The following is a 53,321-nucleotide window of genomic DNA, read 5'->3' on the forward strand; positions in this document are numbered from 1 at the left end:
TCGCACCGGTGGTCGCCGCGTACGACGAGCAGTGGGCCGTGCGCGTGCGCGGCCAGCCGCAGGCTGACCGAGCCGGCCAGCAGCCCGGCGACTCCGCCGTGACCCCGCGTGCCGACGACGGTGAGTTCCGCTCCGTCGCCCTCCCGCACGAGCGCCCCTACGGCACTGCCCGTGACGGCCCTGGTCATCACCGGCAGGCGGGGGTGACGTTCTCCGACGCGCGCGGCCGCCGACGCGAGGACGGGTCCGGCCTCGTCAAGGTCCGGCACCGCGTGCACGACGCGCAGTTCGGCACCGCGGCGTACGGCCTCGGAAGAGGCCCAGTCGAGGGCTCGTACGGCATTCAGGGAACCGTCCACTCCAACGACCACATGGTGGAGAGTCATCTCCCTCTCCTTTCTGCTCCGTGCTGCCGATGCTCGTCCTTCCGCGACGTCGCGCGCAGGGGCCACGCGAACCCCGCAACATGCCGTACGACCCCTACGACAGGGCCGTTCGGCCCCGCCGCGGACGAATGCGAAAGGTCGTAGACCCGGTCAGGAGGAGAGGTCCAGCCCGTACATGCTGCGTCCGCCGACCAGTTCGCGACCGGTCACCAGCTCGGGGTCGATGCGGACGAAGACCTCGCGAGACGAGGGCACCCAGGAACACAGACCGGTGCGGGCCAAGCGCTCTTGCTCGTCCGGATCGGTGACCAAGGTGGCGGTGCCCGTGACGACGACGCTCCAGCCCGAGTGTGTGGCCGCGTCGACCTCGTCGGCCTCGAAGGCGACCACCGCGCCATCGACCGCACGCACCAGTTCGGACGTGACCGCGGTGCGCAGCAGCACGGCGCCGTCGGCGTCCAGGCAGAAGTTGACGGGCAGTACCGCGGGAAGGGCCTGGCGTGTGTGCACGATCCGGCCTACGGGCACCTTCGCCAGCAGTCGCAGGCACTCCTGCCGTTCGAGTTCGCGGAATCCGTCGTTGCGGTACATGAGTCAGTCCGTCTTTCGCCTGATGCAGCGGTGCGCTGTGAACTCCATCGTTCGCCGTACGAGGGCTGCGGGCGAGGGCCATCGGTCCCGGAGATGCCGGACAACAGCCCTTTTCACGCCGTGATCCGCCGCCCGGTGATACCAACGGGATCGATACGCACCCACCGGGCGCGCCGCCCACCCGCCCAGGGCGTGCTGTATGCCTCTTCCTCGAGCCGACGAGCGCGTCGGGGTCCGTCACGGTCCGGGCGTGTCCCCGTAGGAGCACGCTCCAGCCCTGGGCGAACGCCTCGTCGATGCGGTCGGGCTCGCAGGCGACCTGGCAGCCGGCCGCCTGCGACGGTGCCGTGCCGGGGGCGGTCCGGAACGCGATGGCACCGCCGACGACGCTGTCGTTGACGGGAACGATGACCGGCCCGGTGACGGTGGGCACAACGATGCGTCCGCCGCCGTGGGTCGACGGCAGATGGCTCGGGGCCATGCCCGCCCGGGTGGCGGTCTCCTCCGGGGAGTTGCCGAGTTCTGTGCGTCGCCGGGCGAGACGGCGTCCGAGGTCACCCACTGCTGCCGACTCGGTGGCCCTCGACGGGACCTGTTCGGTCACGGCTCGTCACTTCCTCTCGTCAGTCCGCCCGGACGGCGATCACGTCGTGCTGCTCCCCGGCGAGGACGACCTTGAGGGCGCCGGTGTCGGCGGCCCGGCCGAAGACGTCGTACGCCTCTTCCATGTGGTCGAGCGGGAAGGTGTGAGTCACCAGTGGCGCGGTGGGCAGCCGGCCGGCGGCAGCCATGCGCAGCAGGGTGGGGGTGGAGTGGGTGTCGACGAGACCGGTGGTGATGGTCACGTTCTTGATCCACAGGTCCTCAAGGTGAAGGGTTACGGGCTTGCCGTGTACGCCGACATTGGCGACGTGGCCGCCGGGCCGGACCATGCGCGTGCACATCTCGAAGCTCTCGGGCACGCCGACGGCCTCGATGGCCACGTCGGCGCCCAGCCCGTCGGTGAGGTCGGCGACAAGCTGCTCGGGGGCCTCGCGGGCGTCGGCCACGGCATCGGCACCGAACTGCCGGGCCGCCTCCAGCCGGGTGGCGGCCAGGTCCACGGCGACGATCCGCTCGGGCGCGAACAGCCGGGCCGTGGCGATCGCGGCGAGCCCGATCGGGCCGGCACCGACCACAGCAACGGTGTCGCCAGGCCGTACCTGCCCGTTGAGCACGCCCACTTCGTAGGCGGTCGGGAAGATGTCGGCCAGCAGGACGGCGTCCTTGGCGTCCAGCGTGCCGGGCAGCGCGTGCACGGAGAGGTCGGCGTGTGGCACGCGCACGTACTCGGCCTGGGTGCCGTCGATCAGGTGACCGAGGATCCAGCCTCCGCCTCCCCGGCACTGGCCGTACATGGTCTTGCGACAGTAGGAGCAGCGGCCGCAGGCGGTGATGCAGGAGACCAGGACCCGGTCCCCCGGCCGTACGGTGCGCACGTCGGCGCCAGTCTCCACGACCTCGCCGACCGCCTCGTGCCCGAGCACCGTGCCGGGACGCACCTCGGGTACGTCGCCCTTGAGGATGTGCAGGTCGGTGCCGCAGATGGTGACGGTGTCGACGCGCACGATCACGTCGGTGGGGTCCTTGAGAGCGGGGTCCGGGGCGTCCTCCCAGGAGAAGTGTCCGGGACCGTGGAAGACGAAGCCCTTCATGACGATCCTTCCCTCATCGGTTGCCCCCGGGGCCCTCATCAGTTGTCGCCGGGGCTCGGCCAGGAACACGATTGCCCGTATTGCCCCGTAGATACAGCTTGTCCCATGCCGGGGCGCGTGGCCTTGGGCCGGTCGGCCCCGATCGCCCGCCGGACGGGCCGCTGCGCGCCGTATGGTCCAGTCGGCCCCGCCATACCGGGCAAAGTTGGGCCGACCGGCCCTTCCGCCCGCCCCGCCCACGGGATTCGCTGTGCCCATGTCCGAGAACCACACCAGGTCCACGCCACCTCTCTCGGTGCGCGACGTCGCTGGTACGACCGTCGTGGAACTGCGCGGCGAGATCGACCTCCTCGCGGCGCCGGCCCTGGCGGCGCGGCTGGACGCACTGACGGCCGGCACGAGCCCCGATCTGGTGCTCGATCTGCGTGCCGTGTCCTTCATCGACTGCAGTGGGCTCGGCGTCCTGTGCCGGGCACGCAACCGCGTCCTGGCCCGGCAGGGCCGATTGCGGCTGGTCGCCCACAATGCGCGCTTCCGGCGCGTACTGCGCCTCGCCGGTCTGGCGAGCGTGTTCGAGATCCACCCCGGCTTGCCCTCGTCCCCCACCGCGGAGGTCGTGACCGTCACGGCAGGCTGACGCACCCCGGCCAGCTACCCGCTCACGCGCCCGGCCGCGAGCACCGTACGCGCCGCCCAGCGCGGAGTGACAGGGCCCTCAGGGCCGTCGGGCCACTCCATGGCGTGGCACAGGAGCGAGGCGCGCAGCCCGTGGGCTGTGGCGACCAAGAGGACGCGTTCCATGGCCTGTCCTGCGCGCAGCCAGTCGGTGCGGCGGTCGTGCTCTGTGGTCAGCAGGGCGATGACGGGGGTTGTCTCCTAGGTGCGGGCGAGGAGCTTGTCGGCGTGGCGTTGCCCGGTGAAGTCGCGCATGGGGAGCCGTTCCCTGGCGTCCTGCCCGACGAGTGCCGCCCACACGGATCCCCGTGCACCCAGAGGCGGCTCTCTGTGCCGCGGTCGGCTCGAAGCGGTTGCGCTGCTCGCCCTCCATCGTGAGCGCGAGCAGGCGTGCGGTCTCGGCGTGCTCGGGGAAACGGAGCCGTGCGCCCTCCGCGTCCGCCGCAGCGGCGAGTTCGACGCGCAAATACGGCGGGATCGGCGGGTCGGAGAACGGGAAGCGGCTGCTGTGCCTGCGCCAGACCGCACCGTACAGATCGATGTCGCCTCCACGGGAACGGCCGGGGGTGGGCCCGGTCGGGCGGACGGATGCGAGCAGGTCCGGTTCTCCAGGGCGGGGCAGGAGGCGGATGACCGGGTCCCAGCCGAAGTGGGCCATCGCGATACGGAGGTTGAGCACGGCGGCTCCCACCGAGAGATGCAGGGCCCGGCCTTCCGGGTCCGTGTGCCGCAGGCTCGCGACGCGGGCGGCACACACGTGAAGTCCTCTCTCAACGGGAAGTGATCGGCTTGCGGCCCGCCGTAGGCGTCAGGGGCGCTCGCTGAAGGTGAGCGTGCTCACCGTTACGCGGCGGCGGCCGCCATAGCCTCGCGGTGAGAGGGACGAGCAGACCGAGCGGGAAGGGTATGGGCATGACGTGGGTCAGGAGACTGATGGTCGCGAGGGCAGCGGCGGGCGGTGCGGCAGCGGGATATCTGGGGCTGGTCTCCGGCGCCCTGCCGCTCGATCTCGGAGTGGGACGGCGAACCCGTCCCCTGGGGCCGCAGACCGTCGACATCGCGGCGCCCCGCGAAACTGTCTTCGAGGTGATCGCCCAGCCCTATCTGGGGCGGCCGACCCGGGCGATGCGGGAGAAGGTGAGCGTGCTGGAGCAGGGCAGCGACATGGTGCTCGCCGCGCACCGCACTCCCGTCGCGGGCGGGCGACTGACGGCCACAACCGTGGAGACCGTGAGGTTCACCCGCCCGGAGCGGGTCGACTTTCGCCTGGTGCGCGGACCTGTCCCGGCGGTCACCGAGTCGTTCGAGCTCAGCGAGCACGGGCCGGGCACCCGGCTGACGTACACCGGCGAGCTGGGTACCGATCTGTGGGCAGCCGACCGGTGGTGGGGCGGCGTGATCGCCCCGCGCTGGGAGGCGACTGTCGCGGCCACGCTGGCGGCGGTCAAGCATGAGGCGGAGCGGCGCGCGGCCCTCGCGTGACCCGCCGGATCATCGGGCGGCCGACCCTCTGGATGGGACCGACAGCCGCGCCTGTGTAGCGATGCCCGTTCGGTGAGCGCGCTTACAGTTCCCGGTTCCGTTGCGGCAGTGGCGCTGGTCTCCGTGAATCAAGGTTCTCTCCCCAGCGGCCGATGAGTCGGGAGGAGCACCCGGGGTCTGTATGGGTAGGGGCCTGGTGCATGGCCCCGCGACCGTCAACTCCGGGAACCTGGAGGGATCATGACAGTCCAGGAAGCCGTGGACGCTTACTACGCGGCGTGGGCCAGCGGTACGGGCGACTTCAGCGGGGTGCCTTTGGCGGACGACTTCGTGTTCCGGGGGCCCGTGGCCGATTTCGAGTCGGGCGACCGGTACCGGCCGATGGCCGCACAGGCCGGCCCGCTGGTCACACGCTTCGCGGTCCGACACCAGTTCGTGGACGGCACGCGAGTGTGCTCGGTCATCGACTGGGAGATGAACCTGCCGGTGCCGCCGATGACCTCCGCGGAGATCCTCGAGATCGGGGACGGGATGATCGTCCGCGGCGAGTTGATCTACGACGCCGAGCCGCTCCGTTCCGCGATGGCCCAGGGCGGCCGGCCTGAGGCGTAGCTTGACCGGGTGGACGCTGTGAGACGCGAGCCGCCGTCCAGGGGCACCCCGTCCGAGGACGGGGTGCTGGTGGCGGCCCGCGCGGGTGACGAGGACGCCCTCCGCGTCCTGGTCGGCCCCTACCTGCGAGAACTGCACGTGCGCTGCTACCGGATGCTCGGCTCGGTGCAGGACGCGACGGAGGATGTCATGCAGGAGGTTCTGCTGCGCGCGTGGCGCCATCTGGACGCCTTCCAGGGACGCTCGTCGGTGTGCGGATGGCTATACCGCATCGCCACCAACCGGTGCCTTACCGCCCGCATCCGGGCCGAAATGCTGCCCCTCGCGCAGCCGCAGGACGTGCCGCCCTCCAACGCCGACGACGTGGAGGTCTCGGCCCTGGAACCCTGCCCCGACGAGCTACTCGCCCCGCTCGACGACCGCCATGACCCATCAGCGCGCTATGAGCTGCGCGAGAGCGTCCAGCTGGCCTTCCTCGCCGCCCTTCAGCTCCTTCCGGCGCGACAGCGCGCGGTCCTGCTGCTGCGCGATGTGCTCGGCTTCTCCGCCGCCGAGACCAGCGGGTTGCTGGACACGAGCGTCGCTGCGGTGAACAGCGCGCTGCAGCGGGCCCGTGCGACGCTCCAGCAGGCCCAGATGCAGGACGGTGAGAGACCAGCTGATGACCACCCACCTCTTGGCTCCGGTGCCTCGGGCGGACCTGAACAGCAATCCGTGCAGGACGCCGGCCTGCACAAGCGCATCCGGATGCCGGGCCGCCTGTCGCATCGACCGGTGAGCGGCCAGATACAGGAAACGCCCGACGGCGCCCGGCCTCCACCGGCCGCCCCGCAGCACCTCCAGCAAAGCGTCGGTCGCCGCGCGGCTTCGGTGAGCTCGCATACGGGTACGGACACGGCCGGTGGTCCTTCCTCGTACCTGATGTGTGCTGCACTCACCGTAAGCGGCCAGGCCGGTGGGGAACGCGAGCGCGCTCACCGATCAGCGCACCGGCGGCCGTGGCGTCGTTTCCGATCACGACGCGACGGTGCAGGTAGCGAGTGAGGACACGGCGATGACTCCGGGCGTTGGCGTCACGGTGTGGCGCCGAGCGCTCCGCTCCCGCCGCTAGTGCCAGTCGCTGATCCGGACATCGTCGGGCGCCGGCCTGCCGTGTCCGGTCTCCACGAACTCCTTGAGGCTCATCAGGAAGATCGCCCACTTCGTGCTGCAGTGGTGCATGAACTCGACCGGCTCGCGCCAGCCGTCGTGCTTGAACAGCACGATCGTGTACTCGTCGTGCCGGCTGAGGCTCCAGTCGATCTCGGTCCCGATCCACTCCGCCGGTCCGTCCGTGACGCGCCACCGCACCCGGCCGGCGGGGTCGAGCTCCAGGATCTCCATGTCGAAGCCGCCGAGGTCGCCGAACCGGAACGCCAGCTGACCGCCGACCTCGCTCTTGCCGGTGGTGTCGGTCGTCCACCAGCCGGCGATGCCCTCGGGCGTTGCGATGGCCCGGTAGACGTCGTCCAGGGGCGCGACGGCGCCGATCCGATGCAGGATGTCGACCATTTTCATGCTCCTTCGGTGTTGGTGCGGCTGCGTTCGATCGCCTCCGCGATGCGCTTGATGCGGCGCAGTCGGGCGTCCCAGGTGGCGCCGACCGCGGCCAGTTGCGCGGCCGCGCGGGCGAGCTGCGCCTCGTCGACGCGGTAGCGCCGCTCGCGGCCTGCCGGCTCGGCGCGGACCAGCCCGACGCGGTCGAGGACGGCGAGATGTTTCGACACGGCCTGCCGCGTGAGCGGAAGGTCCGCGCTGAGTGAGGTGGCCGTGCCGGGGCCGGACGCGAGAAGGAGGTCGATCAGCGTGCGCCGGGTGGGGTCGCCGATCGCCGACCACAACTCGTCGTCGACGGGTGTGCTCATGGCGTGGACACCAGCCGTGCGACGTACGTGCCCAGCCGGGGGATGTAGTGGTCCCAGGCGCTCGCGTGCTCGCGATACTGCTCCTCCAGGACGGCGATCTCCCAGCCCATCTCGCGGAACCCGGTTTCGGTCATCCGCACCCGGGTCCCCTGCGGCGTCGGCTCCAGGTCGAAGGCGACCAGCAACGAGTCCCCGCCGCTTTTTTCGGCGTCGGTGTAGCACCACCGGAACGAGAACCGCGACGGCGGATCGACCTCTACGACGGTGAGTGCGACGGTCACGGTCTCGCCGGTCGCCTCGTCACGCCAGAACAACTCACCCTGCGTCCCCTCCACGGGCTCGAACCGGGCGTCGTCCGGCCACCACTCCCGCATGTGCTCCGGCCTGCTGATGACCTCGAAGACGACCTCGGGTGATGCGTCGACGTGGATGTTGCGCTCGATGCTGCCGTGCTCCATACCCGAACCCTTTCGCAACCTTTGGTTGCATGTCAGCGTAGGACGGGCGCCGTAAATGCGCAACCATTAGTTGCGGATTGATGGGGCCGTCCAGTCCAGCCCCTTGCCCTCAACCAAGGCCGAGGCCGGAAGACCGGACGATCGCCGCTGACGCCCGGCAGGCTCGGTGAGCGCGCTGACCATCGTCATCGCCAACCCGGCCAGCTGGGCCGCAGCCCGCAAGGACGACTCCATCGGCGGCGTCACGATCACCTCCGACGCCTTCGAGACGGTCCTGCCCTGGTTCCCGTACATCCTCACCGTCGCGGTGATGCTGTTCGCCATCTCCACAGTGCTGACCTGGGGCTACTACGGCCTCAAGGCGTGGACGGACCTCTTCGGCCGCAGTAAGGCCAGCGAGCTGACGTACAAGGTCGTCTACACCCTGTTCGCCATCACCGGTTCGCTGCTGACCCTGCAGACCCTCATCGACATGGCCGACGCGGTGCTCTGCTCGCCGTCATCAACATCATCGGCCTACCTCCTCGCCCCCGTCGTCAAGCGCGAGCTCAACTCCTTCCCGGAGTTCGTCCGTGCCCGCAACGCCGGTGAGATCAGCGACGGAGACGAAGGCAAGGAGTCGGTGACGACCACCGTCTGCCCGCCCCGGCGGCCCGGCTCCTGAGCGGGTCCGTGCACACCTCGCGCCTTAGTGTGTACGGACCGCTCGTTGTGCATTGCGGCAGGTGAAAGACCATCTGGTGTGATCACGTGCAGGCGGTTAGGGTGTTAAGAACGCGTTAGCGGCCCACCCGGAGCGGGCGTCGCACGCGGGGAGTGCCGGGAAGTCTGGTCGGCGTCGTAGGGGCGTATGCCCTCATGCCGATGCCCCGGAGGCTTTTTCTGATGGCTGCTGCCCCGCGCGAGCGTTCCACCTTCCTCGGTCTTCTGCCGTGGCCGGAGCGGACGGCGGTGGCGCGGGCCCTGCGGACGGAGACAGTCGGCGGACTGGTCCTGCTGGCGGCGGCCGTGGTGGCGCTGGTGTGGGCGAACACCCCATGGAGCGGCGCCTACGAGGCGATCCGCGACTTCCACTTCGGCATACCCGCACTCGGCCTCGATCTGTCAGTGGAGCACTGGACCGCCGACGGACTGCTGGCCATCTTCTTCCTGGTCGCGGGCATTGAGCTGAAACGCGAGCTGGTCGTGGGTTCGCTGCGCACGCCCGCCACGGCCGCGCTGCCCGTTGTCGCCGCGCTGTGCGGCATGGTGGTGCCTGCTGCCGTATACGCCGCCACCGCCAGCTTCGGCGGGGGCAGCCTGGAGGGCTGGGCTGTGCCCATGGCCACCGACATCGCGTTCGCCCTAGCGGTCCTGGCCGTCCTCAGCACCCACCTTCCCTCCGCGCTCCGCGCCTTCCTGCTCACCCTCGCCGTCGTCGACGACCTCGGCGCGATCCTCATCATCGCGATCTTCTTCACCAGTGATCTGAACTTCCTTGCCCTGGGCGGAGCCCTCGCCGGCCTGGTCGTCTTCTATGTACTCCAGCGCTGCCGCGTGTGCGGCTGGTGGTGGTACGTACCGCTTGGCATCACCATCTGGGCGCTGATGTACAACGGTGGCGTCCACGCCACCGTGGCCGGGGTGGCGATGGGCCTGATCCTGCGCACGACCCGTGACAAGGGTGAGGACGCCTCCCCTGCCGAGCGGACCTCGCATCTGCTGCACCCGGTCTCGGCAGGAGTGGCCGTACCGCTCTTCGCACTCTTTGCCGCAGGCGTCGCGGTCTCCGCAGCGTCGCTGGGTGAGGTGTTCACCCAGCCAGAGCCGCTGGGGGTGGTGCTGGGCCTGGTCGCCGGCAAGACTCTGGGCATATTCGCGGGCACCTACCTCGCCGCGCGCTTCACGCGGGCCCGCCTCAACCCGGACCTGGCCTGGGCCGATGTGTTCGCCCTGGCGGTACTTGCAGGGATCGGTTTCACCGTGGCCCTGCTGATCGGCGAACTCGCCTTCCCCGACCCGGCCGATGCCGAGCACATCAAGGCCGCCGTGCTCTTCGGCTCCCTGATCGCCGCGGCCCTTGCGGCGCTGCTGATCAAGCGCCGCAACGGGATCTACCGCCGCCTGTGGGAGGAAGAGACGCGGGACGAGGACGCCGATGGCATCCCCGACATCTACCAGCGGACCAGTCCCGGGCGCGGCAGCGCCACGGGCGAGGGCTGAGGAGGACGCCATGCGCGCACGGGATCTCGCCGAGCCCTATACCTTCGTGACCACGGACGACGACGCCATCGACGCTGCCAGGATGCTGGCGGAACAGTCTCTACCGGCGTTGCTCGTCCTCGACTCCGACGGGCAGCCCTACGCCATCGTGCCCGGCTCGCAGATCATCCGGCAGTTCATCCCCGCCTACATTGCCGAGGACCCGCTGCTCGCCGGTGTCGTCGACGAACGAAACGACGCCGAGGTAGCGGAGCGTCTGACCGGGCTCACCGTCGCCGAGTGGGTACCACGCCAACGGTATCTGCCGCCGGTGGTGGGGCCGGACGCGCGTCCGATGGAGGTCGCGGCACTGAATGCCCGCTCGCACTGCCCTCTGGTCGCCGTGGTCGAACGCGACGGCACCCAGGTGGCACTGCTCGGTACGGTCACCGCCGCCCGCTTCATGCAGCACTTCGTCGGCGCCCCGTGAACGGCGCCGGGTCTCTGCTGCCAGTGGTCATCGTGGTCGCCGCGCTGGTGATCAGGACCGCGATCGTCGAGCTGCGCCGGCCGGGCAGCGCTCGGGAGCAGTGGGCGTTCGCGACCAGGGGCCGCGCCGTGGCCGCCGGGGTGGTGGCGGCCACGGCCGTCGCTGTGCTGGGCTGGCCACAGGCCGGGGCGGCGGCATTGGCATGGGCTGTGCTGGCCGGCGCGCTCGTCGCCTTCCTTACGGGACGGCCCACGAACAGGCCCTGACACGCCTGACCCCGCCGGAGAGTCCGCCCGTGCTGAGTGACGCACTGGGGTCAGCCGGGTCGACATCGGTCGGCAGCGGATGGTTCTGTCGCCCTGGAGCCCGCCCAGGCTGACTTACCTGCCGTCGAAGACATCCCACCCGGCCTTGCTCTGGACGACCGGTTCGTCGGTGCGCCTCTCAGAAGGTTTTTGTCGGCCAGTCCAGCAGCCGGGCCCCGATCACCGCGGTCTGCAGCGTGTAGCGGTGCACCGGTTCCGACGGATCGGCGCCGGTGAGCTTGTGGATGCGCTCCAGCCGGTAGGTGAAGGCCCTGACACTCAGCGACAGCCGCCGGGCCGCCTCCGCGGACACGCAGCCGGAATCGAAGTACGCGGTGAGGGTGTCCAGGAGCGGTTGGGCACCGCCGCGGGCCTGGCGCAGCGGGCCGAGGGCGCTTTGCACCAGGTCGGCCATGGCCTGCCGGTCGCGGGTGAGGACGGGGTAGACGAGGAGGTCGGCGGCGCGCAGCACGGGCTCGTCGAGTTCCAGGCGTTCGGCCAGGTCGAGGGCGTTCAGAGCCTCCTCGTACGAGTGGACGACACCGGCCGCGCCGGGCTGCGGGCGGCCGATCGCCACCTGTCCTCCGCCGGTGGCGGCGAACGCCTGTTTGGCGAAATACGCGAGGACCTCGTCCTGGTCGCCCGGAGCGATGCACACGAGCCGCCCATCCTTCGTGGTGAGCAGGATGCTGCGGTCGCCGAACCGGCCGATCAACGCATGCTCCACCTAGCGCAGAACTGGGTCTCCCTCGTCGTAGGCGGTCTTGCCGCGTGCCACGGCGACCGCGTGCTCGTACGACAGACGCAGCCCGTAGCGCTCCGCACGCTGGGCCAGCCGGCCCAGGTCGCTGCGACCATAGAGCAGGTCGTCGATGAACTCCCGGCGGGCGGCTTCCTCCTGACGTACGGCGTGCCGCTGGGCCCGCTCGTAGCCCTCGGCGAAAGCGTCCATGGCCTGGGCCGCGGCGCCGAGCACACTGTCCACGGAAACGCCGTTCCCGGTCGGCCAGTTCGCCCGGGTGGCGGCCATGTGAGCAGCGACCAGTGCGCGCAACCCGAGACCGGCCTCCGCGGCCTGGCCACCCAGGCTGCGGCGCGACTCCAGTTCCTCCCGCGTCAGTCGGCGGCCCGTCGCGGGGGCATCCGCAAGAAGGCCGGCATACCCGTCCAGGTACTCCGCGTACTCCTTGGACACGTCTTGCCCCGTCATATAGGCCCCCGAATGAATGCGCCCTTGACGCCTTTCTAACGCATCGACCGGGGGCGGGGCCTGGCGGGGCAGAGGTTCGCTGCCTGGCTCCGGCAATCCTCGGAGGCAATGAGGGGCCGACCAAGAGTGCCGACGTGCCCACCTGTGACCAGCAACGGAAGAACATGCGCGGAAGGCGCTTGTGTCCTTACGCCGATACGCTGGTACGTAGGTGTGCCGGGAAGCCTGGTCGGCGGACATGTCCGCCTGCCCTGGGGGCTCTGGTGCACCTCTTCCGTTTCCGTCATCGTCGGCGGTCCTCGCCTCCGCCCCCACCTGGGCATGAGGTGGTCCGTCTGCACGGCGATCTCGGGCTCCGTAACGCCGACGCGACGGGCTTGCGCCTCGTGCGGGTGATCGACACAGGACCGGATGTCCTGGAGGTGGACCTGACGGAGGTGAATTACCTGAGCCCGGACGGTTGCGGAGCGTTCTTCACAGCTCTTCGGGCTGCCCGGGCAAGCGGTGTGCGGCTGGTCATCACACACGCCAACGAAAGGGCCCAGGCAGTTCTGTGGCAGATGGGACTGACCCGCGCTCTGACGGACGGGGACGCGGGTGCCCGGTAGAGCACGTAGCGCAAAGCGCACGATGCCGGATTCCCGCAATGTCGAGGATGACAGAGTGCATGTCAAGTATCTGTCAGTGCCGCGTAAAGAACGAGTAGGGTTCCCACCGGTGTGCCGGGAAGCCGGTCGGCGATTTGAGGACAAGTCTCTTCGCTGATCGGAGGTTGTGGTCATGGTGCTCATCGTGGTCTTCGGGGTGGCGCTGCTTGACGCGGTGCTGCTGTCGGGGCTTGCCGCCCGGACCGTCCTGTCCACCTCCTTCCTCTTCCTGGTCGGCGGAGCACTGGTCAGTGACGGCTTCCTCGCGCTGATCCACATCACGCCGGACAGCGAGATCGTGTCCGTCACGGCCGATCTGGCGCTGTTCGCGGTGCTGTTCACCGACGGCACGCACGTCTCCTTCCCCAAACTGCGCGCCAACTGGCGCAACCCGGCACGCGCGCTCGGGCTCGGCATGCCGCTCGCGTTTCGTCGGCATGGCACTGATCACGCACTACCTGGTGGGCCTGGACTGGACGACGTCCTTCCTGGTCGGCGCCGTCCTCGCGCCGACCGACCCGGTGTTCGCCTCCGCGATCGTCGGGCGCAAGGAAGTCCCCGCGAAGCTGCGGCAGTTGCTGAACGTGGAGAGCGGCATCAACGACGGGCTCGCCCTGCCGGTCGTCCTCATCCTGATCGCCGCGGCCGGCCCGACCTCCGGGCACGCGGAGGCGTCCCTGGGGAAGATCGCGCTTGAGCTGGTCCTGGGCCTGGCCTTCGGTGTCGCGCTGCCGATCGCGGTGATCGGCCTCGCACGGTTCCGGCTGCTGGGCGCCGAGCCCAAGCTCCAGCCACTGCTGCCGCTGGCGATCGGCGTGATCCTCTACGCGACGTGCCACCTCACCCACGCCAATCCCTACCTCGCCGCGTTCTCCGCGGGTGCCGTGCTCACCGCCCGGTCCATCGAGGCCAAGGAGGCGTTCGAGCCACTCGGTGAGGCGCTGGCGGAGCTGGCCAAGTTCGCGGCGCTGCTGGTATTCGGCGCGCTGCTGACGCCGCAGCTGTTCGGTGACTTGTCCTTCGGCGGGTACCTCGCCGTCATCCTCGCCATCGTGCTGATCCGCCCGGCCTCGCTGCTGCTCTCCCTGCTCGGCACCCGCTTCACCCGCCAGGAGAAGCTCGTCGCAGCCTGGTTCGGCCCGAAGGGCTTCGCATCGGTGGTGTACGGGCTGCTGGTGCTGCAGGCCGGGATCCCGCAGGGCGAGGAGGCGTTCACGCTCATTGCCGTGTGCATCGCCTTCTCGATCATCGCGCACAGCTCCACCGACGTACCGATCGCCCGCATGTTCCACGTCGACGACCTCGCCGGAATCCCGGCCGGACGCAAGGACAGCGACGCCCAGTCCGAGGAGGCCCCCGCGCATGCACGCGCGTGAACGCCCGCCGACGCTGACTGGTCCGCAACCGAGACGAGTGCAGCCCGAAGTCGCAGATGACGCACGGGCATGGCATGCCTCTTTGCCCGCTCCGCTGGCGCAGCACTGTAACGCCGCACCAGACCTCGGCGCCGCCCCAAGACGGACCGCTGAGGGCGCCGGGCGACGTGGCCGGGAGGCGTTGGGAGCATGACGCCCGAGCCTGGCCAAGCCTGCGCAGCGGGCAGAGACAGCGGGAGGGCTACCCACGATGACCTGGTTCTGGAACATCGGCGGCCCCGATGAGTCGGTACAGCTGAGCTACGGCGCCACTTCCGCTTCGGGCGGTCCGACCGAACTCGTCCTGCTCGACCCATGCAACCGCGTCATCGGGCAGCCAGGGGTTGCCCGATCCTTGGCAGCAACCGGCATTCGGACCGCAGTGAACACTGCCGGAACTGGCAGTGCACCCGCTCCGGCTGCGCGGGCAGGTGAGAGGCGGGGAGTCCTGGGGATGGTCCCGGTGTTGTGCACCGTATCTCCCGGCCCCCTTTCCACCCTCGGCACGCATCAGCTGGTCCGGCGGCGCACGGCCCCTGCGGTCCCAGTGCGAACACCTGCCGGTGCCGGGCAATGGAACCAACGGCCGTGGCCCCCTGCGAGCCAGGCTGCCCCACCGGATCCCACCCGCGCATTGCCGGTTTCCGGCAGTGTTCATCAATGCCTGCATGCCGGTGACCGCTAAGAAGCTCGCCGAGCGCACCGAGCGCTTCGGCCTGCGCCTGTCCCACGCACACGCGGTCGCCGTCGCGCAGGGCCCCACCGCCTCCGCCGAGGGCGATCCGACGCCCGGCAGGTGGAACGGGCGCCCATCCCCCGCTTCGGCGACCTCAACGTCCTACTCACAGGACGGCCGGGTGCTGTGCATCGCCTCCGGCCGCCAGGACGACGTACTCGCTTACCTCGCCAAGCAGGCACACGCCGCCACCGACGACGACCGGGCCGCCATCGGCCGTACCCAGCCCGGCCCCGGCGGCGTCGTCCAGTCCTACGAAGCAGCCCTCAACGCCCTCCAGCCGGCCGAGCGCCTCGGCCTCGGCGACCCAGTGCTGCGCGCTGCCGACCTGCTGGTCCACCCCGTCCTCACCCGCGACCGCCGGGCCAGGGCCGACCTCATCCTAGACACCCTCACCCCATACTCCGACCTCAGCTCCACTCCGCCGCAGGTCAGGACCCTCCTGATCACCCCCGAACCCCCAGGCGAACATTTGGAAAGCGTGTTGGGGGCAACCCCTCACGAGTTCGAATCTCGTATCCTCCGCTAGTGCCTCACCGGGCACGATGTCGAAGGGCCCCACCGTTCGCGGTGGGGCCCTTCGACGTGCGTGGTTGCAGTTTTGGTTGCAGTTGCCGCGATCGGCTCCCCGGGAACCCGTGTGAACGGTTCATGGGGACGCCCCGAGCATCACCTGGCGGATTCCGGAGCATGTGGCGTCCACTACTCTTGAAGAGTTCTTCAATTCACTAGTTGCCGTCGAGTGCGGCCGTCGGGGAGGAGGCCGGATGGGCGGGTCTGTGTTCGCCGAGGCACTGCTGGAGCGGGTGAGCCAGGCACGAGCGTCTCTGGAGACGGCGCTGGAGGCCGAGGACGCCTACGCCGTGGCAGTGGCCCAGGACGAGCTGGACGACGCGGTGCGGGTAGCGCGGCGGCACGGAGTCGATGTCGGCGCCGTCGGTGCGGAAACGGAAGGGGAGTGATCCGGATGCCGGTTCCCCTGTATGAAGCGAAGGCCGAGTTCTTCCGGATGCTCGGGCATCCGGTCCGTATCCGGGTGCTGGAGTTGCTGCAGGACGGGCCGATGCCGGTGCGCGACCTGTTGACGGCCATCGAGGTCGAGCCGTCGAACCTGTCGGCACAGCTGGCCGTGTTGCGTCGGTCCGGGATCGTGACCGCGACGCGGACCGGCTCGACAGTGGTGTACGAGCTGGCCGGCGGCGATGTGGCGGAGCTGCTGGCCGCGGCCCGGCGGATCCTGTCCGTGCAACTGGCCAGGCGCCAGGATCTGCTCACCGAATTGCGCGGAACGGAGCCGGCCCTGTGACGGGCGGCGCCCGCCGGTTCCGGATGCCGTGGCACCGGGGCAGGCCCGTAGGGGCCGTCGAGCACGTTCGACCGCCGGTGCGGCGGCACGTCGCCTCGGTGCGGGTGGGGCCCGATGCTGTGAGGGAGGCGCGGGAGGCGGTGGCCGGGCACTTCGCCGAGACGGGCATCGCCCCTGAGTCCGCTTTCGCGGACTCGGTGTTGCTCGTGGTGAGCGAGCTGGTCACCAACGTGCTGCGACACGCCCCGCACTCGCCGCTGACGGACGTGGGGATAGCGGTCGCAGGCGACCAGTTGGTCGTCAGCGTCACGGATACCGAACCGCGTCTTCCGGATCTCACGCTTGAGGGCATGGGCGCCGGACTCCGGATGGTCGCCGAACTGGCCGCTGACTACGACGGGGAGCTGAGCGCCGAACCGGCCGTCGAGGACGACGGCAAGGTCGTCCTCGCCCGGTTCGAGATCCCCTCGTACACACGACAGGATGAATGACGGGAGTTGAAGCAGTGAGCACGGCCAAGGACGGCAAACCCCGGGACGCGGAAAGTCAGAAGGAGCGTGGCGTCGCGCTGCGTGCCTTCTTCTACATCTTCGGCACACACCTGATCGCGGGGTTCGTGATGCTGTTGTTCTATCTGGGAGAGCACGCCAACAAGTAGCGGGGTCTTCCGGCAGGGCCGTTCGGCCCTGAGCGCAGTCGTGGCACGGGCGGCTGCCCTGAGCTTGATTGAAGACTTCTTCAATTGGCTAGTTGTCGGGATATGCATGTGTGGAGAGAGGGTCACCGGAAGTGATCGCTGTTGTGGGACACCCCGATCTCGCCGCGCCCACGTTGGCGATGCTGGAGGAGGAGCTGTACTGGCGGCTGGCCGAGTTCGTACGGGCGGGCAGCGCAGGGCTGGTGCGGGCCGGGCATGGCCTGCCTGTCGCCTTCGGGAGGGCGGCGCGTGCTGCCGGGCTTGCTCTGGTGACCGTCCTGCCTTCGAAGAACGGCGTGCCTGCGGTGCTGGACACGTGTGACCGCAGGGCCGCCGGGGAGTTGCTGCTGCTGTCGGAGCAGGTACGGCTGCTGGAGTACGACCCGGCCGACCGCAGCGCCTGCACAGGCGCGGACGAGAACCTGCTGCGCACCTGCGGCCGCCTGCTGGCGGTATGGGACGGCTCGCCAGCAACCAGTCGGGACGCAACGGCCCACCTGGTGGCCTATGCCCGCGGGTGCGGCATCGACGTCGAAGTACTCTGGCCCGCCGACGCCAGACGCATGGCCGTAGAGGAAGAGCTGTCGTGAATCCCGCGTCCTGCGAACCCGTCCCCGTCGCGCGTATGGTCGAGCTGAGCCGCGACGAAGCCCTCAAGCTGCTGGGCACCGTGCCGTTGGGACGGGTTGCCTTCACGGACCAGGCGCTGCCCACGATCAGGCCGGTCAATCACCTCGTGATCGAGGGCGACATCATCGTCCGCACCCACGACGGGTCGGCGTTGCTGGGGCGTGCGCTGCTCTCCGAGGTGGTGGCGTACGAGGCCGATGAGATCGATCCGGCGACGCGGACCGGGTGGAGCGTCGTGGTCACCGGCACGGCGACTCGCGTGGCCGATGCCGCCGAACTGGCTCACTACCAGCGGCTGCTCACGCCGTGGGTCGACGCGGAGGTGGGGCAGGTGGTGCGTATCCGGCCGGAGATCGTCAGTGGTTACCGGCTGGTGCGGAATCGGCTTTCGAGCGCACCGAGCACCTGACAGCATGCCCTGATGATCTCCTCCTCGCCCATACCTCCCGTCGTACCCGCGGGCCGCATGGCCAGGATTCCGCAGCCTGTGCTCGGCCTCGCCGGTGGGCTGGAACTGCGTCCCTGGGAATTGCGGGACGCCGATGCCCTCATCGCCGCGGGTCAGGATCCCGGCATTCGGCTGTGGAACCGACTGGTCGTGGAGTCGCCCGAGCACGCGCGCCAGAGGATAGAGCGCATGCACCGGCGCTGGCAGGCCGAGCAGGCCGCGATCTGGGCCATTGCAAGTGGGGACGGCGGGGAAGCCCTGGGCCTGATCGGATGGGGGGACATCAACCTGGAGGACGGCGACGCCGAGATCGTCTACTGGCTTCTGCCCGCCGCACGAGGCGGCGGTGTCGTCGTCGAGGCGGTCAAGCGCGTCAGCCGGTGGGCCCTGGAGGAGCTGGGTCTGCACCGCCTGCGGCTGTGCCACTCGACCGCGAACCCGGCGTCCTGCCGGGTGGCGGAGAAGGCAGGCTACTCCTTCGAAGGCACCATGCGCAGTGCGCTCCTGCACGAGGACGGGTGGCACGACGAGCACCTGCACTCCCTCGTCGAGGGCGACTTGTAAGGGGCGTCGGCGCGGCCCTCACCGTCACAGGTCGTTGCCCGCGTACGACAGGTTGAAGCTTTTGTTGGTCAGCGGGAAGTCCGGAACGATCGTGTCCGTCAACGCGACCGGTAGGGCTGGCCAGTTGAAGAAGGACGGGTCGACCAGCTTGACTCGGGACAGGGTGCCGTCGGGAGCGAGTTCGACCCGGGTGGCGATGGTGCCGCGCCAGCCCTCCACGAGGCCCACCCCTGTGCGAGGGCCCGTTCCGGTCGCCGGCGACGGGCCCAGTACGGCGCCCGAGGTGAGTCCGTGGGTGAACTGCTCGATGAGCGCGAGGGAGATCTCGATTTCCTCGGCGCGGACCAGGAAGCGGGCCAGGACGTCGCCGCTGTCGTGGACGGAGGCGGCGAGCCCGGTGTCGTACTGTGTGAAGGGGTGCGCGAGGCGGGCGTCGCCGGGGAGGCCGCTGGCGCGGGCGACGTAGCCGAGGCAGCCGATCTCCCGGGCGGCGGCGGTCTTCAGGATGGCGGTGCCGGTGAAGCGGTCGCGGACGGTGGAGTGGCCGAGGGCCAGGTCGGTGATCTCGCGGATGTCCGCGCCGATGGCCTTGAGCCGGGTGGGGTCGGGCAGGGTGCGCAGGGCCGCGCCACCGGGGATCACGCCGCCGCGCAGGAGGCGGTGGCCGGTGATCTCCCGGTTGAGGCGCAGGAGTTGTTCGCGGACGCGCTGGGCGTGGGCGTTGAGGATGCCGTGGCCGACGTCGTTGCAGAGCATGCCGAGGTCGGCGACGTGGTTGTGGACGCGTTCCAGTTCGAGGAGCAGTGCGCGGGCGTATCCGGCCTCGGCGGGGACTTCGGTTCCGGTGGCCTCCTCGACGGCGAGGCAGTAGGCGAGGGCGTGGCCGACGGCCGTGTCGCCGCTGATGCGTTCGGCGAGCGGCAGGCCGGCGGCGATCGAGCGGCCCTGGAACAGCTTTTCCACGCCCTTGTGGACGAACCACAGGCGGGCCTTGAGTTTCAGGATGGTCTCGCCGACGACGGAGAAGCGGAAGTGGCCGGGCTCGATCAGACCGGCGTGCACCGGGCCGACCGGGATCTCGTATACCCCGTCGCCCTCTGCCTCCAGGAACGGGTAGGGCCCCTCCTGTTCGCCGAACGCCGGTGGTGGCCCGGCGTCTGGGCGCATCGGGTACCAGCCGCGTGGCCAGTGGAAGTGGCGTACGAGGCGGCGCGGGAGGGGGTGGTCGAGAGGGGTGATGCCGAACAGGTCGCGCATCTCGCGCTCGAACCGGCCTGCGGGGAAGGAGAGATGGGCGAGGGTGGGTACCTCGGGGCGGTCGGGGTCGAGGCGGACGTGGAGTTCGGTGCGGGTGTCCGGCGGGCCGGACACGAACAGGTACACCACGCGGATGCCATGGTCGTCGTGGTGGGCGGCGACCAGGGCGAGCCGACGTCCGTCATCCAGCAATTCCGCTGCTCGCTGGGGTAGTTCGGTGACGCCGATGTCGTGTGTGGTGTGCATCGCTTCAGCCTCCGATCGTCTGGGCGGCGGCGTGTAGCAGGTCGGTGAGCGGTCCGGTGGCGATGCCCAGGGCGGCGCAGGCGGCCAGGCCCACCGCGAGCGGCCACAGCATGTACGGGCTTTCGCCGGTCGGTTCCCCGGGGCCCAGCAGCATGCGTGCTGTGCGGGCGGCGAGTGCGGCGAAGGCGATGAGGACGAGGAGCAGGGCTGCGGCTGTGGCCCAGGCCAGGGCGTCTGAGGCGGCGAAGCCGGCCCGGGCGATGCCCAGTTCGGAGGCGAAGAGGCTGAAGGGCGGGAACGCCATCAGCGCCACCACCGCGAGCCCGAACGCCCCTGCCGACACGGGTGCTTGGGCGAACAGGCCGCGGATGCGGCCGATCCGCGTGGTGCCGGTCAGGTGCAGGATGCGTCCGGAGGCGCAGAACGCGACGGATTTGGCGAGCCCGTGTCCGGCGATGTGCAGCAGGGCGGCGGACAGTGCGAGCGGGCTGCCGATCGCCGCGGCCAGGGCGATCAGGCTCATGTGCTCCATGCTGGAGTAGGCCAGCATCCGCTTGTAGTCGCGCTGGGCGAGCAGCAGCCCGGCCGCGAGGGCGAGGGTGAGCAGCGCGATGCCGGTCAGCAGGACGCGGGTGAAGTCCGGGCCGAGGGCGGCGTCGGCGATGACCCGGTAGCGCAGGATCGCGGCGAAGGCGACCGACAGCAGCACGCCGGACATCAGCGCGGAGACCGGTGCGGGTGCCTGGCTGTGGGCGTCGGGGAGCCAGGCGTGCAGTGGGACCAGGCCGGCCTTGGCACCGAAGCCGAGGATGATCAGGGTGATGCCGAGCCGGGTGACCGCCGGATCGAGGCGGTCGGCGCGGGCGACCAGGGTGGGCCAGTCCAGCGCCCATGCCTCGGCGATGCCGGCCTGCCGGGCCGCGTAGTAGATCAGCACGGTGCCGAGAAAGGCGAGCGCGATCCCGGCCGAGCAGATCACCACGTACTTCCAGGCCGCCTCCACAGAGGTGCGGGTGCGGCGGTGGCCGACGAGGAAGGCGGTGACGATGGTGGTGGCCTCGATGGCGACCCACAGCACACCGAGGTTCGCCGTCACCACGGCCAGGCACATGGCGGCCAGGAACGCCTGGACCAGGGCGTGGTAGCGCCATTCGGTCCCGTGGTGTGCCCGGCCGGCGGCCCGCTCACCCGCCAGGTACGCCGGGGCCGAGCCGCAGGCGACCACGGCAACGGCGCCGATGACCAGCAGCATCCAGGCGGTCAGCGCGTCGCCGCGCAGGAGCCCGGAGTACGCAGCCTGCGGGCCGTCGTCGATGACGGCCGCCGCCAGCAGAATCCCGCACAGCAGGACCACGACCGGGGCAAGGAGAGCGGCCCAGTCCGCCGGATGGTCCTTGTTCGGGGCTTGCACGGGGGCGGGTGACTCGGCGATCACGACCGGTCCCTGTGCGGACACCCGCTGCCGGGTCTCGGTGAGCGTCACGGCGAACTCTGCGGCGGGTGGGCGGGCGCGCAGGCCGGTCAGCGCATACACCGCGGCCACCGCCACAGGTGCGACGGCGGGCGTAGCGAGGAGCAGGGCGGAAGCGGTAGTGCTCATCAGTCGTGCAGCTCCCGCAGGTCGTCGATGTCGGTCGTGCCGAACGCCTCCCGCACCCGGGTGGTCAGGATCTGCAGCACCAGCACTGCCAGCAACACGTCGAAGGAGACGCCGAGTTCGACGATCAGCGGCACCCCGGAGGTGGCCAGGAACGCGGTGGCGGTGATCCCGTTGTCCAGCAGCAGAAAGCCCACGACCTGCGCCAGCGCCCGTCTGCGGGTGACCAGGACGAAGAAGCCGATCAGGACCACCGCCAGACCGACCGGGAGGGCACGGGTGGCGGGGGTCGGGTTCAGCTCGGTCAGGGGGCGGCTCACCGCGTAGGCCAGCAGGGTCAGCAGGGCGGCGGTCAGCAGCGAAGCGGTGATGTTGACCAGTGGCTGGGTCTCGCGTACCTCCTCGCTGTGTGCCCGGTCGGCGGTGAGCGCGGTCAGGGCCCGGCGGATCAGGTATGGCAGGACACCGGCCCGCAGCACCCCGATGCCGATCCCCACCGCCACCAGGTCCCAGCGTTCCTCGTGCGCGCCGAGCAGGACGGCGATCGCGGCGAGCGCGATGCCCTGCAGAGCGAAGACCCGCACGATCGCGGACAGCTCGCGCCGCCACAGCACGACCACGGCCGCCAGCAGGAAGGCGCCGCAGGCCAGGTCGAGCAGCTGGGTGAACAGTCCCTCGCTCATGACGCCCCGCTCAGGAAGTAGGAAGCGGTCACGGCAAGCAGCGCCAGCAGGAAGGAGCCGGCGAGCAGTTCGGGCACGCGGAACAGCCGCACCTTCGCCCAGAACACCTCGGCCGCCGCCAATACCGCGCCCAGCAGCAGGATCTTCCCGGCGAACACCACCAGGGCCGCCACGAGCGCCGCCCAGGAGGCGCTGGTGGCGATGCCCCACGGCACGAACAGCGAGGACAGCAGCCCGAGCAGCAGCGTCAGCCGCATCTGGGCGCCGAGTTCGACCAGTGCCAGGTCCGGGCCCGCGTACTCCAGCACCATCGCCTCGTGGATCATGGTCAGTTCGAGGTGGGTGGAGGGGTTGTCCACCGGGATCCGCCCGGTCTCCGCCAGCACCGCGACCGCGAGCGCGGCCGTGGCCAGCAGGCCGGCCGGGGAGGCGAGGCGGGCCGGTTCCTCCACGGCTCCGGTGACGATGGCCGGGATGTTGGTCGTCCCTGCCGGTATCGACAGGGCGAACACCGACAGCAGGATGGTCGGCTCCACCAGCGCGGCCACCATCATCTCCCGGGAGGCACCCATCCCGCCGAACGCGGTGCCGGTGTCCAGCCCGGCGAGCGCCAGCGCCAGCGTGCCGAGCGCGATCAACGCCACCACCAGGATCAGGTCGGCGTGGCCGCTGACCGGGGTGTCGGTGGACAGCAGGGGTACGAGTGCGGCGGCGACCACTGTGGTGGCGACCAGCAGCGCCGGCGCGGTCCGGAAGGCGGGCCCGGTGCCGACGGGGGTGATCGGTTCCTTGCGCAGCAGCTTGGCCGTGTCCCGCCAGGGTTGCAGGACTCCGGCCCCGGCACGGCCCTCCAGGCGGGCCCGTACCTGCCGCATCCATCCGGTCAGCAGTGGCGCACCGGCCACGACGACCACGATCTGGCCCGCCACCGCCACGTATCCGACCCTGTTCATCACCAGCCCACCGCCAACACCAACAGCAGGACGACCAGGCCGACGAAGCCGTAGCCGAGATACAGATGCACGCTGCCGCCCGCCAGCCGCCGCGCCGCCTGCCCCGCACCGGTGAGGAAGCCGATCACCGGTTCGTACAGCCGGTGCTCGATCCGGTCGGGCACCCGGTGCTGGAAGCGCACCCGTTCCACCAGGTACGCCGACTCGCGCACCGGGGTGACGTCCACGTCCTGCTCGGGCGCGAGGACATCGTCGAAGACCCGCTGCAGCGGTTCGGCGAACGAGGTCGCCGTATAGGCCATGCGCGGGGTCGGTGCCCCGCCGCCGCAGTCCCACAGCCGGGCGTTCGTACGACGCCGACGGCGCCCGTACAGCCTGGGGAGTCCCACGGCGAGCGCGAGCACCACGGTGAGGGCGGCCACCACCCACAGCGGCGACAGCGACGCCGAGATGTCCGCGAGCTGCACCTTCAGCCCGCCGCCCGAGACCGCCCCGCTGCCGGGCAGGCCGGTCGCGCTCACGGCCCGGTCCAAGCCGTCGCCCAGCAGGCCCGGCACCAAGGCCAGCGCCGCACACACGGCCGCGAGCAGGCCCATCCCGGCGAGCATCAGCGGGGGTGACTCCCTGGCCTCGGTGGCCTGCCGACTCCGGGGTCTGGCGAAGAAGCCCACTCCCAGCGCCTTGACGAACACGGCCGCGGCGATGCCCGCCGACAGGGCGATCAACGCCACCGACAACGGCAGCACGACCGCGACCGCCACACCGGACACCTGCAGTCCGTGGATCAGGGACTGCAGCAGCAGCCACTCGCTGATGAACCCGTTGCCGGGCGGCAACGCCACCGCACCGAGCGCGGCGACGGCGAACAGGCCCGCCGTGACCGGCATCCGCCCGCGCAGTCCGCCGAGCAGATCCAGGTTCCGCTCCCCCGTGGCCCGCAGCACCGAGCCCGCCGCGCAGAACAACAGCGCCTTGAACGCCGCGTGGTTGATCACGTGCAGCAGTCCGGCAGCCAGCGCCAGTGCGGCCAGCGGCCGGTCACCGTAGGCCGCGAACAGCCCGGACGCCCCGACTCCGACCAGGACCAGGCCCATGTTCTCGCTCGTCGAGTACGCCAGCAGCCGCTTCAGGTCGGAGGCCATCGCCGCCTGCAGGATCCCGTACACCGCGCTGGCCCCGCCGACCGTCATCAGCCCCAGCCACCACCACGCCGGCCCGCCGCCGAGCAGATCGAAGGCAACGCGCACCAGTCCGTAGACGCCGAGGTTGACCATGGCGGCACTCATCAACGCCGAGACAGGGCTGGGCGCTTCGGGATGCGCCCGGGGCAGCCAGGCGTGCAACGGCACTGCGCCCGCTTTCGACGCGAACGCCGATGCGGTGAGGACGAACACGAGCCCGCGCACAGTCGGCGACACGTTGTGCGCACCCGCCCGCAGCGCGGGGAAGGTCTCCCCGCCCGCCTGCGCGGCGAACACCGCGAACCCAGCCAGCAGCAGGACCAGGCCGAGGTGGGTCATGACCGCGTACCACGCGCCCGCCTGCCGCACGGACGCCCGCTCGCGATGCTCGGCCAGCACCAGCAGCAGCGACGTGAGCGCCATCAGCTCCCACAGCACCAGGAACGTGGACACCGACGCCGCCACGGGTACCAGGACGAGGCTGAGGGCGAACAGCGGCAGCACCGCCTGCGCCGTACGCGAACCCAGCCCGTGCGTTCCGTGCCCGGCCGCGTAGCCGATGCCGTACACCGCCACCGCGGCCACGACCACTCCCGCCACCGCCATGAACAGCCCCGCCAGCGCGTCCACCGCCACGTGCGCCCCCGCCAGCGGCAGCACCTGGGGGTAGGCCGCCGACCAGCGGCTTCCGCCAAGGGCAGCCACACCCGCCGCACCACCTGCCACCCCCGCGCCCGCGGTCAGCAGTCCGACGACCGGGACGCGCAGCCGGTACGGCAGCACCGCCCCGGCCAGTGAGCCCGCGCCGCCCAGAGCGCTGGCCGTCGCGAGGGCGGCCGGGACCACGGTCATCTGCCGGTCACCCGCCGCAGCGCGGCCACGATGTCGTCCGGCTCCGGCGGGCACCCGGGTACGGCCAGATCCACGTCTACGACATCTGAGACGGCGCCCTCGACGCCGTAGCCGCCGGCGAACTCACCGCAGTTGATCGCGCAGTCCCCGACCGCCACCACCAGCCGCGGCTCGCCCATCGCGGCCACCGTGCGCCGCAGCGGCTCCGCCATGTTCCGTGTCACCGGCCCGGTCACCAGCGCCACATCCGCATGCCGGGGCGAGGCCACCAGCCGGGCGCCGTACCGCTCGGCGTCGTACACCGGGTTGAACGCCGCCGCGATCTCGATCTCGCAGCCGTTGCAGGACCCGGCGTCCACGCACCGCACCTGCACCGACCCGCGCAGCTCCCGCGCCTTCTCCGGCACCTCGCCCTCCGGGCGAGACGGAGCCGGCTCGGCCACCCTCCCGGTGGTGCGGATCTTGCGCAACAGGCTCATGAACCCTCCCTGCGACGGTGAGGACTGTCCGCAGGTGACCAACCGGCCATCCCACGAGTAGAGTTACGGCGCTTTCCCGATGCTTTGCCCGGCTTTACCTATAAGTGAAGGCGGCCGCCTCCCGCCACCGGAGAGCGCTGTCAAACTCCCCGGGAGACGGCCGCCGATCGAGGGCCATCGCTACGACGGCGGCTTCGCCTCCCCCTGCGCGGCCTGCAGGTCGGCGAGCAGTTCCGCTTGCCCGGAGAGCACGCCGGACAGGATCGTGCGCGCCACCCGGAGCAGCTCGGCCACGTGCGGGCTGGTCAGCGAGTAGTAGACGTTCGAGCCTTCCTTGCGGGTCACGACCAGGTTGGCCCTGCGCAGTACGGCGAGTTGCTGGGACAGGTGCGCGGGCTCGATGCCCACCTCGGGCAGCATCTCCGCGACCGCGTGTTCGCGCTCGCTGAGCAGCTCCAGGACCCGGATACGTGCCGGATGGCCGAGCGTCTTGAAGAACTCGGCCTTCAATTGGTACAGCGGCGTACTCATCGTGCCGTCTCCTCCCCGACACAACAGCACGGCCCCACCGGCCGGGCCTCGGAGCATCGCATCCACCCACTCGTCACAAACATGCGGCCCATCCTCGCCTGCGGGACCAACGGCACCGAACCCGAGTACGAGGAACCGTGCCGCCGAATCCAGCGGTGATGACCTCAGGAATTGCTAACATTAGCAATTCCTGAGGTCGTGTGAGGAGGATCGCGTGAGGATCACCCCGCTGCGCGGCACCGGCGTCACCTGGCTCAAGTGCCCCGGCTGCCGCCTCAAGTGCCGCCCCACCGCCGTCGAGGCGGACGGCCGCTGCCCGCGCTGCGACCACCATGGCCTGCTGAAGCTGACCTTCGGGGGCCGTGCCGTACAGCCCGTCTCGGAGACCAAGCAGGGCTGACGCACAAGGGGGGTGGGTGATGGGTGGTTGGCCTACGCAGTCCGGCACCGGGGTCCGCTTCGAGTGGGGGCCCGCCGGAGCCGACCGTCTCGCTCGGGAGACGGCCTGTCTGGTCGTGGTCGACGTGCTGTCGTTCACCACGGCGGTGAGCGTCGCCGTCGGGAAGGGAACGCGGGTCCTTCCCTTCCGGTGGCCGCAGCGAGACCCCACCGCCGTCGAGCGAGCCGGTGTCGAGAAGGCCGCCACGGCCTACGCTCACCAGTGCGGCGCGCGGCTGGCTGTCCACCGTGCCGACGTCACACCCGCCACGCCATGGTCGCTCTCGCCCGATCACCTGCGTCAGGCGCCCTTCGCCTCCCGACTCGTTCTGCCCTCACCCAACGGCGCCGCCATCTGCGCCGCGGCACCACGCGATGTACGCCTGGTCGCCGCCTGTCTTCGCAATGTCACCGCCGTCGGCGGCTGGCTCACCGCCCATGGTTACGGCACCTCCGAGCATCCTGTTGTCGTGATCGCGGCGGGCGAGCGGTGGCCGGACGGGAGCCTGCGCCCGGCCCTGGAGGATCTGCTCGGCGCGGGCGCACTCGTGTCAGAGCTGAGTTCCCAGGGTGCGGGCCCGATCTCTCCGGAGGCGGCCGCTGCGAAAGCGGCCTACGAAGGCACCGCCGACGTCGCTCACGCGGTCGCCGCCGGCTCCTCCGGCCGTCAGTTGGCTGCGATGGGGTTTGTCGAGGACGTGGCGATCGCCGCCGAGGAGGACACCTGCTCGGTCGTGCCTGTACGGGACGGCGACGGTGCATTCGTCCCCGGATGATCGTGGGGCCGTCTCTCCCACAGACCTCGCGGACCCAACGGACCGGGCACGACGCCCTATTGCACGACGCCCTGTGGCATGCCCATGGGAAGCTGTCGTCGTAGCCGCTTCACGCACAGAAAGCCGACCCTCTTGCCTGCCACACCCCCTGCCAGCGCGAATCCGGCCTTCAGCATCCGCGTCCACATCCCCCCACAGGCCCGCGCCGCTGTGGAAGCGATCGCTGCGGACGCACCGGGCGCCGTCAGCACCCAGAACTGTCCGCCGGATGCCACGGGCGCGCACCGGATGCTGCTGGACGCCGACAGCGGCTCGACATTGGCATGGCTCACCGGCGCTCTGCGGGACCGCTTGGGAGCAGACCTCCTCCTGTGCGAGGACCTGGTGTTCGCCACCGCCTCTACCGGCAAGCTCAGCCAGAGCATCCGCGCCTCGACAGCCAGCGACCACGACGTCGCGCTGCTGGACGCGGACGCCGACCGCCGGGTGATCAGGCACCTGGTCGACCACCCCGAACACGTGAACCGGTACACCGGCCGGGCCCACCGGGTGGCGCTCATGTCCGACGCGAGCGCGGTCCTGGACTTCGACCACCTGCCCGCCTCCGCCGCCCTACCCGCGGTGGAATCCCAGGCGGTCCACCTGCGCCGCACCACGGGCCTGGACATCCTGCCGCTGCCCGTCGCCGCCGACAGTGCCGGGGACCTGGCCGCCGCCGTGCGCCTGCTCGCCCCCGGCGTCGTCGCGGCCGTCCTCATCCACACCCGCCTCGACCACGTCCATGCCGCTCGGGCCGCCCTCACCGACTGCCCCGTCCTGCTGCTGGACTCCATCAACGACGGGCTGGCCATCGCAACGGCCGCCGCGGCGTACACCACGCTGCGCCGACACGACATCGACGTGCGGCAGGCCCGTGTGGTCTGTGTGTCCCCCAACCGCGGCGGTGATCTGAGCGGCCTCCTCATCGCCGGTGGCATCACCGACCTCACGCTCTACGATCCCCTCGCCCAGGGAATCCAGCCCCTCCACCAGCTCGCCGACCGGACGGACCTGATCGTCGACCTGTTCGGCCTGCTCGCCCCTCCGGCCGGCATACCCGTCCTCCACGCGCGCCCGGAAACACCCCCGCCCTTCGCCGCGGCCACCACAGGCCCCCGGCCCCTGCACGCCCTTCCCGGCCTGCTGGCCGCCGCGGTCGCCACCGGCAAGCCCATCACCGCCCACGCCCGCATCGCTGCCGTCCGCGCCCTCATCGAACAGACGCAACCAGGCCAGACCCTGCCCCCACTCGATCACCCCGGCCTGACACCCGCCGTCACCTCAGCCGCCGTCACTGCCCTCATGCGGGATTCGGGCGAGAACTGAGCCCGCGGCACCACCCTGACCACGAGCGGCTCCAACGAGCCGCGCGAAAAGCAAGCCCGGCGCCGCCAGGATCAACCGTGCAGGTCCACACCGGGCAAAGCGTCGGTGCCAGCCAGAGACGGCAGCCTCCAGGGCCGGCTCCGTCGAACTGGCCGACGTGAACTCGATCCCAGCCGGGATGCCGACCACCGAAACGGTCCGCCGCCGCTGAGCGGACCGGTGCCGAGGGCGGGTGCCGGGACCGTCACTCGCCGTCCTGACCTCCGGCCGGCCATCCCGTGGTGCGCCACTCGTGGCGCCCCTCCGCCTGCTCCCCACGCCCGGCGTTGTGCGCGGCGAGCGCGGCTGCCAGGTCGGGGTGGACCGGGATGGGCGGGCAGTCCCCGGCGGGGACGAGGGAGCCGTCGGCGGGGATGGCGGCCAGCTCCAGGCTGCGGCCGGCTTCCGCGAGGCGGCGGGCTGCCTCGGTGATGGCCAGCTGGCCCTCGGTCGACCAGCTGCGCAGTTCGGTCAGGTCGACGATGACCGGTCCGGTGCCGCGGGCCAGGGCCCAGCCGACCGCGCCGGTGAAGCGATGGACGGCGTCCGGGCCGAGGTATCCGGCGACGGAGAGGATGCCGAGGTGCTCCTCAACGGTGTAGCGCCAGTCGATGGTCATGGGGCTGAACTTCCTTGTGCGGGTGGCCGGTCGGAGGCTGCGGTCCGGTCAGAGGGGGAGGGTGATCCAGATGCTCTTGCCCCGGCCGTCGGCGTCCGCGCGCACGACCGCGGTACCGCTGAGGCCGAGGACGAGCTCCATGACGGTGCCGATCCCGCCCGCACCGGTGCCGGTGGCCGAGCCGTACAGCGGGGGCTGGTAGGGGTGGCGGTCGTGGACGGCGAAGGCCAGGCAGTCCGGGCCCGCCGCGTAGATCACCGTGAGCTGCGGGGAGAGGACCGCGGCGTGCCGGACGCTGTTGGTGACCAGCTCGCTCAGGATCAGCAGCGCCGGGCCGACGGCCGAGTGGCGCAGGCCGATTCCCCATTTGATCAGGGCCTGCTCGGCGGTCTCGCGGGCGAGGCGGACGGCGGACGGTTCGCTGGGCAGCGTGACCACGTGCCGGTGGGGCAGGGTTTCGAGCTGTGTGGACATCACGCCTCCGCGCGGGCGAGGCGGAAGCCGACGACGGTCTTGGGCTGCAGGCGCAGCAGAGTGTCGTGCGGTCCGTGGCTCCAGCCGGCCAGGGTGCGCCGGTAGTGGGCGGCCTCGTCGGGGTCGGTGATCACTTCGGCGGGGCCCGAGACCGTGAGCGTCCAGCCGGTGCCGGCCACGGCGCGGATCTCGTCCACCTGGTACGTCGCCGTCGCGGGCACCGCCGCGGCCGGGGCCGGCGTACGGACGACCAGGCGGCCGTACTCCCACACATGGCGGGCGGGCCGCACCACGGTCTGGTCGCGCTGCGTGTACACCAGCCGTCCCAGGCTGCTGCCTTCCAGCAGCCACAGGGCCTCCGCTCCGGAGACCTCGACCATACGGAGGGCTGCGGGTGGAGTGCTCATCGGAGGGCCTCCTCGTTGGAGGTGCTGGGAGTTCGGTGCTTCTGGGTGGGGAGGACGGGCAGGATCCCGACGGACTGCAGGTACTCCCGGGCGCCTCGGATCGCCTCGGGGGTCGTGGCGTACTCCTGGCCCTCGTGCCGCAGCAGCTCCAGCGCGCCGACGGAGTCGAGCACCTGGCGCTGACCAGTGCGAATCCCGGAGGCCAGGACGCGGATGCCGCGCCGCGTCAGCTTCTCCGCCGCGTCCTTGAGGACCAGGGCGCCGGTGGCGTCCATGGTGGACACGCGCGACATGCGCAGGATCACGACGCGTACGTCGGCGACCTCGGTCAGCTCCAGCAGGAAGCGGTGGGCGGCGGCGAAGAACAGCGGCCCGTCGATGCGGTACGCGACGATGTGCTCGGCCAGCAGCGCGTGCTCCTCGGCGCTGTGGTCGCCCCGGTCCAGGGGCACCTGGTCGAGACGGGCCTGCTTGGCCACGGCGCGCAGGGCGAGGGCTCCCGCGACGACGAGGCCGATGATGACGGCGTACACGAGGTCGAGGGCCAGGGTCGCGACCGCGGTCAGGACGAGGATCAGCGCGTCCGAGCGGGTGGCCTTCGCCATGGCCCGCAGCGAGCCGACCTCGACCATGCGAATCGCGGTGGCCAGCAGCACGCCGGCGAGGGCGGCGAGCGGGATCTTCGAGACGAGGGGTGCCGCCGCGAAGACGATCACGGCGAGGATCGCGGCGTGGGTGAGGGCGGCCAGCCGCGAGCTCGCCCCGGTGCGGACGTTGACCGCGGTGCGCGCGATCGCGCCGGTCGCCGGCACCCCGCCGAACAGGGGTGCGGCGATGTTCGCCAGCCCTTGGCCGAACAGCTCGCGGTCAGGGTCGTGCTTCTGGCCAACCGTCATGCCGTCGGCGACCGAGGCGGACAGCAGGGACTCCAGCGCGGCCAGCGCGGCGACCGCCACTGCGGGGGCGAGCAGGGTGCCCAGCGAGCCGAGGTCGAGGAAGGACAGCGACGGCGCGGGCAGTCCGGACGGCAGGTCGCCGATCGGCTTCGCCGCGTCCAGCCCGGCGGCCTGGGCCACGACGGTGGCGGCGATCACCGCCACGATCGAGAACGGTACGGTCGGCCGCCACCGGGCACCCACCAGCATGACCACGGCCACCGCGACCGCGAAGCCGACAGCCGTCCAGTTGGGAGCGTGCACGAACTCCTCCACCGCCCGCCAGGTGACGACGAGCACCCGGTCACCCTCCGGCTTGGACACGCCGAGGGCATTCGGCACCTGCTGCAGCCCGATCACGCAGGCGATGCCGAGAGTGAAGCCCTCCACGACCGGCGCGGGCACGTACTGCATGTACTTCCCGGCCCGCAGCGCGGCGAGGACGACCAGCATCACGCCGGCCATCAGACCGACCGTGAGGACGCCGCCCGGCCCGTACTGGCCGACGATCGGGACGAGGACGACGGTCATGGCGCCGGTCGGGCCCGATACCTGAAGGTTCGAACCGCCGAACAGTGCGGCCAGCGCGCCCGCGACCACGGCGGTCGCCAGGCCGGCCTCCGCGCCGAGCCCGGAGGAGACCCCGAAACCGAGTGCGAGCGGAAGGGCCACGATCGCCACGGTCAGTCCGGCCAGCAGGTCCCGCCGGGGATCACGCCCCATTTCCGCCAAGTCGGCGCGGGCGGCCAGCAGCGAGGCGATCCGGGACCAGACCCGGCAGATCTGCGAGATCATCGCGCGGCGACCTCGGCTTCCCGCAGTTCGGCCAACAGCTCGTTCCGACCTGCCAGCATCTCGGTGAGGATCCGGCGTGCGGCCTTCATCAGGTCGGCGACGTCCCCGCCGGCCAGCTCGTAGGCGACGGTCGATCCCTCCCGGGTCGAGGTGACGATCCCGGAGCGCCGGAGTACCGCCAGCTGCTGGGACAGGCTGGAGGGCTCCACCTCGATCTCCGCGAGCAGTTCCCGTACCGGTCGCGGTCCTTCCTGCAGCAGCTCCAGCACCCGTATCCGTACGGGATGCCCGAGCATCCGGAAGAACTCGGCCTTGGCCTGGTACAGCGGAACGGACACGGCCCCTCGGCTTCCCCTACAAGCCCCACCGGGGCCAGATACGAATGGCTGTGCCCGCGGCTACCGGATTGCGGGCACAGCCAACCCAGCATCTAACCAATTGCGAACTTTTGCAATTCAGCATCAGTCTGCTGCCCTGGTCTTCCCGCCAGGGAGGGGAGGGCGGGATCAGGCTTTCTTGACCACGCTGGACTTGAGCTGCATCGCCCCGAAACCGTCGATCTTGCAGTCGATGTCGTGGCCGTCGACTCCGTCGACTAGACGGATGCCACGCACCTTGGTGCCGGCCTTGATCCCGGAAGGACTGCCCTTCACCTTGAGCGCCTTGACAACGACCACAGAGTCGCCGTCCTGCAGCACGTTGCCGACAGAATCCTTGACCACCCGTTCGCCCGTGACGTTCCCGCCGTCGCCACCGCTGTCGGCGGGAACCCATTCATGGCTGCACTCCGGGCACACCACCAAGGCGTTCATCTCGTAGGTGTACTCGCAGGAGCACTTCGGACAGGGAGGAGGATTCTCGATCATCCTGTCAGGGTATCCGGCCCCGTCTCCCGGCCGACGTGCCGCCGTCGGCAGGCACGCGCACCACGATCACGTGTTCCTCACCGAAGGCGCCGACCTGCGGGTTACCCAGGCCGTCAATGACCAAGGGATCGTCTGACTGAACCAGGCAGGCTGGTACATGTCTGCTGCGCTCGGCACGCCCCGACGGCCGCCGTCCCCCGAATCGGCGGCGGCCGTCCCAGTCCGTTCGGAAACCTTCGACCACCTGCTCGTTCGGGTTTCAGTCCGTCCTCCTGCCTCAGCCACCTCAGATCGATACATCCCCTGCACAGCCCACTGCTCATCTCCCTGGATCCTCTGCCGCCGCTCATCCATGACGCCGCCCCCGGGACGACCTTCTGGGATGGCAGGCATGGGCGGAACCCGTGCCGGGAGCGCAGTACATGTGGTGCGTCAGCTTCACCACCACCCTCTACCAGAGCTGCACGCGCTGCTGCGGTACAGGTAGATCGTGAACCGGCGAGGTTCAGGTCAGACACCCCATGTCGTTTGAGGTCAAGCGGCAGGGGTGTGGGCGTGGTGTGACCAGGCGGTCGCTTCGTCGTAGAGGGTGCGGGTCTTGAGGCAGCCGTGGAGGATGCCGACGAGGCGGTTGCCGAGCTGGCGGAGGGCGGGGTTGTATCCGGCTTCGCGGGCGCTCCAACGGCGTGCAGTCCTCCACCACCGACGGCAGGCCGTTGGTGGCGATGTCCTCGAAGACGGCGGCGAACTGGTCCGTCCTCTCGCGGGCCTGCGGCCGGGCGTGGTCGGCGGTGGCCGGCTGTTCGCTCATCGAGGGCTCCCGGGGGCAGAACTGGCGTCTGCCCCCCGGTATCGGCCGCCCCGGGCCCTGGGGACCACTCCGGACGAACCGGCTCGTACATGGGTGCGGGACCCAGGCCCCAGGTGGACCCAGCCACCGGCCCGTTCCACAGCCACCGGGGAAAGCACCGGTCTCGGGACACAGGGACCCTGGTTTGGGGCGCTGCTGGGTCCTGGTCCCTGGCCGCACAGATCACGCGAACTCGCGTGATCATGCGTGACTCCTTCCATCGAGCTGATCCGCACACCATGCCCACGCCGAGCAACCTCTCCGCAACCACCAGATCCCTGGTGAAGGATTTCAAGACGGCCCGACAGGCAGCGCTGAAGCGCGCGGAGACGGGCGGCTTCGCAGACAGGCCCTCCGTCTCACCATCGGCGTGACACATGCCGTGCGAGTTCAACGCACCGAACCCGTCACGACGCGCCGTGTTCCGGACACCCTTCGCATCTCCACGGCGAAATCCGGCCGAATTCCTGGCAAGTTTGGGCAAGTTCCTGGTTTGAGGGCTCGGACGGGGGCAGGCTCTGGCACAGGGATCCAGCGTCCGCGCGGAGCCCGCGCGCACCGCGTTGTCCCGAGGGGACGGCTAGCGCCTGCGGGGCAAGCCCCATCGTTCAGGGCGAACTGCTATGTCTGCCCTCATTGCTTGCTGCGTTGGATCCGTCACGCCCCAGGAGTGTGGCGGCGGATGCTCGGCGTACAGCCCGCATGCGTCGCCATTTGCTTGTTGGTCCGGGCACCATCTGAGCGTGATGAACCGGTGGCCGGTCTCCGTCCACAGGAACCAGACGGCTTCATCGGGGTTGGCACAGTCCCAGAGGTGATCCGCGTGTTCTCCCGCGTGGCCATCGCCGAGCTCGCACACGACGTACCCGCTGGCGAACCGAGCGGGATGCGCGGGCGGGTCGTCGGCGGCGATTATCTGCGCGATCGTTTCGCGGGCGGGCAGCCGACGCACGGCCGTGCACTGCAACATGGCGTTCCTTGGGTGTGAAGGCAGGGAAGCCCCCGGCACACGGCATGTGGGGCCGCCCGCCCACCGCAAGAGGCAGACGGGCGGCCGATGCGCCGGACGCTGACGATGGGAGCGTCTGCGCCCGGGGTCCCGCCCCTTGCCCAAGAGGCAAGAACCTTGGGCAGTCGGCTAAAGAGCGGTGATGTCGTCGGCGGTCTTGGCCAGGAGCGCGCTGTTCGCATCGGTGTCGTGAGTGAGCATGAGTGACCGGTGCGGCAGCTGGCCGAGCTGCTCGACCAGGTCGGCAGTGTTGTCCGGTGCGGTGGCCGGGATGAGGCGGAAGATGTCCGGGTAGCGGTCCTCGGTGGTCGTGCTGAACACGTCGCCCTCGGTCAGGGCGCGGTCGTCTTCGAGGATGGCGGGGGACGCTTCGGGGTTCACCGTGGGGAAAAGCAGCCCGGCCGCGGTGGCTTCGGTGACCAGGGTGAGGCCGAGCCATGTTCCGAGCTGGTCGGGGAAGAACTGGGGCTTCAGCTCCTTGCGGTCGCCGTTCTCGCGCCAGATCGGTTCGCGGCGGCCGTCGTTGAGGGCTTGGGTCACGGTCGGGTGCTGGGTGGGGTGGAGCTGTTCGCCGGCGAGCACCCTTTCTCGTACCTGGTGGTACAGGCCCGTGGCTTCGAGGAGGCCGAGGCCGATGGCGGCGGCCGACGGCCACGGCAGCACCCTCACCGTCCCGTCTTCCTCGGCGCGCGCGAACACGCGGTCGTTGGCGAGCAGCCCCCAACCCTGGCGGGCCAGCAAGAGAGCCGTGGTGGTCTTGCCGGCGCCCTTGTCGCCGAGGGTGAGCACCGTTCGGCCGTCCTTGACGGCGGCGGAGGCGTGGAGGACGGTCCAGCCGTCGGCGAGGAGTTGGGCGCGTACGAGTTCGCGGGCAAGGCGGGCTGCGGCGACGGCGACGGGTTCGGGGTGCTCGCCGACGATGACGAGGCGGCGCCCATCGGCCTGGTAAGCGAGGCGCTCGTCAGGCTGCACGGCGTACGTGACGCCGTCCTGCCGGGAAACGAGGGTGCGGGCGTTCGCGTAAACGGTCTCATCGAACCCGTAGTCGCGGACGAGGGTGTGCACGTCGTCCACCCGGCCAGGGTCGAGGTCGGCGAGGACGAGGCCGCCGCCGTCCCCGGCGATGCCACCCTCGGTGGGGGTCTTCGCAGTGGTGGCGTTCCACCAGTCGCCGAAGTAGCGGCGGGACCACTCGGCGATCTCCTCCATCTGGGAGGCGACCGTCACCGTGGCGGTATCGGCGGCGATGCGGGTAGCGGTCAGCGGCACGAGGTTGCTCCTTCGCGGTTGATCGTGCGGTAAGCCGCGCCGAGCTTGGCGCGGGCGGCGATGAACTGGGCGGTCTCCCGCTCGTTCAGGTTCAGGGGGGTGACGGTGGGCTGACCGGCGGTGATCTGCAACCGGATTCCGAGCCACACGCCGCCGCGGTTGACGGACAGCACATCCGTGCCGTCCTCCACAGCCAGCAGCTTGCGTAGGGCGGACACCACGGCGGCGCTGGGACCGTTGCGCACGCGTCCGATCCCGGCGTTGATCCGGCGTGGCCGGTCGCGGAGTTCAGCCGTCACGAGGTCGAGCGGCACCGTGGCGGGCCGGCCGTTGATGGTGGTGGAGGACGCGCAGATGACCGCGCTGTCGCCGTGCTCGCCGATCACGTATCCGTCCACGGTGTCGACCGGCACGCGGTGATGCTGGGCGAGGGCGAGTCGGTAGCGGGCTGTGTCCGTGGCGGAGCCGATCCCGAACACCCTGCGTGCGCCGCACAGATCGGCGAAGTAGCGGGCGAAGATGTCCACCGGGTTGGTGACCATCACGACCACGCCCGGGTAGCCGGTCAGGGTTCGGGCCCACTCGGCGATGACGGGGCCGTTCGCGGCGAGTCCGGTCATGCGCACATCCGCCGTCGCGGTGTTGGTGAACGACGCACGAGGGCACACCACCAGCGCATCGGCATCGCCCATGTCGGCGCGGACGGCCGTGAACGCGCGGGCACCTCCCGTCAGTTGCCGGGCGTCCTCCAGGTCGGTCACCAGGCCGCGCGCGGCCTCGGACGTGCGGGAGGCGACCAGCAGCCGGGAGCACCACGGTTCGACGGCCAGGAGCGCGGCGACCGTCTGGCCAACCGCGCCGGCGCCGATGACGCCGACCGTGTAGCCGCCGGTCATCGGGTGGCCGCCCGGGTCACGGAGGCCAGGGCCAGGCGCCATGCCGTCTCGGGCTCGGTCCCGGCGGTCAGAGTGGCGCTGACGGAGTCCAGGACCGTGCACAGGGCAGGGGTGGAGTCGACGACCGCGCGCGCGTGATCCGGAAGGGGCAGTGCGGCCGGTGCTGCGAGGTAGGTCGACAGGATGTTCACGCTGTCCATCAGCCACGTGACCATCAGCCGGCGCAGCCACATCGCCCGCTCGGTGCGGCTGATGCCCCGGCCCTGCCCCTGAGTGAAGGCATCGATGCCCTCCACCACCGACACGGTGCCCTCGGCCGGCGGAGCCGCGAGTACGGCGAGGAGCGCGCGAGAGGCGAGTTTCGCGGCGTCCTGGTGGGCGCCCCCACGGGACAGGCCAGGGTCGATGAACACCGGCTGCTCGTCCGGGCCGTCCGGGAACAGGACGTGTTCGGGCTTCAGGTCCCCGTACACGACCAGGCGAGGGCCCGGGGCAGGAGTGAGGCGGAGTTTCAGCAGCCGGGACACCACCACGCCGAGCACGGCCGCCGTGCCCCGGCGGGTGCGCTCGTCGAGCTGGTCGGCGCCGAGCCGGTCGACGTAGGCGCGACCGGAGATGCCGTTGAACTTCCGGCGGAACGTGGTGTCGATACCGCGCTCGGCGATCGGTGCCCCGTCGGCCACAGCCGCGACCGCCGGGGACTGAAGCCCTTCGAGGGAGCGCACGGCCCCGGTCATCCAGTCGGCGGCCCGGGCGGGATCCTTGGTGATCAGGTCGAGCAGGCTCGGGCCAGCGACGACCTCGGTGAACAGCACCCCGTGCCGGTAGCCGGCGCAGCGGGCGACCCGGATTCCGGCGGTGTCCAGGGCGCGGAGCTGGGCGGCCTCCCGCGCCAGCAGCGACGTGGGCGACGTGGCGTAGGCGGCCTGTGCCGCGCGGACTTGGTCCCCGTCCCCGGCGACGCCGCGTAACACGGACACGAGGGAGTGGCCGAGCAGGGAGTCCTTCGCGAAGACCTCCCGCCCGCCGTGGTGCACCCGGCGGACGTAGCCGGTTACCGACGGGACGTGGGCGCCGAGCGTCACCGGTTCGCCGGGCCACTGCTCGGCCGCCACACGGCGTATCCGGTCGGCGGCCAGTTCGAACACTGCTCCCGGTTCGGGCAGGGCGGCGTGCGGCATGTAGAGCCTCCTCAACAAGGGGAGCGGGACAGGACCGTGCACCGTCCCGCCCACGTGGCCGGGCATGGGAGTGGGCCACGGGGCGGGACGGAGTGGTGACCGGCGGCCGGGCGCGGCCTTCCTGCACGGCGCCCGGCCGCCGGAGATCACGCCGGGACTCCGACAGTGAGCACTGCGTTGGTGCGTCGTTCGCGCTGGAGCCGTCGCCGCGCGGTTGCGAGGCCCTGCTCGTGGGCCGCGTAGTAGGGGCGGATGAGCCGCTGGCGGGCGTGCCGTGGGCGTCCGGGCTGCTCGGCGGGGTGGGGCAGACCGCCGCCTGGGCGCGGCCGTGCCCGGCGCGCGTAGGCGGGCGCGGGCGGAATCACGTGACGAGCGGGCGGCAGCGGGGGCGAGCAGAACCAGCTCCGGGCGTGCCGGCAGAGGGTGCGGGCGGTGCGGATCGTGCGTACGGGGCGGCGGGGGCGGAGGCTTAACGCCGCGTACAGGCAAGCGATAAGGTCGCGCATGCGTTATCAGGTCCCTTGGGTTTGGTGCCGGTGACGTACTGCCTCGGCGGCCGGGCCAACGGCTGCCGGGGCTTCTTTGTGCGCGGTCGTGGGGTGGCGCACGGGATGCGGCGGGCATAGGGCATCCTTCAGTCGGCGTTGGCGCGGATAGCTCCGGCAGCGTCGAGCGGCGTCCGGCTGTCTTGAGCTGCATGGGCGATGCGGGGCGTGGTGACCGTCCGTCGTATCGGCATGGCAATGCGCCGGGGCATGGCAACGCGTGTGACCTCGATCGCCGTGGAGCGCGGCAGGAAGTAGACGTTGCCGTCCTGGAACTGGAGCCGCTTGCAGTGCGGGCTGACATCGCGCATGTCGGCGACAGCGTGCGGGATACCGCCCACGCTGATCACATCGTCGATGCGTATGCAGTCCCCTGTGATGATGCGGGTCGTCGTCAGAATCGTTGCTGGCATAGCAATTCCTGTTCGCTGCGAGATGGTTGGGATCGGTGGAGCCCCGCCCCCTGCCAGGAGTCGTGGCTGCGTGGAGGAATGCCGCGCCACGCCTCGACCGGAGCAGGGAGCGGGGGCTAGGGGGACATGCGCGCCGTGAACGGCAGGGCGAGCAGGAACCCGACAGCGGCATAAACGCCGAGGCGTAGCAACGAGCCTGTGCAGTGGCGAGCGGCGCCGGCGCGGTGCGTACGGCGGTTCACCTGGCTCTCCTTGCTCTGGGTGAGCGAGGGAAGGCGGCGGTGCCGCACGTGGCGTGGTGCGTGTCGGGGCGCGGTCCGTACATCGCGTCGGCGGCCTGCGGGTCCTGGTCGAGGCGGCAGAGAAGATCTTGGTACAGCCAGTACCACACCTCATCTGCCCGACCGAGCACATGGAGCAGCGGCGCGCGTAAGAGGGCAGGAATCACTGTGCCGCACCCAACGCGGCCAGGGGTTCCCACGTGTACTGGACGGTGACGCCGTACTCGGCGAGGGCCTCCGCCTCGCGGAACCTCAACTCATGGTGGGACTCCGGGGCGAGCGCGGCGGGCCAGCGGGTGATGACGTCGGTGATCTCGCGCTGCGCGGCCATCTGGCACACGCGTTGCCAGCCCTCACGGTTACGGGGGTCCGGCTCCCCGTACGGGTCGGTGATCGTCTCCACCAGGCGCAGACCGCGCCCGTCCGCGAACGCGAGCCCTTCCTCGATCGCCCGCTCTTCGGGCAGCTTCGAGGCCGGTCGTGCCCGATCGACGCACACGTAAAGCACAGCGGTACGGGTGTTCATCGGGCGGCCTCTCCCCGATGGTCGGGACATCCGCACGGCGGCCACCTGTGGGACTTGGGGATCTTCGCTACCGGTCTAACCGGCGCCGCACGGCGGATCGTCGTTTGGGTGCCGTCCGAGTGGAGGCGGTACACGCCCAGCGTCATACGGTGGGTGCGAGGCTGATCCTTAGCTGATGCCGTCATCGTCACGCCTTGGTCAGGGGGCGGGGGGGGAGAGGGCCGCTGCCTACGGAGGACGAGGGGGCCCGCCATCGCACACGCGCCCAAACTCCCTGTGTGGGGGCGGGCGTTGCACTGATAGACAGTCAACGATCACCAACAGTCATGCGACCATCACTCATGCGGCACCCGCATGCAGATATGCGCTGAGCGGGTACGGGTAGGAGCCCGATGCCGCAGGGACTCTTAGCGTGGGGGGTGCGCCGTGGATTTCCAGACGGGGCCGGTCCGGGAAGCATCCAGGGCCGGGGACTACGGGCGAGTGATCGAACTCGTCCGCGTCGAACGGCGGATGACGCAAACAGCCTTGGGCCAAGCCCTCGGCATGAGCCAGTCCGCTGTGTCCCGTCTGGAGAAGAAGGGCACGAGCGCGTACAGCACGGACACCCTGGCGGCGGCAGCGGCGCACCTGGAGATCCCGCCGGCACTGGTGGGACTAGCCGGCAGTCGACCGTCAGGGCCACAGAACGACGGTGACGACGTGAACCGACGACGATTCATCGGCGGAGCGGTGGCCACAGCCGCGACCCCCGCCCTGGCCGTTCTTCCTGATTCAACAGACGCGACCGGAGGGCAGGCTGCAGCCCTCCGGCTGTCTACCACGGCGTATCGCAGACTCGACGGCACTACGCCCAGCCGGGACTTGTCGGAGGCCGTGCGCGGGCACATGCGCCTGATCCAGACCATCACGCAAACCGCAACCGGCGACACGGACCGGGGCCGCTTGGCTGCCGTGGGCAGCGAGGCCGCGAGCTTCGCGGGATGGCTTGCCTGGGACACGGGCGACAACGGATCCGCCCGCTCCTGGTACGGAGCGGCGGTCAAGGCGGCGCGGTCAGCCGGTGACCCCTTGCTGACCGCCTACCAGACCGGGAGCCTTGCCCAGTTCGAGGCGCACGTCGGGAATGGGGTGGAGGCCCTGAACCTCACCCGTCGGGCTCGGCGTGTACTCGGGTCCTTCTGTCCCGCAGTGGCGGATGCGTGGCTGTCGTCCGTCGAAGCTCTCGCGCACGCGGTGGCCGGTGACCGGCGCTCCGCCGACACAGCGCTTGCAACAGCTCGCACCGGTGCCGAGAACCTGCCCGAGGAGGCTCCTCCGTGGCCGTGGGTATTCACCTTCACCCCGGCCAAGGTCGCCGCTGCGAGGGTGGCCTGTGGGGCCCGACTCGGCCTTGCGGAGTGGGTTCTGTCTGAGGACACTGAGGCACTCGCGACTGGCCACGACAAACAACGCGCGCTCCTGGTGCTCGACATCGCGGCCGGACACCTAGCCACCGGGCGTGTTGACGCGGCGCTCGCCCTTGCTTCCCGCGCAGTCGAAATCGGACTCCGCTACCGTTCCGGCCGGATCGTGGAACGAGCGCGTGCCGTGCGCAGGACGCTGACCACCAGCTCACCGCCAAGGGTGGTGCGCGAGTTCGACGACCGGTTGCACGGCGTCTATCTGTAGGAGGACAGACATGCGGGTGGGGATCACCGGTCACCGGGGCCTGAACACAGAGGTTGAAGAGCGCGTGCGGGCGCTCTTGGCCGATGCGGTGAGCGGGTACGACGTGGCGGAGTTGGTTGCAGTCTCATGCATCGCCGACGGCCCCGATACATTGTTCGCCGAGGCCGTACTGTCCGTCGGCGGACGCCTTGAGGTCGTCATCCCGGCCACCGAGTACCGCGACAGCTTGCCGGAGTGGCACCACTCCACGTACGACGCGCTGATGTCCCGCGCAAGCGACGTTCACGAGACCGGCATGACCGCGTCCGATCCCCAGGCGCACATGACAGGCTCTGAAATCCTCGTAGGGCTTGCCGACGAGCTGTTCGCCGTATGGGACGGAAAACCGGCATGGGGGTACGGCGGCACGGCGGACGTCGTGGCTTACGCCGAGCGGACCGGCGTGCCCGTCAGGGTGCTGTGGCCGGAAGGCGCCTCCCGCTAACTGGTGCCAGAAATACAAAGCGCCCCCCGTACGGCCATTCATGGCCGTACGGGGGGTTGCTTATGAGCGGGTGGCGGATCCACCAGGCGGACAGGCCGAGGGCGGCGACACTTGGCAGGGGGCACCGTGAGTGTTCGAGGCTGCCGAGCTGTGAGCACACGGGGTGGCCAGCTCTGGCAGATCACTCAAGCCCTCACGACGCGTCGCTGTCTTTGCAGCCGTGCATGCGTCATGGTCGTCGGTGTGTTGCGGTGCCGGAAGTGCGGCCCGTCTATGCGGCTTGGGTGAGTTCGGCGCGACCGAACAGCAGCGCGTAGCCGGAGGGGAGCTGACGCAGGATGCGGGTGATGAGGTCGGGTCCGGCATAGGCCGCGACGGCGGAGAAGACGGATCCGGTATCCCAGCGGGTGGTGGCCAGGGAGACGCCGGTGCGGGCGGCGAGGTCCTTGACGAAGGCCCAGCCACCCAGCGGCTGGGTGTCGGGGATCTGGGCGGTGAGGATGCGCGCGGCCTCAACGGGCAGGCAGGCCGCCAGTTCGACGCGTTCATCGCCGGTCAGCTGGCGTCCCAGTCCGGCGAGGACTAGGCGGACGGCTTCCTCTGCCTTCTCCCGGGTTGGGTAAGCGCCGTCGTAGCGGACCTTTTCCAGCATCTGCTCATACGCCCTCCCGTAGGACTGGAGCGGTGCACCGTGGTCGGACATCATTGCGGTGGTTGCCTTTCTGTCACCAGGTCGTGGTGGCCGGTGTGTGGTCACCGGGTCACCGGGGGTGGATGGTCAGGTGGGCTGGGGGCGGCCGAAGAGGAGGTCGTAGCCCGCGGGGAGCTGGAGCAGGATCTGGTTGAGGACGTCGTCGCCGGTGACGTCGGCGACCGTGGACAGGACGGCGCTGACATCCCAGGCCGCGGTCTGTTCGGTCGCACCCTCGATCCAGGCCGCGGTCGCGCGCACGAACCGCTCCGGGGGCAGCGGCTCGGCGCTCTGCAGCGGGTTGAGCAGAATGAGGGCGAAGTCCTCCGGCAGACGCGCCGCCAGCTGGGCGCGTACCTCGCCGACCAGGTGTGCGCCCAGCAGGGCGAGCACCACGCGGGCCGCACGGTCGGCTTCCTGCAGGGTTTCGTACTCGCCGCGTTCCTTCACATGGTCGAGGAACGCATCCCGTCGCACAGTCACGTCGGCCGTCATCCCTTCCTCGGTCCACGGGGGCGCGGAGGACAGGCCCGGGGGGAGATCAGATACCCGTCCTCCGCCGCTGTTCAGCCCTCGTCCGTCCGGCTCAGCCGGAAATCTCCTTGCGCCCCGATCCGACGCCGATGGCGATCTTGCGGGGCTTGGCGCGCTCGGCGATCGGGATACGCAGGGTGAGCACGCCCGCGTCGTAGTCGGCCTGGATGTGCTCGGTGTCCAGCGTGTCGGCGAGCACGATCTGGCGGGAGAAGGCGCCCAGCGGCCGCTCCGACAGTTCCATCTGCACGTCGTCGGCCTTCGTCGCGGGCCGGCGCTCGGCCTTGACGGTCAGCATGTTGCGTTCGACGTCGATGTCGATCGCGTCCGCGCTGACGCCGGGGATGTCGAAGGCCACCACGTACTGGTCGTCCTCGCGGTAGGCGTCCATCGGCATCGGGGACGGCCTGGACCAGGTGCCCGGGCCCATCAGCTGCTGGGCGAGCCGGTCCAGCTCACGGAAGGGGTCGGTGCGCATCAACATGGTGAAACACCTCCAGGAAGGTTCGGCAGTTGCTGCCAATGCGCTTCACTGAAACCGTTGTAACATGTCATCCAATGGATGACAAGCACGGTGTCATCCAAACGATGACCAGTTGAGGGAGGCGCCCATGACCCCGGCCGACCAGCCGTCATCGTTCGGCGCCCAACCACACAGCCCGGCGTCGTTCCTCGCCGCCGCGGCCGCCCTGCACGCCATAGACGACGCCCTGCATGCTGCCCGGCATGAGGTCCCAGGGACTGCCGAGGCCCACGGCGTCGGCCCCGAGCAGGCCCTGGCCTCGCTGCTGCTGCTGCGGCAGGTCCGCGAGCGGCTCGACGGATGGGAGACCGGCCTGATCGAAACCGCCCGCGACGCGGGTGCCAGCTGGGCCGACCTCGCCCACCCCCTCGGCGTCGCCAGCCGCCAGGCCGCCGAGCGCCGCTACCTGCGCGGCCGCCCCGGACCCGCAGGAACCACCGGCGAACAACGCGTCCAGGCCACCCGCGAACGCCGCGCCGCCGAACGCACCACCGCCGCCTGGGCCCGCCACAACGCAGCCGACCTACGCCGCATCGCCGGCCAGATCACCGCCCTCACCGACCTGCCCACCGCCGCCCGCAACCCACTCAGTCAGCTCCACGCGGCCCTCGCCCACGACGACCCCGCCGACCTCATCCACCCCCTCAACGCCACCCGCCCCCACCTCACCCCCGACCACCCCGACCTCGCTGCCCAGCTCGATGCCCTGACGAACCCCGCCACGAACCCGGCGGCCTCTCACCTGAACCAAGATGCGGGATCGACCGTGTGATCAGGCGGCTTCTTACGAGGCCGGATCACTTCCCGTACGCCTGCTTCCAGCGCGCTTGGTGACGGGAGTCACCCTGCCCTTGGCCGTTCACCTCGCCCAGGGACAGCAACGAGGCCCCGTTGTTCCACAGCCCGAGAAGATCCCGATGCACGGCGAGGATTCCGTGCTGCATCGCAAACTTCTCGGAGGGGCGGCTGAACCGCGTGGTCGTGACGAACACGGCCAGGTCCGCCTCGAAGTGCACTTTGGCGCCCAGCAGGTCGCGTAGCTCCCGGCTCGCGATCGTGCTGCTCGGCGCGTAGCGCTTGCACTGGATCACCAGGGTCCGGCCGTCAGGGAGACGGCCGACGACATCGGCGCCATTGTCGTTCGCACCGCCCACCCTCCGGACGTCGGTGTACCCGTCCCGTCGGCACAGGCTTGCGACTAGATCCTCGAACTCGGTACCGGTCATCGCGTCGACCTCGGCAAGTGTCCGGTGACCAACCTTCACTGCCTCTTCTTGCCGCCAGAGGCGGTCCCGCCCGCGCACTAGCCGGTCAGTACGCCACAGCCACCATCCCGCCGCCGCGACGCCGCCGAGAAGCGCAACCCCCGTGACGTACGGCCACACGACCGACCAGAAGACGACGAGCAGGACCAGCACCAAGCCACCGCCGACCGCCACCGACTTCATCCGCGCCGCTCGCCGCCTGCGAGCAGCCGCACCCCGTCCACGCCTCGCCACGGTCGAAGGCCTCCCCCACAGGTCCGTGTACCGCAGTGTGAGCCGCCCGAGGCAGCACGAGAAGGGCGCGAGTCGGCCATGGCCGGCTCAGCTGGCCAGGAGGGACAACTTGGGCCTGGCGACCGTGCGTAGCCCAACCACCTCGGACGTCAACGCCGGCCGTCTCGGCAGCACTTTCCGGTGGCCACCGGACTGATCGACTCCGCCGACACGGAATACGCGGCAACACTCGCAGGGTGGCCGACAAAACGAACTCACCGGGTGAAACCGGCCCTCCTCCGCAGAATGCCACCAGCCCAGAAGGAAGGGCGGCCGACCGCACCGGCCACATACAGCTCCAGTTCTGGCGCTGGGTGCTCGCGCCTCGAACGACGTGGCAGGCCCTCCGCCTGGCAGCCGAGTTCGGGCCGGGCATGGATGCCCGCACCGCCTGGGTCATGGCAGGCTGGCACGGCACCCGGACGAGCTCCCCCTTGCGATGCGGCACCTGAACGGTGAGGAGAACGCCAGCTGACCCCGGAGCGAGAGCTCATTGCCCATGCGGTCCTGACAGGACCTTGGCGCCATCACTGACCAGGGACAATGCGGCTTCCTCTGGTTGCAGTTCTGGTTGCATTCGCCTCCGTTCAGCACCATCCGAACCCTCCACCGCCGCCGGTTCCACCGCAGGTCAGGACGCCCCCGAGCATCCCCGAACCCCCAGACGAACATTTGGAAAGCGTGTTGGGGCAACCCCTCACGAGTTCGAATCTCGTATCCTCCGCCAGTGCCTAACGGGGCACGATGTCGAAGGGCCCCACCGTTCGCGGTGGGGCCCTTCGACGTGCGTGGTCTCAGTTTTGCTCTCAGTTGCCCGCCGGAGCGGGTCGCGGGTGGGTTTCGTACATGCGGACGGCGACGATCAGCCCGGAGGTCGCGGTGAGGGCGGCGACGGCCCAGATGGCGGTGGTGAGGCCGTAGGCGTCGGCGAGGATTCCGGCGAGGAGGGCGCCGACGGCGAAGCCGCCGTCGCGCCACAGGCGGTAGACGCCGACGGCGCGGGCGCGCCAGGCGGGGTGGGCGACATCGCCGATGACGGCGAGCAGGGTCGGGTAGACCAGCGCGGTTCCGACGCCGAGCAGGACCTGGGCGATGGCCCAGACGGCGAACGTGGTTCCGGCGGCGACGAGGGCGATGGCTGACGCCTGGAGCACCATGCCCGCGGTGATGAGGTGTTTGCGGCCGATGTGGTCGGACCACCAGCCGGTGAGCATCTGGCTCGCGCCCCACACGGCGGGGTAGAGGGCGGCGAGGACTCCGATCTGGGCGATGGAGAGGCCGTGGGCGGCGAAGAGCAGAGGGAAGATGCCCCAGGCAAGAGCGTCGTTGAGGTTGTTGACCATGCCGGCCTGGCTGGCGGCGGACAGGGCCTTGTCGGTGAAGCTGGTTCGGCGGGCGATCTGGGCCGTGGTCACCTCCGTGGCTGTCTGTACGGGGTGGAGCGCGGCCTCGGCTCGGGCGTGGTCGCGGGTCTCGCGGACGGCGAGGGTGGACAGGCCCAGGGCCAGGACGAGGTAGGCGGCGCCGAGGAGGAAAGGCTCGGGGCGCAGTCCGGCGTGTTCGGCGATGGCGCCGGTGGCCATGGCGGTGGCGGCCACCGCGACATACCCGGCGGCCTCGTTGAAGCCCATGGCCAGGCCGCGGCGTTCCGGGCCGACCAGGTCGATCTTCATGATGACGGTGGTGGACCAGGTCAGGCCCTGGTTGATGCCGAGCAGGACGTTCGCGGCGATGATCCAGCCCCAGGTCGGGCCCCAGGCGAGCATCGCGGGTATCGGGATGGCGATCAGCCAGCCGGCGACGAGCACGGGCTTGCGGCCGTAGCGGTCGGACCAAGTGCCGGCGAAGAAGTTGGTGATGGCCTTGGTGGCACCGAAGGCCAGGATGTAGGTGAGGGCGGCGGTGTAGGCGGCGAGGTGGAAGACGTCGTCGGCGAGCAGGGGCAGGACGGTGCGTTCCTGACCGAGCATGCCACCGACCAGGGCATTGACGAGGACGAGCAGGCTGAACTGGGCCAGGTTGGCACGCAGTCCGAGCCGTACGCCGCCGGCGGCAGTCGTGGTCGTCACGCGCCCTCCTTCAGCGCGTGGCCGGTGGCCTTGGCCCAGTCGTCCGGTCCGCCGGTGAGGACGGCGAGGCCGTGGTGGCCTGCGCGTTGCAGAAGGCTCGCGGCGGTCATCGCGCGCTCACCGTGCCCGCAGTGCACCACAGCGCCCGAAGGGGCATCGTCGGCGTGGGCGGCCAGTTCGCCGAGTTCGATTCCGACCGCGTCGGGGATGTGCCCGGCGTCGCGCTCGGACTGCTGGCGGACGTCGAGGACGGGGCGGTCGCCGATGTGGTCGGCGGTGAGCAGTTCGACGGTCTCCTGCTCTCCGCCGTCGCTCGTCCAGGCGTCCATGGTCAGGTGGCCGGCCAGCCGCTCGTATCCGATCTTCAGGGCCTGCCAAGTGAGTTCAGCTAGGTCCTGGCCGGATGCGGTGACGAAGACGAGGGGGGTGTCGTCGGGCAGCAGCCAGCCGAGCCAGGTGGCGAACTGGTCGCGCAGAGGGATCGAGACGGCGCCGGGGATGTGCCCGGCGGCGAAGTCCGGCACCGGTCGCACGTCGACGATCTGCGCATCCTGGCCGAGCAGGCTGCGTACGGCGGCTCCGGACAGCGCGGAAATCGAAGGCGCGGCGGTGAGTACTGCGGGGCCGCGCCGGTTGGTCTCGGCCAGGCGGTCGAAGTAGGCGGGGTAGGAGCCGAGGCTGCGCAGCAGTTCGCGGACGAAGGTGTTCTCGTCCGGCGCGGCGAGCAGGCCGTTGGCCCGTTTCTGGGCGCCGATGGTCGTGGTGCGTTCGGCGCCGGGCGGGGCGGAGCAGAAGGATCCGGCGCCGTGGGTGGGCCACACCGCGGTCGTATCCGGGAGTTCGGCCAGCCGCCGCAGTGAGCGGTACTGGGCACGGGCCAGCTCCTCCGCACGGTCGGCGCCGAGCAGGTCGGTGCGGGCGGCCGAACCGACGATCAGCGACCCACCAGTGAAGACTCCCAGCTTCCGCGTGCCGTCCAGGAGGAGGAAGGAGAGGTGTTCGTCGGTGTGGCCGGGGGTGGCCAGCGCGCGCACGGTCAGCCCGCCCAGGTCGGTCTCGTCGCCGTCGGCGAGCGCGGTGTGCGGGAAGGCGCGATGCCCGGCGGCGGAGGCCAGGACGGTGGCACCGTCGTCGGCGGCGAGCTGGAGGGCGCCGGTGAGGAAGTCGGCGTGCAGGTGAGTGTCGGCGGCGAAGGCGACGGTCAGCCCGCGCCGCTTAGCAGCCTCCCGCAAAACGCGCAGGTCCCGGCTGGCGTCCACGGTCAGGGCGCGGCCGTCGCCGAGGTCGACGAGGTAGGCGCTGTTGCCCAGCCCGGCGTCGACCAGCGGTATCAGGTGGTCGTCGGCGAAGCCCATCGGTTCCTCCAGGGTTCGGCTGCGCGAGGGTGTTTGGTCACGACCCTCACCGTCACTTACAATATTCCATGGATTCATGGAGGATGTCATGACGGGAAACTCCAAGGCCGGTACGAAGGCGCAGCTGTACGAGGCGTTCGCGGCCAGCGGCAAGGCGCTGGCCAGCGGAAAGCGCCTTGAACTGCTCGACCTGCTAGCCCAGGGCGAGCGCACGGTGGACGCGCTGGCCAAGGCGGCGGGGCTGAACCTGACGACGGCCTCGGCGCATCTGCAGACGCTCAAGCAGGCCGGGTTCGTCGCCACCCGCCGTGAGGGCGCGCGCATCCACTACCGGCTCGCCGGGGACGACGTGGCTCAGCTGTTCGCGCTGCTGCGCAAGGTCGCCGAGGCCCACCAGGCGGCCGTACCCGCGGCGCGGGACGCCTACCTCGGTGAGGACGATACGGCGGAGGTCACCCACGAGGAGTTGCGCGCCCGCGTGGCGGCCGGGGCCGTGGTGGTGCTGGACGTGCGGCCGGTGGAGGAGTACCGGGCCGGGCACATCCCGGGTGCGGTGTCGATCCCGGTCGAGGAACTGGCCGACCGGATCGACGAGTTGCCCGAGGAGACGGAGATCGTCGTGTACTGCCGTGGCGAGTACTGCGTGCTTGCCTACGACGCGGTGCGGCTGCTGACCGACCGAGGCCGCCGGGCGATCCGCCTGAACGACGGGATGCTGGAGTGGCGACTGGCCGACCTGCCCGTCGACGCCGGGGACCTGGCATGACCGGCAGCCGCGTGCCGGTACATCCGGGGCTTGTCGGCGGGCCGGTCTACCTGGACTACAACGCCACCACCCCGGTGGATCCGCGGGTGGCCGAGGCGATGCTGCCCCACCTGACGGACTTCTTCGGCAACCCCTCCAGCAGCCACCCCTACAGCGCCGAGCCCCGGCGGGCGCTGGCCGAGGCCCGCGCACAGGTCGCTGCCCTGATCAGTGCCCGTGCCGAGGAGATCGTGTTCACCGCCTCCGGCTCCGAGGCCGACCTGCTGGCGCTGCGCGGCGTGGTCCTCGCCTCCGGCCGTACGCGTCCCCACGTGATCACGCAGGTCACCGAGCACCCTGCCATCCTGGAGACCTGCCACGCGCTGGAACACTTGCATGGAGCGCGCGTCAGCGTGCTGCCTGTCGACGGCGAAGGGCTGGTCGATCCGGCCGCGCTGTCCGCCGCGCTGGATGAGGAGACCGTGCTGGTGTCGGTGATGGCCGCCAACAACGAGACCGGCGCCCTCCAACCGATCAACGAACTCGCCGCCCTCGCCCACGAGCGTGGGGCGCTGTTCCACTGCGACGCCGCCCAGGCGGTAGGGAAGATCCCCCTCGACGTCCGCGCCCTGGGCGTGGACCTGCTCACCGTCGTAGGGCACAAGATGTATGCCACGAAGGGCTCGGCCGCGCTGTACGTACGCGACGGCGTGCGGCTGGAGCCGGTCGTCTACGGCGGCGGGCAGGAGCACAGCCTGCGGGCCGGGACGGAGAACGTCGCCCTGGCCGTCGCCCTCGGCACCACCGCCCGGATCGCGGCCGCCGACCTCGCCGACGGCGCCCAGGACCGGATCGCGGCCCTGCGCGACGGCCTCCATCAGCGGCTGGCGGCGGCCCTGCCGGGCCGGGTCCACCTCAACGGCCCCGAGAAAGCTCGCCTCCCGAACACGCTGAACGTCAGTATCGACGGCACCCTCGGCCACGAAATCCTCGCAGCAGCCCACCAGATCGCGGCCTCCACCGGGTCGGCCTGCCACAGCGGCACCCACACCCCCCTCCCCGGTCCTGACCGCCATGGGCCTCGATCCGGCCCGCGCACTCGGGGCGCTGCGGCTGTCGCTGGGCCGCTGGACCACAACCGGCGACATCGAGACGGCGGCAGACGCACTCACCACGGCGGCTGCCGCGCACTGACCGAACCTACGGCGCGCTGGGCGGGGTTGGCGGTCAGTTCGAGCGCGAACCGGTCCGCGGTGCGGGCCTCGTCGAGGCGGTGCAGGTCACGCAGCAGGCCGGCGCGGACGGCGTGGAACAGGTGGTAGTGGTCGAGCTCTCCGGCGAGGCCGTCGACCTGTGCCAGTGCGGCCTGCGGCCCCTCGGTGCGTCGGAGGGCGACAGCCCCGTGCAGTCGGGTGACCGGGGACGGGGCGAGGTGCAGCAGCATGTCGTACAGCAGCACGATCTGCTCCCAGTCGGTGTCCTCCCAGCGCGCGGCCTCCGCATGGCAGGCCACAATGGCGGCCTGGAGCTGGTACGGGCCTGGGCGTTGCCGTTTGATGGCCAAAGTCAGCAGGGCTGTGGCCGCCTCGATCGCTTCCTGATCCCACAGCGAGCGGTCTTGGTCCTGCAGCCGCACCAGCGCGCCTTCGGAGGTGAAGCGGGCGGCCGTGCGGGCGCGGTGCAGGCGGATCAGCGCCAGCAGCCCGGCCGCCTCGGGCTCGGTCGGCATCAGCCGGTGCAGCAGGGCGGCCAGCCACTCGGCGTCGTCGGCCAGGTCGTGCGACTGTGCCTGCCCGGTGGTGGAGAGGTAGCCCTCGTTGAACAGCAGGTAGATCACCGCGAGGACCTGCGAGAGCCGATCGCCCAACTCCTCGTCGTCGGGAACGCGGTACGGGATCCCCGCCTCGCCCTCCTCCGGCGGCCACTGCAACTGCGCCAGCTTGCGGTGGTAGTTCTCCTGGCGCCGCAGCAGGTCCAGCCCGCGCCGCCGGGCCACCGTGAACAGCCAGGCGTCGGGCCGCTCCGGGATCCCGTCCACCGGCCAGTGCTTCAGCGCCACCAGCACGGCGTCCTGCACCAGGTCCTCCGCAGCGGAGAAGTCGCCGGTCACCTGGATCAGCGAAGCGGCCAGCCGGTCATGGGACTCGGCCGCTCCGTGCGACGGTGCCGTCACGTTGCGCTCACCCCAGCGGGCTGGTCTCTACGGGACGGATCTCGACCACCGGACAGCCCGGCCAGGTGCGCACCATACGCAGCGCCTCATCGAGGTCGGCGACCTCGATCTCGGCGTACCCGCTGACGACTTCCTTGCCCTCCACGAACGGCCCGTCGACCACGCCGGCCCCGGCGGTGCGGATCCGCCTGCACCCCCGGACCGTTCGGCTCGCCCCCGCCTCCTTGTGAACCAGCGACTCCGCCGACCGGTTGACCTCCGTGGCGGGTCGCGGATGGCTCCCCCGGGCGGCTGGGACGATGCGCGCATGGCACCCAGGACCGGCACTGCTGAGAGGTCGGCAACGGCGCGAATGGTCCTGCTGACACTTGCGGCCGGTCAGTTCCTGATGGCTCTCGACAGCTCGGTCATGAACGTCTCGATCGCGACGGTGGCCGAAGACGTGGGCACGACGGTGACGGGTATCCAAGGCGCCATCACCGCCTACACCCTCGTGATGGCGATGTTCATGATCCCTGGCGGCAAGGTAGGGGCGCTGATCGGCCGCAAACCGGCGTTCATGATCGGCTGTGTCATCTACGGCTGCGGCTCCCTGACCACGGCGCTCGCACCGAACCTGGCCGTGCTGCTGGTCGGCTGGTCGTTCCTCGAAGGGGTTGGGGCAGCACTTATCCTGCCCGCGATCGTGGCGCTCGTGGCGAGCAACTTCGCCACCGAACGCCGTCCCGCCGCCTACGGTCTCGTCGCGGCCGCAGGGGCCGTGGCGATCGCGGTCGGGCCGATCATCGGGGGTGTCGCGACGACGTACTTCTCCTGGCGATGGGTCTTCGTCGGTGAGGTCGTGATGGTGCTCGGCATCCTGGTGCTCGCCGGCCGCGTTGCTGACGCGCCGGTCGGTGAACGCTCTCGCATCGACCTCATCGGCGCCGTGCTGTCCGCGCTCGGGCTCGGGGTCTTCGTCTACGGCGTACTCCGCTCGGACGAATGGGGCTGGTTCCAGCCGAAGCCCGACGCGCCCTCGTGGCTCGGGGTCTCGCTGGTTGTGTGGCTGATGCTGGCTGGTCTGCTGCTGATCTGGCTTTTCCTCCGGTGGGAGGCCCGCATGGTGGAGCGGCGCAGGGAGCCTCTCATCGACCCGGGCATGCTGCACAACAAGCAACTCACCGGTGGACTGACGATGTTCTTCTTTCAGTACCTCGTTCAGATGGGCGTGTTCTTCGTCGTACCGCTCTATCTGTCGGTCGCCCTGGGCCTGTCCGCGCTGACGACCGGTGTCCGCATCCTGCCGCTCTCCGTGACCCTGCTGGCGGCCGCCATCCTGATCCCTCGCTACTTCCCGGACGTCTCGCCGCGGCGGGTGGTGCGGCTCGGGATCCTCGCGTTGCTCGCGGGTGCGGTGGTTTTGATGGCCGCGCTCGACTTGGACGCTGGCGGGGAAATCGTCACCATCCCCCTCCTGTTGATCGGGCTCGGCATGGGCGCGCTGGCCTCCCAGCTAGGGTCGGTCACCGTGTCCGCAGTGCCTGAAGCACGGAGCGCAGAAGTCGGCGGCGTCCAGAACGCCGTCACCAACCTCGGTGCCTCGATCGGTACTGCCCTCGCCGGGTCGATCATGATCGCCGCGCTGACGGCCTCGTTCCTCAC

60 protein-coding genes and 6 pseudogenes (1 of these 66 running past the window's edge) are annotated in these 53,321 nt (G+C 70.5%); 28 read left to right on the plus strand and 38 right to left on the minus strand.

What is annotated here, in order from left to right; all coding sequences use genetic code 11:
* The 4 genes and pseudogenes from ACFU95_RS36750 to ACFU95_RS36765 form a co-directional block, all read right to left on the minus strand.
* On the minus strand, positions 1-386 hold a 386-nt coding region (locus ACFU95_RS36750; RefSeq protein ID WP_383837332.1), incomplete at its 3' end, for a universal stress protein.
* A 150-nt stretch (positions 387-536) separates the two neighbouring features.
* A complete protein-coding gene (locus tag ACFU95_RS36755; RefSeq protein ID WP_383837335.1) occupies positions 537-977 on the minus strand; it encodes a pyridoxamine 5'-phosphate oxidase family protein in 441 nt (146 codons plus the stop codon).
* Positions 978-1,090: 113 nt separating this feature from the next.
* Positions 1,091-1,581: pseudogene (locus ACFU95_RS36760) on the minus strand (pyridoxamine 5'-phosphate oxidase family protein).
* Between the two features lie 19 nt (positions 1,582-1,600).
* Complete coding sequence (locus tag ACFU95_RS36765) at positions 1,601-2,671, minus strand: zinc-dependent alcohol dehydrogenase family protein (protein ID WP_383837338.1); 1,071 nt, start codon at positions 2,669-2,671, stop codon at positions 1,601-1,603.
* Between the two features lie 256 nt (positions 2,672-2,927).
* Here ACFU95_RS36765 and ACFU95_RS36770 point away from each other — a divergent pair, with 256 nt between their 5' ends.
* Positions 2,928-3,308: an STAS domain-containing protein gene (locus ACFU95_RS36770; RefSeq protein ID WP_383837341.1), complete on the plus strand. Its 381-nt coding sequence runs from the start codon at positions 2,928-2,930 to the stop codon at positions 3,306-3,308.
* Positions 3,309-3,322: 14 nt separating this feature from the next.
* On the opposite strand, the gene ACFU95_RS36775 is transcribed toward ACFU95_RS36770, so the two are convergent.
* On the minus strand, positions 3,323-3,472 hold the full coding sequence (locus ACFU95_RS36775; protein ID WP_383837344.1) for a hypothetical protein: 150 nt from the start codon (positions 3,470-3,472) through the stop codon (positions 3,323-3,325).
* 807 nt (positions 3,473-4,279) lie between these two features.
* On the opposite strand from ACFU95_RS36775, the gene ACFU95_RS36780 reads away from it, so the two are divergent.
* From ACFU95_RS36780 to ACFU95_RS36790, 3 genes are all read left to right on the plus strand, one after another.
* Positions 4,280-4,828 (plus strand): SRPBCC family protein, encoded by a 549-nt coding sequence (locus tag ACFU95_RS36780; RefSeq protein WP_383837347.1) that lies wholly within the window; start codon positions 4,280-4,282, stop codon positions 4,826-4,828.
* A gap of 240 nt (positions 4,829-5,068) precedes the next feature.
* Positions 5,069-5,440, plus strand: a complete 372-nt coding sequence (locus ACFU95_RS36785) for a nuclear transport factor 2 family protein (protein WP_383837350.1) — start codon at positions 5,069-5,071, stop codon at positions 5,438-5,440.
* A 69-nt stretch (positions 5,441-5,509) separates the two neighbouring features.
* The gene (locus ACFU95_RS36790) at positions 5,510-6,484 is read left to right on the plus strand and encodes an RNA polymerase subunit sigma-70 (protein ID WP_383837352.1); all 975 of its coding nucleotides are present in this window, start codon (positions 5,510-5,512) and stop codon (positions 6,482-6,484) included.
* 63 nt (positions 6,485-6,547) lie between these two features.
* On the opposite strand, the gene ACFU95_RS36795 is transcribed toward ACFU95_RS36790, so the two are convergent.
* From ACFU95_RS36795 to ACFU95_RS36805, 3 genes are read right to left on the minus strand one after another with little or no spacing between them, the layout of a single operon-like run.
* Positions 6,548-6,991: an SRPBCC domain-containing protein gene (locus ACFU95_RS36795; protein ID WP_383837355.1), complete on the minus strand. Its 444-nt coding sequence runs from the start codon at positions 6,989-6,991 to the stop codon at positions 6,548-6,550.
* 2 nt (positions 6,992-6,993) lie between these two features.
* Positions 6,994-7,344, minus strand: a complete 351-nt coding sequence (locus ACFU95_RS36800) for an ArsR/SmtB family transcription factor (protein WP_383837358.1) — start codon at positions 7,342-7,344, stop codon at positions 6,994-6,996.
* Positions 7,341-7,802 (minus strand): SRPBCC domain-containing protein, encoded by a 462-nt coding sequence (locus ACFU95_RS36805; RefSeq protein WP_383837361.1) that lies wholly within the window; start codon positions 7,800-7,802, stop codon positions 7,341-7,343. The genes ACFU95_RS36800 and ACFU95_RS36805 overlap by 4 nt, the downstream gene beginning before the upstream one ends.
* A 163-nt stretch (positions 7,803-7,965) precedes the next feature.
* On the opposite strand from ACFU95_RS36805, the pseudogene ACFU95_RS36810 reads away from it, so the two are divergent.
* The 4 genes and pseudogenes from ACFU95_RS36810 to ACFU95_RS36825 all read left to right on the plus strand — a co-directional run.
* A pseudogene (locus ACFU95_RS36810) lies at positions 7,966-8,466 on the plus strand (alanine:cation symporter family protein); the annotation flags it as partial.
* A 221-nt stretch (positions 8,467-8,687) separates the two neighbouring features.
* Positions 8,688-10,004 carry a Na+/H+ antiporter NhaA gene (gene nhaA, locus ACFU95_RS36815; RefSeq protein WP_383837364.1) on the plus strand — a complete coding sequence of 439 codons (1,317 nt, stop codon included), beginning with the start codon at positions 8,688-8,690 and terminating at the stop codon, positions 10,002-10,004.
* 10 nt (positions 10,005-10,014) lie between these two features.
* Positions 10,015-10,473, plus strand: coding sequence for a CBS domain-containing protein (locus ACFU95_RS36820; protein WP_383837367.1), 459 nt, complete (start codon positions 10,015-10,017; stop codon positions 10,471-10,473).
* A 23-nt stretch (positions 10,474-10,496) separates the two neighbouring features.
* Positions 10,497-10,739, plus strand: coding sequence for a hypothetical protein (locus ACFU95_RS36825; protein ID WP_383837370.1), 243 nt, complete (start codon positions 10,497-10,499; stop codon positions 10,737-10,739).
* Positions 10,740-10,917: 178 nt separating this feature from the next.
* On the opposite strand, the pseudogene ACFU95_RS36830 reads toward ACFU95_RS36825, so the two are convergent.
* Positions 10,918-11,988, minus strand: a pseudogene (locus ACFU95_RS36830) (PucR family transcriptional regulator).
* Positions 11,989-12,152: 164 nt separating this feature from the next.
* Between ACFU95_RS36830 and ACFU95_RS36835 the strand changes: the two are divergent.
* From ACFU95_RS36835 to ACFU95_RS36880, 10 genes and pseudogenes are all read left to right on the plus strand, one after another.
* The gene (locus tag ACFU95_RS36835) at positions 12,153-12,596 is read left to right on the plus strand and encodes an STAS domain-containing protein (protein WP_383837558.1); all 444 of its coding nucleotides are present in this window, start codon (positions 12,153-12,155) and stop codon (positions 12,594-12,596) included.
* Positions 12,597-12,768: 172 nt separating this feature from the next.
* Positions 12,769-14,011, plus strand: a pseudogene (locus ACFU95_RS36840) (cation:proton antiporter).
* A 707-nt stretch (positions 14,012-14,718) separates the two neighbouring features.
* Complete coding sequence (locus ACFU95_RS36845) at positions 14,719-15,315, plus strand: hypothetical protein (RefSeq protein ID WP_383837373.1); 597 nt, start codon at positions 14,719-14,721, stop codon at positions 15,313-15,315.
* A gap of 238 nt (positions 15,316-15,553) precedes the next feature.
* A complete protein-coding gene (locus tag ACFU95_RS36850) occupies positions 15,554-15,748 on the plus strand; it encodes a hypothetical protein (RefSeq protein WP_383837375.1) in 195 nt (64 codons plus the stop codon).
* Positions 15,749-15,753: 5 nt separating this feature from the next.
* On the plus strand, positions 15,754-16,092 hold the full coding sequence (locus tag ACFU95_RS36855; protein ID WP_383837561.1) for an ArsR/SmtB family transcription factor: 339 nt from the start codon (positions 15,754-15,756) through the stop codon (positions 16,090-16,092).
* The gene (locus ACFU95_RS36860) at positions 16,089-16,583 is read left to right on the plus strand and encodes an ATP-binding protein (protein WP_383837378.1); all 495 of its coding nucleotides are present in this window, start codon (positions 16,089-16,091) and stop codon (positions 16,581-16,583) included. The genes ACFU95_RS36855 and ACFU95_RS36860 overlap by 4 nt, the downstream gene beginning before the upstream one ends.
* Positions 16,584-16,597: 14 nt before the next feature.
* The gene (locus ACFU95_RS36865) at positions 16,598-16,750 is read left to right on the plus strand and encodes a DUF6126 family protein (protein ID WP_383837382.1); all 153 of its coding nucleotides are present in this window, start codon (positions 16,598-16,600) and stop codon (positions 16,748-16,750) included.
* Positions 16,751-16,881: 131 nt separating this feature from the next.
* Positions 16,882-17,379 (plus strand): hypothetical protein, encoded by a 498-nt coding sequence (locus ACFU95_RS36870; protein ID WP_383837384.1) that lies wholly within the window; start codon positions 16,882-16,884, stop codon positions 17,377-17,379.
* Positions 17,376-17,828, plus strand: coding sequence for a pyridoxamine 5'-phosphate oxidase family protein (locus ACFU95_RS36875; RefSeq protein WP_383837387.1), 453 nt, complete (start codon positions 17,376-17,378; stop codon positions 17,826-17,828). The genes ACFU95_RS36870 and ACFU95_RS36875 overlap by 4 nt, the downstream gene beginning before the upstream one ends.
* Positions 17,829-17,840: 12 nt before the next feature.
* Positions 17,841-18,431, plus strand: a complete 591-nt coding sequence (locus ACFU95_RS36880) for a GNAT family N-acetyltransferase (protein ID WP_383837390.1) — start codon at positions 17,841-17,843, stop codon at positions 18,429-18,431.
* A gap of 24 nt (positions 18,432-18,455) precedes the next feature.
* On the opposite strand, the gene ACFU95_RS36885 is transcribed toward ACFU95_RS36880, so the two are convergent.
* From ACFU95_RS36885 to ACFU95_RS36915, 7 genes are all read right to left on the minus strand, one after another.
* Positions 18,456-19,934 carry an NADH-quinone oxidoreductase subunit C gene (locus ACFU95_RS36885; RefSeq protein WP_383837393.1) on the minus strand — a complete coding sequence of 493 codons (1,479 nt, stop codon included), beginning with the start codon at positions 19,932-19,934 and terminating at the stop codon, positions 18,456-18,458.
* Between the two features lie 4 nt (positions 19,935-19,938).
* Positions 19,939-21,534, minus strand: a complete 1,596-nt coding sequence (locus ACFU95_RS36890) for a proton-conducting transporter membrane subunit (RefSeq protein ID WP_383837396.1) — start codon at positions 21,532-21,534, stop codon at positions 19,939-19,941.
* Positions 21,534-22,214 carry a hypothetical protein gene (locus ACFU95_RS36895; RefSeq protein WP_383837399.1) on the minus strand — a complete coding sequence of 227 codons (681 nt, stop codon included), beginning with the start codon at positions 22,212-22,214 and terminating at the stop codon, positions 21,534-21,536. The genes ACFU95_RS36890 and ACFU95_RS36895 overlap by 1 nt, the downstream gene beginning before the upstream one ends.
* Positions 22,211-23,167 (minus strand): respiratory chain complex I subunit 1 family protein, encoded by a 957-nt coding sequence (locus ACFU95_RS36900; RefSeq protein WP_383837402.1) that lies wholly within the window; start codon positions 23,165-23,167, stop codon positions 22,211-22,213. The genes ACFU95_RS36895 and ACFU95_RS36900 overlap by 4 nt, the downstream gene beginning before the upstream one ends.
* Complete coding sequence (locus ACFU95_RS36905; RefSeq protein WP_383837405.1) at positions 23,167-25,200, minus strand: proton-conducting transporter membrane subunit; 2,034 nt, start codon at positions 25,198-25,200, stop codon at positions 23,167-23,169. Before ACFU95_RS36905 ends, ACFU95_RS36900 begins: the two co-directional genes overlap by 1 nt.
* Positions 25,197-25,679 (minus strand): NADH-quinone oxidoreductase subunit B family protein, encoded by a 483-nt coding sequence (locus ACFU95_RS36910; RefSeq protein WP_383837409.1) that lies wholly within the window; start codon positions 25,677-25,679, stop codon positions 25,197-25,199. The genes ACFU95_RS36905 and ACFU95_RS36910 overlap by 4 nt, the downstream gene beginning before the upstream one ends.
* Before the next feature lie 180 nt (positions 25,680-25,859).
* On the minus strand, positions 25,860-26,210 hold the full coding sequence (locus ACFU95_RS36915; protein ID WP_383837412.1) for an ArsR/SmtB family transcription factor: 351 nt from the start codon (positions 26,208-26,210) through the stop codon (positions 25,860-25,862).
* 214 nt (positions 26,211-26,424) lie between these two features.
* On the opposite strand from ACFU95_RS36915, the gene ACFU95_RS36920 reads away from it, so the two are divergent.
* From ACFU95_RS36920 to ACFU95_RS36930, 3 genes are all read left to right on the plus strand, one after another.
* On the plus strand, positions 26,425-26,610 hold the full coding sequence (locus tag ACFU95_RS36920) for a hypothetical protein (RefSeq protein WP_383837415.1): 186 nt from the start codon (positions 26,425-26,427) through the stop codon (positions 26,608-26,610).
* A gap of 19 nt (positions 26,611-26,629) precedes the next feature.
* A complete protein-coding gene (locus tag ACFU95_RS36925) occupies positions 26,630-27,424 on the plus strand; it encodes a 2-phosphosulfolactate phosphatase (RefSeq protein WP_383837418.1) in 795 nt (264 codons plus the stop codon).
* 210 nt (positions 27,425-27,634) lie between these two features.
* The gene (locus tag ACFU95_RS36930) at positions 27,635-28,789 is read left to right on the plus strand and encodes a malic enzyme-like protein (RefSeq protein ID WP_383837421.1); all 1,155 of its coding nucleotides are present in this window, start codon (positions 27,635-27,637) and stop codon (positions 28,787-28,789) included.
* A 244-nt stretch (positions 28,790-29,033) separates the two neighbouring features.
* Here ACFU95_RS36930 and ACFU95_RS36935 read toward each other — a convergent pair whose 3' ends face one another.
* The 7 genes and pseudogenes from ACFU95_RS36935 to ACFU95_RS36965 all read right to left on the minus strand — a co-directional run.
* Complete coding sequence (locus ACFU95_RS36935; RefSeq protein ID WP_383837424.1) at positions 29,034-29,447, minus strand: STAS domain-containing protein; 414 nt, start codon at positions 29,445-29,447, stop codon at positions 29,034-29,036.
* A gap of 48 nt (positions 29,448-29,495) precedes the next feature.
* Positions 29,496-29,921: an ATP-binding protein gene (locus ACFU95_RS36940; protein WP_383837427.1), complete on the minus strand. Its 426-nt coding sequence runs from the start codon at positions 29,919-29,921 to the stop codon at positions 29,496-29,498.
* Positions 29,921-30,328 (minus strand): pyridoxamine 5'-phosphate oxidase family protein, encoded by a 408-nt coding sequence (locus ACFU95_RS36945; RefSeq protein WP_383837430.1) that lies wholly within the window; start codon positions 30,326-30,328, stop codon positions 29,921-29,923. Before ACFU95_RS36945 ends, ACFU95_RS36940 begins: the two co-directional genes overlap by 1 nt.
* Positions 30,325-32,058 carry a SulP family inorganic anion transporter gene (locus ACFU95_RS36950; RefSeq protein WP_383837433.1) on the minus strand — a complete coding sequence of 578 codons (1,734 nt, stop codon included), beginning with the start codon at positions 32,056-32,058 and terminating at the stop codon, positions 30,325-30,327. The genes ACFU95_RS36945 and ACFU95_RS36950 overlap by 4 nt, the downstream gene beginning before the upstream one ends.
* Positions 32,055-32,396, minus strand: coding sequence for an ArsR/SmtB family transcription factor (locus tag ACFU95_RS36955; RefSeq protein ID WP_383837436.1), 342 nt, complete (start codon positions 32,394-32,396; stop codon positions 32,055-32,057). The genes ACFU95_RS36950 and ACFU95_RS36955 overlap by 4 nt, the downstream gene beginning before the upstream one ends.
* A gap of 168 nt (positions 32,397-32,564) precedes the next feature.
* Entirely contained in the window at positions 32,565-32,924 is a 360-nt protein-coding gene (locus ACFU95_RS36960) for a zinc ribbon domain-containing protein YjdM (protein WP_383837439.1), read from the minus strand.
* Positions 32,925-33,458: 534 nt separating this feature from the next.
* Positions 33,459-33,596: pseudogene (locus tag ACFU95_RS36965) on the minus strand (IS110 family transposase); the annotation flags it as partial.
* A 992-nt stretch (positions 33,597-34,588) separates the two neighbouring features.
* Here ACFU95_RS36965 and ACFU95_RS36970 point away from each other — a divergent pair.
* The gene (locus tag ACFU95_RS36970) at positions 34,589-34,762 is read left to right on the plus strand and encodes a hypothetical protein (protein ID WP_383837442.1); all 174 of its coding nucleotides are present in this window, start codon (positions 34,589-34,591) and stop codon (positions 34,760-34,762) included.
* A 150-nt stretch (positions 34,763-34,912) separates the two neighbouring features.
* Here ACFU95_RS36970 and ACFU95_RS36975 read toward each other — a convergent pair whose 3' ends face one another.
* From ACFU95_RS36975 to ACFU95_RS37005, 7 genes are all read right to left on the minus strand, one after another.
* A complete protein-coding gene (locus ACFU95_RS36975; protein ID WP_383837445.1) occupies positions 34,913-36,052 on the minus strand; it encodes a hypothetical protein in 1,140 nt (379 codons plus the stop codon).
* On the minus strand, positions 36,043-36,948 hold the full coding sequence (locus ACFU95_RS36980; RefSeq protein WP_383837448.1) for a lactate dehydrogenase: 906 nt from the start codon (positions 36,946-36,948) through the stop codon (positions 36,043-36,045). The genes ACFU95_RS36975 and ACFU95_RS36980 overlap by 10 nt, the downstream gene beginning before the upstream one ends.
* On the minus strand, positions 36,945-38,129 hold the full coding sequence (locus tag ACFU95_RS36985; RefSeq protein ID WP_383837451.1) for a phosphotransferase: 1,185 nt from the start codon (positions 38,127-38,129) through the stop codon (positions 36,945-36,947). Before ACFU95_RS36985 ends, ACFU95_RS36980 begins: the two co-directional genes overlap by 4 nt.
* 146 nt (positions 38,130-38,275) lie before the next feature.
* Positions 38,276-38,635: a hypothetical protein gene (locus ACFU95_RS36990; RefSeq protein ID WP_383837454.1), complete on the minus strand. Its 360-nt coding sequence runs from the start codon at positions 38,633-38,635 to the stop codon at positions 38,276-38,278.
* Positions 38,636-38,763: 128 nt separating this feature from the next.
* Positions 38,764-39,087, minus strand: coding sequence for a hypothetical protein (locus tag ACFU95_RS36995; protein ID WP_383837457.1), 324 nt, complete (start codon positions 39,085-39,087; stop codon positions 38,764-38,766).
* Between the two features lie 116 nt (positions 39,088-39,203).
* A complete protein-coding gene (locus ACFU95_RS37000; RefSeq protein WP_383837460.1) occupies positions 39,204-39,329 on the minus strand; it encodes a hypothetical protein in 126 nt (41 codons plus the stop codon).
* A 202-nt stretch (positions 39,330-39,531) separates the two neighbouring features.
* Positions 39,532-39,894, minus strand: a complete 363-nt coding sequence (locus ACFU95_RS37005; RefSeq protein ID WP_383837463.1) for a hypothetical protein — start codon at positions 39,892-39,894, stop codon at positions 39,532-39,534.
* A 483-nt stretch (positions 39,895-40,377) separates the two neighbouring features.
* Here ACFU95_RS37005 and ACFU95_RS37010 point away from each other — a divergent pair, with 483 nt between their 5' ends.
* Both ACFU95_RS37010 and ACFU95_RS37015 read left to right on the plus strand, forming a co-directional pair.
* Positions 40,378-41,565 (plus strand): helix-turn-helix domain-containing protein, encoded by a 1,188-nt coding sequence (locus ACFU95_RS37010; protein WP_383837466.1) that lies wholly within the window; start codon positions 40,378-40,380, stop codon positions 41,563-41,565.
* 10 nt (positions 41,566-41,575) lie between these two features.
* Positions 41,576-42,049, plus strand: a complete 474-nt coding sequence (locus ACFU95_RS37015) for a hypothetical protein (protein WP_383837469.1) — start codon at positions 41,576-41,578, stop codon at positions 42,047-42,049.
* 271 nt (positions 42,050-42,320) lie between these two features.
* Here the strand turns inward: ACFU95_RS37015 and ACFU95_RS37020 are convergent, their stop codons facing one another.
* The 3 genes from ACFU95_RS37020 to ACFU95_RS37030 form a co-directional block, all read right to left on the minus strand.
* A complete protein-coding gene (locus ACFU95_RS37020) occupies positions 42,321-42,755 on the minus strand; it encodes a DUF2267 domain-containing protein (protein WP_383837472.1) in 435 nt (144 codons plus the stop codon).
* Between the two features lie 72 nt (positions 42,756-42,827).
* Complete coding sequence (locus ACFU95_RS37025) at positions 42,828-43,223, minus strand: DUF2267 domain-containing protein (RefSeq protein WP_383837475.1); 396 nt, start codon at positions 43,221-43,223, stop codon at positions 42,828-42,830.
* 103 nt (positions 43,224-43,326) lie between these two features.
* The gene (locus tag ACFU95_RS37030; RefSeq protein ID WP_383837478.1) at positions 43,327-43,758 is read right to left on the minus strand and encodes an Hsp20/alpha crystallin family protein; all 432 of its coding nucleotides are present in this window, start codon (positions 43,756-43,758) and stop codon (positions 43,327-43,329) included.
* Positions 43,759-43,885: 127 nt separating this feature from the next.
* Between ACFU95_RS37030 and ACFU95_RS37035 the strand changes: the two genes are divergently transcribed.
* Entirely contained in the window at positions 43,886-44,569 is a 684-nt protein-coding gene (locus tag ACFU95_RS37035) for a type III effector protein (protein ID WP_383837481.1), read from the plus strand.
* Between the two features lie 25 nt (positions 44,570-44,594).
* On the opposite strand, the gene ACFU95_RS37040 is transcribed toward ACFU95_RS37035, so the two are convergent.
* From ACFU95_RS37040 to ACFU95_RS37050, 3 genes are all read right to left on the minus strand, one after another.
* Positions 44,595-45,245 carry a restriction endonuclease gene (locus ACFU95_RS37040; protein WP_383837484.1) on the minus strand — a complete coding sequence of 217 codons (651 nt, stop codon included), beginning with the start codon at positions 45,243-45,245 and terminating at the stop codon, positions 44,595-44,597.
* Between the two features lie 896 nt (positions 45,246-46,141).
* Positions 46,142-47,404: an MFS transporter gene (locus tag ACFU95_RS37045; RefSeq protein WP_383837487.1), complete on the minus strand. Its 1,263-nt coding sequence runs from the start codon at positions 47,402-47,404 to the stop codon at positions 46,142-46,144.
* Positions 47,401-48,759: a rhodanese-like domain-containing protein gene (locus tag ACFU95_RS37050; protein WP_383837490.1), complete on the minus strand. Its 1,359-nt coding sequence runs from the start codon at positions 48,757-48,759 to the stop codon at positions 47,401-47,403. Before ACFU95_RS37050 ends, ACFU95_RS37045 begins: the two co-directional genes overlap by 4 nt.
* Before the next feature lie 88 nt (positions 48,760-48,847).
* Here ACFU95_RS37050 and ACFU95_RS37055 point away from each other — a divergent pair, with 88 nt between their 5' ends.
* Positions 48,848-49,525 (plus strand): ArsR/SmtB family transcription factor, encoded by a 678-nt coding sequence (locus ACFU95_RS37055; protein ID WP_383837493.1) that lies wholly within the window; start codon positions 48,848-48,850, stop codon positions 49,523-49,525.
* Positions 49,526-49,623: 98 nt separating this feature from the next.
* Positions 49,624-50,484: pseudogene (locus ACFU95_RS37060) on the plus strand (cysteine desulfurase family protein); the annotation flags it as partial.
* Positions 50,485-50,672: 188 nt separating this feature from the next.
* On the opposite strand, the gene ACFU95_RS37065 reads toward ACFU95_RS37060, so the two are convergent.
* Together ACFU95_RS37065 and ACFU95_RS37070 are read right to left on the minus strand one after the other, a co-directional pair.
* A complete protein-coding gene (locus ACFU95_RS37065; protein ID WP_383837496.1) occupies positions 50,673-51,677 on the minus strand; it encodes an RNA polymerase sigma factor in 1,005 nt (334 codons plus the stop codon).
* Positions 51,678-51,684: 7 nt separating this feature from the next.
* On the minus strand, positions 51,685-51,840 hold the full coding sequence (locus tag ACFU95_RS37070; protein WP_383837499.1) for a YciI family protein: 156 nt from the start codon (positions 51,838-51,840) through the stop codon (positions 51,685-51,687).
* A 144-nt stretch (positions 51,841-51,984) separates the two neighbouring features.
* Between ACFU95_RS37070 and ACFU95_RS37075 the strand changes: the two genes are divergently transcribed.
* On the plus strand, positions 51,985-53,321 hold the 5' portion of the coding sequence (locus tag ACFU95_RS37075) for an MFS transporter (RefSeq protein ID WP_383837502.1). The gene runs 280 nt beyond the window's last position; only the first 1,337 of its 1,617 coding nucleotides appear in the window; it begins with the start codon at positions 51,985-51,987; its stop codon lies off the right edge, out of view.

It is taken from the genome of Streptomyces sp. NPDC057623, assembly GCF_042800355.1.
Classification (GTDB): Bacteria; Actinomycetota; Actinomycetes; order Streptomycetales; family Streptomycetaceae; genus Streptomyces.

Excerpts from the sequence above, each read along its gene's own strand:
- ACFU95_RS36945 (WP_383837430.1), bottom strand. The coding sequence starts at position 30,328 with ATGAGCACTCCACCCGCAGCCCTCCGTATGGTCGAGGTCTCCGGAGCG.
- ACFU95_RS36880 (WP_383837390.1), top strand. The coding sequence starts at position 17,841 with ATGATCTCCTCCTCGCCCATACCTCCCGTCGTACCCGCGGGCCGCATG.
- ACFU95_RS37055 (WP_383837493.1), top strand. The coding sequence starts at position 48,848 with ATGACGGGAAACTCCAAGGCCGGTACGAAGGCGCAGCTGTACGAGGCG.
- ACFU95_RS36940 (WP_383837427.1), bottom strand. The coding sequence starts at position 29,921 with ATGTCCACACAGCTCGAAACCCTGCCCCACCGGCACGTGGTCACGCTG.
- ACFU95_RS37015 (WP_383837469.1), top strand. The coding sequence starts at position 41,576 with ATGCGGGTGGGGATCACCGGTCACCGGGGCCTGAACACAGAGGTTGAA.
- ACFU95_RS37020 (WP_383837472.1), bottom strand. The coding sequence starts at position 42,755 with ATGATGTCCGACCACGGTGCACCGCTCCAGTCCTACGGGAGGGCGTAT.
- ACFU95_RS36950 (WP_383837433.1), bottom strand. The coding sequence starts at position 32,058 with ATGATCTCGCAGATCTGCCGGGTCTGGTCCCGGATCGCCTCGCTGCTG.
- ACFU95_RS36915 (WP_383837412.1), bottom strand. The coding sequence starts at position 26,210 with ATGAGTACGCCGCTGTACCAATTGAAGGCCGAGTTCTTCAAGACGCTC.
- ACFU95_RS36835 (WP_383837558.1), top strand. The coding sequence starts at position 12,153 with ATGCGCGGAAGGCGCTTGTGTCCTTACGCCGATACGCTGGTACGTAGG.
- ACFU95_RS36845 (WP_383837373.1), top strand. The coding sequence starts at position 14,719 with ATGCCGGTGACCGCTAAGAAGCTCGCCGAGCGCACCGAGCGCTTCGGC.
- ACFU95_RS36890 (WP_383837396.1), bottom strand. The coding sequence starts at position 21,534 with ATGAGCACTACCGCTTCCGCCCTGCTCCTCGCTACGCCCGCCGTCGCA.
- ACFU95_RS36800 (WP_383837358.1), bottom strand. The coding sequence starts at position 7,344 with ATGAGCACACCCGTCGACGACGAGTTGTGGTCGGCGATCGGCGACCCC.
- ACFU95_RS36775 (WP_383837344.1), bottom strand. The coding sequence starts at position 3,472 with ATGGAACGCGTCCTCTTGGTCGCCACAGCCCACGGGCTGCGCGCCTCG.
- ACFU95_RS36795 (WP_383837355.1), bottom strand. The coding sequence starts at position 6,991 with ATGGTCGACATCCTGCATCGGATCGGCGCCGTCGCGCCCCTGGACGAC.
- ACFU95_RS36805 (WP_383837361.1), bottom strand. The coding sequence starts at position 7,802 with ATGGAGCACGGCAGCATCGAGCGCAACATCCACGTCGACGCATCACCC.
- ACFU95_RS37040 (WP_383837484.1), bottom strand. The coding sequence starts at position 45,245 with ATGAAGTCGGTGGCGGTCGGCGGTGGCTTGGTGCTGGTCCTGCTCGTC.
- ACFU95_RS37005 (WP_383837463.1), bottom strand. The coding sequence starts at position 39,894 with ATGAACACCCGTACCGCTGTGCTTTACGTGTGCGTCGATCGGGCACGA.
- ACFU95_RS36935 (WP_383837424.1), bottom strand. The coding sequence starts at position 29,447 with ATGACCATCGACTGGCGCTACACCGTTGAGGAGCACCTCGGCATCCTC.
- ACFU95_RS36770 (WP_383837341.1), top strand. The coding sequence starts at position 2,928 with ATGTCCGAGAACCACACCAGGTCCACGCCACCTCTCTCGGTGCGCGAC.
- ACFU95_RS36900 (WP_383837402.1), bottom strand. The coding sequence starts at position 23,167 with ATGAACAGGGTCGGATACGTGGCGGTGGCGGGCCAGATCGTGGTCGTC.
- ACFU95_RS36850 (WP_383837375.1), top strand. The coding sequence starts at position 15,554 with ATGGGCGGGTCTGTGTTCGCCGAGGCACTGCTGGAGCGGGTGAGCCAG.
- ACFU95_RS36980 (WP_383837448.1), bottom strand. The coding sequence starts at position 36,948 with ATGACCGGCGGCTACACGGTCGGCGTCATCGGCGCCGGCGCGGTTGGC.
- ACFU95_RS36905 (WP_383837405.1), bottom strand. The coding sequence starts at position 25,200 with ATGACCGTGGTCCCGGCCGCCCTCGCGACGGCCAGCGCTCTGGGCGGC.
- ACFU95_RS36820 (WP_383837367.1), top strand. The coding sequence starts at position 10,015 with ATGCGCGCACGGGATCTCGCCGAGCCCTATACCTTCGTGACCACGGAC.
- ACFU95_RS36895 (WP_383837399.1), bottom strand. The coding sequence starts at position 22,214 with ATGAGCGAGGGACTGTTCACCCAGCTGCTCGACCTGGCCTGCGGCGCC.
- ACFU95_RS36995 (WP_383837457.1), bottom strand. The coding sequence starts at position 39,087 with ATGCCAGCAACGATTCTGACGACGACCCGCATCATCACAGGGGACTGC.
- ACFU95_RS37035 (WP_383837481.1), top strand. The coding sequence starts at position 43,886 with ATGACCCCGGCCGACCAGCCGTCATCGTTCGGCGCCCAACCACACAGC.
- ACFU95_RS37030 (WP_383837478.1), bottom strand. The coding sequence starts at position 43,758 with ATGTTGATGCGCACCGACCCCTTCCGTGAGCTGGACCGGCTCGCCCAG.
- ACFU95_RS36985 (WP_383837451.1), bottom strand. The coding sequence starts at position 38,129 with ATGCCGCACGCCGCCCTGCCCGAACCGGGAGCAGTGTTCGAACTGGCC.
- ACFU95_RS36960 (WP_383837439.1), bottom strand. The coding sequence starts at position 32,924 with ATGATCGAGAATCCTCCTCCCTGTCCGAAGTGCTCCTGCGAGTACACC.
- ACFU95_RS36885 (WP_383837393.1), bottom strand. The coding sequence starts at position 19,934 with ATGCACACCACACACGACATCGGCGTCACCGAACTACCCCAGCGAGCA.
- nhaA (WP_383837364.1), top strand. The coding sequence starts at position 8,688 with ATGGCTGCTGCCCCGCGCGAGCGTTCCACCTTCCTCGGTCTTCTGCCG.
- ACFU95_RS36925 (WP_383837418.1), top strand. The coding sequence starts at position 26,630 with ATGGGTGGTTGGCCTACGCAGTCCGGCACCGGGGTCCGCTTCGAGTGG.
- ACFU95_RS36780 (WP_383837347.1), top strand. The coding sequence starts at position 4,280 with ATGGTCGCGAGGGCAGCGGCGGGCGGTGCGGCAGCGGGATATCTGGGG.
- ACFU95_RS36855 (WP_383837561.1), top strand. The coding sequence starts at position 15,754 with ATGCCGGTTCCCCTGTATGAAGCGAAGGCCGAGTTCTTCCGGATGCTC.
- ACFU95_RS36785 (WP_383837350.1), top strand. The coding sequence starts at position 5,069 with ATGACAGTCCAGGAAGCCGTGGACGCTTACTACGCGGCGTGGGCCAGC.
- ACFU95_RS36765 (WP_383837338.1), bottom strand. The coding sequence starts at position 2,671 with ATGAAGGGCTTCGTCTTCCACGGTCCCGGACACTTCTCCTGGGAGGAC.
- ACFU95_RS36990 (WP_383837454.1), bottom strand. The coding sequence starts at position 38,635 with ATGCGCGACCTTATCGCTTGCCTGTACGCGGCGTTAAGCCTCCGCCCC.
- ACFU95_RS36910 (WP_383837409.1), bottom strand. The coding sequence starts at position 25,679 with ATGAGCCTGTTGCGCAAGATCCGCACCACCGGGAGGGTGGCCGAGCCG.
- ACFU95_RS36755 (WP_383837335.1), bottom strand. The coding sequence starts at position 977 with ATGTACCGCAACGACGGATTCCGCGAACTCGAACGGCAGGAGTGCCTG.
- ACFU95_RS37050 (WP_383837490.1), bottom strand. The coding sequence starts at position 48,759 with ATGGGCTTCGCCGACGACCACCTGATACCGCTGGTCGACGCCGGGCTG.